General features: G+C 55.6%; 37 protein-coding genes and 1 tRNA gene (2 of these 38 cut by a window edge). 23 read left to right on the top strand and 15 right to left on the bottom strand.

Annotation, left to right across the window (positions count from 1 at the left end):
- Positions 1–786, bottom strand: the beginning of a protein-coding gene (locus ABEA92_RS07215; protein WP_345683130.1) for a caspase family protein. It extends 1,248 nt beyond the left edge of the window; only the first 786 of its 2,034 coding nucleotides appear in the window; its start codon is at positions 784–786; its stop codon lies off the left edge, out of view.
- Between the two features lie 232 nt (positions 787–1,018).
- Here ABEA92_RS07215 and ABEA92_RS07210 point away from each other — a divergent pair, with 232 nt between their 5' ends.
- Both ABEA92_RS07210 and ABEA92_RS07205 read left to right on the top strand, forming a co-directional pair.
- Positions 1,019–2,110, top strand: a complete 1,092-nt coding sequence (locus tag ABEA92_RS07210) for a hypothetical protein (protein ID WP_345683129.1) — start codon at positions 1,019–1,021, stop codon at positions 2,108–2,110.
- A complete protein-coding gene (locus ABEA92_RS07205; RefSeq protein ID WP_345683128.1) occupies positions 2,079–2,936 on the top strand; it encodes a toll/interleukin-1 receptor domain-containing protein in 858 nt (285 codons plus the stop codon). Before ABEA92_RS07210 ends, ABEA92_RS07205 begins: the two co-directional genes overlap by 32 nt.
- Positions 2,937–3,072: 136 nt before the next feature.
- Here the strand turns inward: ABEA92_RS07205 and ABEA92_RS07200 are convergent, their stop codons facing one another.
- Positions 3,073–4,533: a hypothetical protein gene (locus ABEA92_RS07200; protein WP_345683127.1), complete on the bottom strand. Its 1,461-nt coding sequence runs from the start codon at positions 4,531–4,533 to the stop codon at positions 3,073–3,075.
- A 260-nt stretch (positions 4,534–4,793) separates the two neighbouring features.
- Here ABEA92_RS07200 and ABEA92_RS07195 point away from each other — a divergent pair, with 260 nt between their 5' ends.
- A complete protein-coding gene (locus ABEA92_RS07195; protein WP_345683126.1) occupies positions 4,794–6,359 on the top strand; it encodes a S8 family serine peptidase in 1,566 nt (521 codons plus the stop codon).
- Positions 6,360–6,830: 471 nt separating this feature from the next.
- Here the strand turns inward: ABEA92_RS07195 and ABEA92_RS07190 are convergent, their stop codons facing one another.
- The 4 genes from ABEA92_RS07190 to ABEA92_RS07175 all read right to left on the bottom strand — a co-directional run bounded on the left by ABEA92_RS07190 (position 6,831) and on the right by ABEA92_RS07175 (position 13,681).
- Positions 6,831–9,005: a TIR domain-containing protein gene (locus tag ABEA92_RS07190; RefSeq protein ID WP_345683125.1), complete on the bottom strand. Its 2,175-nt coding sequence runs from the start codon at positions 9,003–9,005 to the stop codon at positions 6,831–6,833.
- Positions 9,006–9,363: 358 nt separating this feature from the next.
- A complete protein-coding gene (locus ABEA92_RS07185; protein ID WP_345683124.1) occupies positions 9,364–10,167 on the bottom strand; it encodes a CYTH domain-containing protein in 804 nt (267 codons plus the stop codon).
- Positions 10,168–10,481: 314 nt separating this feature from the next.
- Positions 10,482–12,272, bottom strand: coding sequence for a hypothetical protein (locus ABEA92_RS07180; RefSeq protein ID WP_345683123.1), 1,791 nt, complete (start codon positions 12,270–12,272; stop codon positions 10,482–10,484).
- A 101-nt stretch (positions 12,273–12,373) separates the two neighbouring features.
- Positions 12,374–13,681 carry a tetratricopeptide repeat protein gene (locus ABEA92_RS07175; protein WP_345683122.1) on the bottom strand — a complete coding sequence of 436 codons (1,308 nt, stop codon included), beginning with the start codon at positions 13,679–13,681 and terminating at the stop codon, positions 12,374–12,376.
- Between the two features lie 118 nt (positions 13,682–13,799).
- On the opposite strand from ABEA92_RS07175, the gene ABEA92_RS07170 reads away from it, so the two are divergent.
- A complete protein-coding gene (locus ABEA92_RS07170; RefSeq protein WP_345683121.1) occupies positions 13,800–14,348 on the top strand; it encodes a hypothetical protein in 549 nt (182 codons plus the stop codon).
- Here ABEA92_RS07170 and ABEA92_RS07165 read toward each other — a convergent pair.
- Positions 14,320–15,363 carry a toll/interleukin-1 receptor domain-containing protein gene (locus tag ABEA92_RS07165; RefSeq protein ID WP_345683120.1) on the bottom strand — a complete coding sequence of 348 codons (1,044 nt, stop codon included), beginning with the start codon at positions 15,361–15,363 and terminating at the stop codon, positions 14,320–14,322. The two genes, ABEA92_RS07170 and ABEA92_RS07165, sit on opposite strands and share 29 nt — an antisense overlap.
- A 353-nt stretch (positions 15,364–15,716) precedes the next feature.
- Here ABEA92_RS07165 and ABEA92_RS07160 point away from each other — a divergent pair, with 353 nt between their 5' ends.
- The 3 genes from ABEA92_RS07160 (at position 15,717) to ABEA92_RS07150 (ending at position 19,392) form a co-directional block, all read left to right on the top strand.
- On the top strand, positions 15,717–18,488 hold the full coding sequence (locus ABEA92_RS07160) for a patatin-like phospholipase family protein (protein ID WP_345683119.1): 2,772 nt from the start codon (positions 15,717–15,719) through the stop codon (positions 18,486–18,488).
- Positions 18,489–18,553: 65 nt separating this feature from the next.
- Entirely contained in the window at positions 18,554–18,961 is a 408-nt protein-coding gene (locus ABEA92_RS07155) for a toll/interleukin-1 receptor domain-containing protein (protein ID WP_345683118.1), read from the top strand.
- Entirely contained in the window at positions 18,961–19,392 is a 432-nt protein-coding gene (locus ABEA92_RS07150) for a toll/interleukin-1 receptor domain-containing protein (protein ID WP_345683117.1), read from the top strand. The genes ABEA92_RS07155 and ABEA92_RS07150 overlap by 1 nt, the downstream gene beginning before the upstream one ends.
- A 1,094-nt stretch (positions 19,393–20,486) precedes the next feature.
- On the opposite strand, the gene ABEA92_RS07145 is transcribed toward ABEA92_RS07150, so the two are convergent.
- Positions 20,487–21,605, bottom strand: coding sequence for an endonuclease/exonuclease/phosphatase family protein (locus tag ABEA92_RS07145; protein ID WP_345683116.1), 1,119 nt, complete (start codon positions 21,603–21,605; stop codon positions 20,487–20,489).
- A gap of 884 nt (positions 21,606–22,489) precedes the next feature.
- Here ABEA92_RS07145 and ABEA92_RS07140 point away from each other — a divergent pair.
- The 7 genes from ABEA92_RS07140 to ABEA92_RS07110 all read left to right on the top strand — a co-directional run bounded on the left by ABEA92_RS07140 (position 22,490) and on the right by ABEA92_RS07110 (position 32,717).
- Positions 22,490–23,509, top strand: coding sequence for a LacI family DNA-binding transcriptional regulator (locus ABEA92_RS07140; RefSeq protein ID WP_345683115.1), 1,020 nt, complete (start codon positions 22,490–22,492; stop codon positions 23,507–23,509).
- Entirely contained in the window at positions 23,506–24,438 is a 933-nt protein-coding gene (gene rbsK / locus ABEA92_RS07135) for a ribokinase (protein ID WP_345683114.1), read from the top strand. The genes ABEA92_RS07140 and rbsK overlap by 4 nt, the downstream gene beginning before the upstream one ends.
- Before the next feature lie 304 nt (positions 24,439–24,742).
- Entirely contained in the window at positions 24,743–25,708 is a 966-nt protein-coding gene (locus ABEA92_RS07130; RefSeq protein ID WP_345683113.1) for a sugar ABC transporter substrate-binding protein, read from the top strand.
- Positions 25,705–27,228, top strand: coding sequence for a sugar ABC transporter ATP-binding protein (locus tag ABEA92_RS07125; RefSeq protein WP_345683112.1), 1,524 nt, complete (start codon positions 25,705–25,707; stop codon positions 27,226–27,228). The genes ABEA92_RS07130 and ABEA92_RS07125 overlap by 4 nt, the downstream gene beginning before the upstream one ends.
- A gap of 14 nt (positions 27,229–27,242) precedes the next feature.
- Entirely contained in the window at positions 27,243–28,202 is a 960-nt protein-coding gene (locus ABEA92_RS07120) for an ABC transporter permease (RefSeq protein WP_345683111.1), read from the top strand.
- A gap of 235 nt (positions 28,203–28,437) precedes the next feature.
- The gene (locus ABEA92_RS07115) at positions 28,438–31,203 is read left to right on the top strand and encodes a sulfatase-like hydrolase/transferase (RefSeq protein ID WP_345683110.1); all 2,766 of its coding nucleotides are present in this window, start codon (positions 28,438–28,440) and stop codon (positions 31,201–31,203) included.
- Complete coding sequence (locus ABEA92_RS07110; RefSeq protein WP_345683109.1) at positions 31,200–32,717, top strand: sulfatase family protein; 1,518 nt, start codon at positions 31,200–31,202, stop codon at positions 32,715–32,717. Before ABEA92_RS07115 ends, ABEA92_RS07110 begins: the two co-directional genes overlap by 4 nt.
- A gap of 678 nt (positions 32,718–33,395) precedes the next feature.
- Here the strand turns inward: ABEA92_RS07110 and ABEA92_RS07105 are convergent.
- From ABEA92_RS07105 to ABEA92_RS07095, 3 genes are all read right to left on the bottom strand, one after another.
- Entirely contained in the window at positions 33,396–35,717 is a 2,322-nt protein-coding gene (locus ABEA92_RS07105; protein WP_345683108.1) for an efflux RND transporter permease subunit, read from the bottom strand.
- Positions 35,718–35,974: 257 nt separating this feature from the next.
- A complete protein-coding gene (locus ABEA92_RS07100; protein ID WP_345683107.1) occupies positions 35,975–38,113 on the bottom strand; it encodes a redoxin domain-containing protein in 2,139 nt (712 codons plus the stop codon).
- 87 nt (positions 38,114–38,200) lie between these two features.
- Positions 38,201–39,988, bottom strand: a complete 1,788-nt coding sequence (locus ABEA92_RS07095; RefSeq protein ID WP_345683106.1) for a preprotein translocase subunit SecA — start codon at positions 39,986–39,988, stop codon at positions 38,201–38,203.
- A gap of 430 nt (positions 39,989–40,418) precedes the next feature.
- Here ABEA92_RS07095 and ABEA92_RS07090 point away from each other — a divergent pair, with 430 nt between their 5' ends.
- The 4 genes from ABEA92_RS07090 (at position 40,419) to ABEA92_RS07075 (ending at position 44,249) form a co-directional block, all read left to right on the top strand.
- Positions 40,419–41,351 (top strand): hypothetical protein, encoded by a 933-nt coding sequence (locus ABEA92_RS07090; protein WP_345683105.1) that lies wholly within the window; start codon positions 40,419–40,421, stop codon positions 41,349–41,351.
- Positions 41,352–41,549: 198 nt separating this feature from the next.
- A tRNA-Thr gene (locus ABEA92_RS07085) sits at positions 41,550–41,623 on the top strand.
- Between the two features lie 87 nt (positions 41,624–41,710).
- Entirely contained in the window at positions 41,711–43,042 is a 1,332-nt protein-coding gene (locus ABEA92_RS07080) for a DNA-directed RNA polymerase subunit alpha C-terminal domain-containing protein (RefSeq protein ID WP_345683104.1), read from the top strand.
- The gene (locus tag ABEA92_RS07075) at positions 43,032–44,249 is read left to right on the top strand and encodes a GspE/PulE family protein (protein WP_345683103.1); all 1,218 of its coding nucleotides are present in this window, start codon (positions 43,032–43,034) and stop codon (positions 44,247–44,249) included. Before ABEA92_RS07080 ends, ABEA92_RS07075 begins: the two co-directional genes overlap by 11 nt.
- On the opposite strand, the gene ABEA92_RS07070 is transcribed toward ABEA92_RS07075, so the two are convergent.
- Entirely contained in the window at positions 44,246–45,016 is a 771-nt protein-coding gene (locus ABEA92_RS07070; protein WP_345683102.1) for a PIG-L deacetylase family protein, read from the bottom strand. The genes ABEA92_RS07075 and ABEA92_RS07070 overlap by 4 nt on opposite strands.
- Before the next feature lie 532 nt (positions 45,017–45,548).
- Positions 45,549–46,556, bottom strand: coding sequence for a hypothetical protein (locus ABEA92_RS07065; RefSeq protein WP_345683101.1), 1,008 nt, complete (start codon positions 46,554–46,556; stop codon positions 45,549–45,551).
- Positions 46,557–46,905: 349 nt separating this feature from the next.
- Between ABEA92_RS07065 and ABEA92_RS07060 the strand changes: the two genes are divergently transcribed.
- The gene (locus ABEA92_RS07060; RefSeq protein ID WP_345683100.1) at positions 46,906–48,282 is read left to right on the top strand and encodes a hypothetical protein; all 1,377 of its coding nucleotides are present in this window, start codon (positions 46,906–46,908) and stop codon (positions 48,280–48,282) included.
- Positions 48,283–48,309: 27 nt separating this feature from the next.
- Positions 48,310–49,389 (top strand): hypothetical protein, encoded by a 1,080-nt coding sequence (locus ABEA92_RS07055; protein WP_345683099.1) that lies wholly within the window; start codon positions 48,310–48,312, stop codon positions 49,387–49,389.
- A gap of 112 nt (positions 49,390–49,501) precedes the next feature.
- Here ABEA92_RS07055 and ABEA92_RS07050 read toward each other — a convergent pair whose 3' ends face one another.
- Positions 49,502–51,190, bottom strand: coding sequence for a sigma-70 family RNA polymerase sigma factor (locus tag ABEA92_RS07050; protein ID WP_345683098.1), 1,689 nt, complete (start codon positions 51,188–51,190; stop codon positions 49,502–49,504).
- 359 nt (positions 51,191–51,549) lie between these two features.
- On the opposite strand from ABEA92_RS07050, the gene ABEA92_RS07045 reads away from it, so the two are divergent.
- Both ABEA92_RS07045 and ABEA92_RS07040 read left to right on the top strand, forming a co-directional pair.
- Positions 51,550–54,624: a [protein-PII] uridylyltransferase family protein gene (locus ABEA92_RS07045; RefSeq protein WP_345683097.1), complete on the top strand. Its 3,075-nt coding sequence runs from the start codon at positions 51,550–51,552 to the stop codon at positions 54,622–54,624.
- Positions 54,625–54,657: 33 nt separating this feature from the next.
- Positions 54,658–55,740 (top strand): acyl-CoA dehydrogenase family protein, encoded by a 1,083-nt coding sequence (locus ABEA92_RS07040; RefSeq protein ID WP_345683096.1) that lies wholly within the window; start codon positions 54,658–54,660, stop codon positions 55,738–55,740.
- A 226-nt stretch (positions 55,741–55,966) separates the two neighbouring features.
- Here the strand turns inward: ABEA92_RS07040 and ABEA92_RS07035 are convergent, their stop codons facing one another.
- Positions 55,967–56,452 carry a hypothetical protein gene (locus ABEA92_RS07035; protein WP_345683095.1) on the bottom strand — a complete coding sequence of 162 codons (486 nt, stop codon included), beginning with the start codon at positions 56,450–56,452 and terminating at the stop codon, positions 55,967–55,969.
- A gap of 157 nt (positions 56,453–56,609) precedes the next feature.
- Here ABEA92_RS07035 and ABEA92_RS07030 point away from each other — a divergent pair, with 157 nt between their 5' ends.
- Positions 56,610–57,671, top strand: partial view of a PVC-type heme-binding CxxCH protein gene (locus tag ABEA92_RS07030; protein WP_345683094.1) — the beginning only. Its footprint extends 2,307 nt past the window's final position; 1,062 of the gene's 3,369 nt are visible here — the first part of the coding sequence; the start codon lies at positions 56,610–56,612; the stop codon falls past the right edge of the window.

Raw genomic sequence — 57,671 nt, 5'->3', positions numbered from 1 at the left:
GGTTTGATCGTCTCGACAACCTGACCACAGCACGTGGTTCATCTTTTCTTCACCGTCACCCCGCGAGCGTGTTCTTTCGAACACCCCACGAAACGAACGAGATTTGGTCGCATCCGCGATCGCCACTTGCACCTCAATCGGAGGCGGTGCGAAGCGGGCCAGCACGGTATGGCGGTCGATTTCGTCAGGAGTTGCCGGCCGGACTCCTGCAATCTCGTCCACGCTGCGTGCTGCCGCTCTTACGTCGCCGCGACTTCGCTCGGCCGCCACGTGATCCAGCGACAGTGAACCTGCGGTTAAAAAATCGGTCTTAGCAGCACGGCTTAACTCAGGAGCAATAAAACGGGTGCCCGTTCCGCTATGGCAACAATCCAGCACAAATGTCACATCGACACCGTCGGGAATCTGCTCCGTCCACGCTCGCAACTCGTCATCAAGCAGATAGGTTTTAGGATCTTTCCAATCCATTCCGTACAAACAAAGTAGTTCATCTCGAAAATCGGCCTCGCCCGCCTCGCCGTCGGTATCGGCGGTGTACGATCCATGTCCGGAAAAATGAAATACCAGCCGGTCGCCTGGCTGTGCATCTTTAAGCAACCACTTCCAACCCTTGTTCAATTCGGACTTCGTCACCTCGGCATCCGTTCGCACTCGGATGTGATCGGGGTCAAACCCGAATTCATCGACTAACAATCGTTTCAGCGAACGCGTGTCATTGATGCACCCTCGCAGATCACCAATCGTTTTGTAGTCGTTGATTCCCGACAAAAATGCTCGACTCGCCATCGCAATCGTCTCCGTTGCCTCGACTAAGATCTTGGTGAAAAGTCAACAAAGGGACACTGTCGACCTTCCTCAGGTTACACCCACTCACATCGGCGCACAAGCAAAAGAGGAGACGATAAAAAATTAACCGAGAAAATGCCTTTCTTGCTCCCATTGAAGCACAATTTCACATAGAGTGATTTAGATTCCTATGACATCAAAGGTGACATTTATTCACTGCGGAGCGTTTTTCTTGGTCTCCATCACAAACTCATCCGGCACACCGCAACGCTCTACGAAGCGGCTCAGCGAGAATGGCCGATCCGCTGCAACATCGAGCGTACGTTTAGCGCCGAAGCAATCACTCGTAGCTGATCAAACGTCAACGCAACGAGCGATCGAATACCTATTGGCGTTAAAAGGCGAAAATGCCGACAAACTACTCGCCGATGCGGGGTTAAAACCAAGAGGGACAAAAGTACAGGCCTATGATCGGCTTCGCAGTGGCGTTGCCAGCGGCAAGATTTCGCTAGAGCAAATCCAGCAATGGCTCGAGGAAGTCGAGGGCTGGGGGAATCACCAAATCCACCTTTTTGACGTCACCGACGCTGTCTGCGACCGGCTATCCAGCAAACGCAAAGCGGTTTCGTTGCTTTCGAAACTCCATCTCGGACATCTCCTCGACGCAGAGCGTCCGCTATGGCCGGAGCAAGAGCCTGCAATTTTCCGCATCAGTTTTCAGGAATCAAAATTGCGAGTTGGCTGGGCGCAAGAACGCATCTGGAAACGACGCGAGGAAAGCGAGGATTATCAGGACGGCGATCTCTGGTTCAACGCCTATCGGATTCAGCATCGTCGCTGTTTCCACTATTTTGAACTCGACACCGTCACGGGCAAATCTTCGCTGATCATGAGCAAATTGCCTTCGGGTGATAAATACAGCGACCTGAAAGAAAAATTGCTCGGCGACCTCGATCCGATCGTCTCCATCAACGGTTTGCAAATAGTCGACCTGCGGCCTGCGGTCTTGGCACTGGAATCTTCGGATAAAGTCCTGCGTCGGCGACTGAATTTGATCACCAACGAACAAACAAGGATCGAGATCATCAGTAATGCGATCGACCACGATGCCTACGATGACCCGAGCATTCGCAAGGCACGCAAACAATGGGCTGGCGATGTCGCCGCTAGCCGGGGCCACTTTTTTTGGCAAATCACAACTGGTGAAGTCACGCGACTGATCGGCACAAAATTGCTGCCTCGAGAGAATCGATTCTCAATCGAAGGCCAGTGCAGTGAGACGGAGGTTGCCTATGTACTTCAATGCATGCGAGCAATTAGCTGACAAACGGCCTGCCTTTCGCACGACGGTCGAAGCCATCGATGCTTTGCTGTACCGCAATCAAGGCCGGGATATCACGCTCGCTTTTCTGACACAATTCCTGACTTCGCCAAGGCGAGAAATCGCGTTTGTGTTCGATTCATTGTGTGATGACCCTAACTTTTCGAGACGAACGGTCGACTTTTGCCAAACGCACGAGCAACCGCTTTTGCCATCAGGCCAATGCGATCTTTGCGACGAAGGTCAAGAAACAACGAGCACCCAAACCGACGTGATCAAGGTTCCGCTTGTCCAACCCCCGAAACAAGATCCTTCCCTCCATCCGGCGCCACCCCGTGTGCTGATCAGCTACAGCCACGATTCGCCCGAACATGCAGACCGCGTTCTTCAGCTGGCGAATTCGCTTCGCGGTCACGGTGTCGATTGCCGAATTGACCGCGAGGATCCCGATCCCGACGAGGGCTGGACGCTCTGGATGAAAAACAATCTTCGCGAAGCCAAATTCGTGCTTTGTGTCTGCACCGAAACCTATAAACGACGATTTGATGGCCAAGAAACCGAGGGCGTCGGTCGCGGCGTTCAGTGGGAAGCAAGACTCACGCGTAATTACCTCTATCGCACCCCAAATGCGAATAAAAAGTTTCGGGTCGTGCTGCTGGGGTCGGAGTCGGAAAAATCGATCCCTGACGAACTGCGTGACTACACCTTTTATCGCCTGGACGACTTTTCGATGAACAACGAGATGTTCAGAAAACTGTTCCGTTTACTCACTGAGCAAGAGAAAAACGTCATCGTTCCCCTTGGCCCTTTGACCCAAATCGAAGGCTGATCACTTGCCGATTCGTCGCAGAGTTGCCCGCAATCCGTAATGGATCGTGCTAAAGATCCAACATCACGTCACGCGTCACTCCTTCCGCAACATGGCTTTCATTCCACGTCGGCTTCACAGCCACCATTGAACAACCTTAGTGAGCCGTCGTTCCATTCACTGTGGTGCTGGAGATGACGCTTTTGGGATGCAGACGGTCCCAAAACGATCGCTTGGGCTGGGGTGGCGGAACCATCGCTCGGTCCAACAATTGTTTCGTCAACTCGGGGTCGGCATATGGCGTGGCAGACACGACGTGCGGTGCAACGTAAGTCGGTTCGACCGGCACGTTTGGTGAATCAAAACTGCTGGCCGCTGCCGCACCGGCCCGAGGCTGCGGCGGCGGGGCTGGTTGGGTCATCAGCTGCTGCAGTTTCAACTTCGCGGCTTCATGCACGTGCGAGGTGGGCTGAACCGCACTCGCTTCGGGTACGAGATCGTTCTTGTCGTCCACATCCGCCGCCCCCGCTTTGTCAAACAGCCCTGGACCTCGTCCGCCAGCGGGCATGAACGCGGCTTGCGGATTTGCCGGAGTTCCCTGTTTACGCATGATGCCTAAGAATTCGCGGTCGTATTGTTTTTCGGCGATTGGAGTCCACACCATGTGGCCCCCCTCGAGACTCGCTTCGTAAACCGAAATCTCAGCATAGTTCTCGATCTTCGGTGGAACCTTGACAATTTCGGTGCTGCCGTCGGCGTGAAAGACCGTTTTCGTTCCCCACTGATCCATCGGGAACTGCGTCACGTCAAACACCTCGTCTTTTTGAGCGCGATCCATCGCTTCAGCCAATGCCGCCACATCGCTCGCGCCGACCGGTCCGCCAGTCCCCGCCAAACTCTTCAAATTCGCAACACTGTTGATCACATCGCTGGCCCCGCCCAAACCCAGATTCATCGCAGCCCCCTGGGCCATGATGTTTTGTGCCGTGGAACTGTCTTTCATGTAGTAAGGTCCCAGCCCCGTGAATTGCCAACCGTTGACCAAGTTCATTGCGGCGCGAATTTCACCCGGACCGCCATTGATCTCGAGGGTGTATTTCTGAGTCAAATCGGGAACGAACACGATTTCGTAGGTAAAGAACATATGCGGCCCCAGCCCATCGTTGACAAGCGACTTGGAATCGGGCCCGCTAGGGATTTCATCGGAGTGAAGCGTTGGATTGTGTGCCACTCCGTCAAACGGTGCCATGTCTGCGTTGTCCGCCGCAGCCGAACCACCGCCTTGCATCGAACTGCTTCCCGATCGGCTAAAGTTGCCGGTCAGATCGAGTTTGGCGTAGTTGGCTTGGTCGTCAAAACTGGTGGGAATCGGCGCCGACCCGGTCAACCCGACCTTGGCGTCTTCGACATGGTAAAAATTCTTTGAAATCACCAACAACGGCTTGGGCAAATAAAACGGAATCCCCGGAGCCTCGCAGAGGTTGGCCGGTGATGCGGGGCGTGCGGTGATATGCGGCTTTTGGTGCTTGTATTGCATGTAGCCACAACCGCCCATCGAGACGCATAAAGCGGCTGAAAGCGAAGTGGTGAAAACTCGCATGAATCGATTACGTAACATCAAAGCACTCCCGACGCGACGCTTCGCGTGACTTCGTTTGAGTAAATAGCGGCGGGTTCTTCGGACGCATTGCATCCGGATTAACCCGCATGACCGTCAAATCGGGAAACTTGCTTGCGATCGTTTGCGGAACAACAATACTAAAGGAACTAGCACCCTACCCCCATCGCGTCGTACCGGTTAGGTAAAGTTTGCGGGCCTGCACGCGAGGGCGCCCATGTCGACTGGGACCGCTTGCAGAACAACCGAAGGAAACCGAGATGGCGAAGGAAAAGAAAAAGTCGAGCTCCCAGTCCAAGAAAGAAGCCCGCTCCAAACAGAAAGCCCAGTCGAAAGCAAAATCCAAAGACAAAACAAAGTCCAGCACCGCGAGCAAGAAACGCGCAACTAGCCCCGAGCCGCTGGCTGATTTAATGGACCGCCGTCATCCGCAGAGTCTGTTTGTCCGCAGCGAGCAAATCGTCGGCAATGACCCCGGTGAACCGGTGACCACCGGACGTTTCCTAGCCACGACCCTGGATGCTACGCCCGAGGCGACCAAGCAAATGCTGCGAGAGTTGCAGGATCAAGTCGGGGTTCGACGAGTGGTCAGCTCTCGTGACGGCGGCGTCTTTGAGATGCCGAAGGACGCCGAAGCGATGGTGCTGCAATCACTTGGCATTGTCGTTCTCTGCGTCGATCCATCGCAAACCAAGGCACTGGCGTCAACGTCGCGTGGCCAATCCAAACGAAAACAAGCCGGGTTTGTGGTCGAGCCTGAATATTATTGCCAGCACGCAGTGCGGTCACGATCGGCGGTGTCCGCAGATTACTTGCGAGGTTACCGTGACGCGTTAGACCAGTGGATCGAACAACCGGACTTGGAACAGAAACTAATTTATGAACCCGAGCCGCTCGATCGTGGATTGCCGCCATCGCCTGAACCCAAATTGCCGCTTGGCCTGCAGACAAGAACGCAGCCATTCCGATCGCCGGAACCATCATCCACCTGGGGATTGCAGCAAACGCGAGTCGACTTGTGTCCGCTGTCCGGTAACGGAGTTCGCGTTGCCGTGATCGATTCGGGACTCGATTTGCAGCATCCTGGGTTCACCGACCGCATCGCGAAGACCGTTAGCTATGTCGGACGTTCGGCTCAAGACGATCACGGTCATGGAACCCACTGCGCTGGGACGCTTTGTGGACAAGAAACGACCACGTTACGCTATGGGATTGCTCGCAAGGCCGAATTGTATGTGGCCAAGGTGTTGGATCAGAATGGACGTGGGATGGAAGCCAATGTGATCGCGGGCATCGAATGGGCGATCAACCAAGGGTGCCGTGTGATCTCGGTGTCAATCGAGCGAGGGGTCGATAGTTGCAGCAGCGGATTTTCAAACGCGTATGAGGCAGCGGGACTGCGAGCGATTCAGCAGAACTCGCTTGTGATCGCGGCCGCAGGAAATCGTTCCCGGCGGTCGGCCGGGATCCAGCGACGCGTATCCGCACCCGCCAATACGCCCTCGATTGTTGGTGTCGGTGCCATTCGCGAGTCGGGACATGTCGCTGATTTCTCAAATCGAACCTTTTGTCGATACGGGGAAGTCGATTTTGTGGCCCCCGGTGTTGACGTGTTCTCAAGCGACATCACGTCAGACCAATATCGCACTCGCGATGGAACCAGCATGGCAACACCGCATGTCGCGGGGATTGCCGCATTGTTGATCGAACAGGATCCTGGTCTCGGCGGCGAGGCATTGTACCGACGACTGAAAGAATTAAGTCTGATGTCTTCCGAGCTCGATCCTGCCGACTACGGCCACGGCATGCCGCGAGCGCTGCAGTAGGCGGCGGACAGGCGGGCAGGGAGTGAGGAGTGAGGAGTGAGGAGTGAGGAGTGAGGAGTGAGGAGTGAGGAGTGAGGAGTGAGGAGTGAGGAGTGAGGAGTGAGGAGTCGTGGGCCGGTGACTAAACGCAGCGGAAAGAGACATGGGGCACGGAGATTGTCGCCCAGCTTTCCAAGCTGGTAGCGGTGCGGTGGCGAGGTGGCTCGCGAGGTCGGCGGGGTGTTTTCAGCCGCGGCGGTCCAGCGTGACGGACGCTGACGGCTTGGAAAGCCGTGCGACAATCGGCGGTGTTCTGTCACTTCGCTCGACGCAGCCTTGAGAGAGAGGTCGCGCAGCGCCCTTCAGCGATTGCGTTCGGGTTGTGATAAACGTGCAACTTTAAAAAGCGTATGCGAGGGTGAGGGCCGACCGAGCGAATCGGGATGCCCTGCAGCGCAGCGGTCACAGTTTGCCCCGCCATGCAACGCTCCTTCACACAATGGACGACCTCAAATTTGACAAACCGGTCAAAATCAATTCGGCGATTCGTCGTGGATCGGTGCAGTAGAACAGTTCGCGGTTGGCGTCATCGCCCAAACCATTATGAAGCGCATTCGCGAGCCCGCCACGGCCATACGACTTGATCTCCTCGGCAAGTTCCTCGCGTGTCTTGAACTCCTGGTTGTGTTGACGGTAAATATTCGACAATTGGTCGTAGTTCTGCACATTGGCTCGTGCCGTCTCGGTCGTCATCTCCGATCGATCGCGTTGTTCGAGCAAATCGATCACCAGTCTCGTACACCCGCCAACCGCGCCAACTAAAAACAGAGGCTTGCCAGCACGCAATGACAACAAAGGCTCCTCAATCAATCCCGCGTAGCGTCCCTTGTAACCTTCAATCTTCCCGCCCATCACAACCCGAGCGAAACAGTCTTGGGTCATTTTTTCTCGCATCGCCGTCATCGCTGGCCCCCAGGCGTGTTGATGCGGAATCGTGTCGGGGTTCACAAAACCGTTAGACTGTGGCTTCAGCTCCGATTCGGACAATCCCAATTCAGGGCATGGAACCATTTCCAAGTCTGCAATCGTGCCAAACCGATTGAGTACCTGTTCACCGTAGTTCTTCCAAAGCGGCCACGGAGCAACGTTAAGAATCGGCTTGATGTCAGCGCCAAATGATCTCGCCAGATTTCGATAACCTGTCACGAGTTGAAACAACCGCAGCGTGAAGTTGTCGGGATCGTTGAGTTTTTCGGGCTCAAGCTTGCCTCCGTAGGCGATCCGCACCCCCGCAACCAACAGATACAGATGAATCTCGTCGGTGATCGTTCGCAAATGCCATGGTGTTAACCCGTGTCTGGCGAGCACTTCGCTGTCGGATACAGAGACGGCGATCGTGAGCGGCTCGGGAAGATGCAAAACTTGCGACATCCGCATCAGCGGTGTCTCGAACGTTGCATTGGGCCGAAGTCCGCTCAGCACGTTGTATTCCTCACCCGTTAGCGGTGGATCGGGATACAGAAATGCTGAGTCGTCTGGATACATCGCCAAGTGGACGGCTTCCGGCGATACGTCAATCGCAATCTCCTTTTCTCTTGCTTGACCTTGCATCAGATTGGCATAGTGAGCCCGAGTCAGCGTTTCCAGGATACTGGCGCTCAGCACCATTCGGGCCGCGATTGGCCGGAACGTTTGCAATTGCTCGTCGATTTCTTGCTGATTGACGTTCTCCCCCAGGCATCGACGTAGCGTCGCTTCATCGGGGATCGGCCAGCGAACGACTTTGGCATTTCCGCCATAGGGAAAACTACGCGGCTCGCCATCTCGAAGCGCATCGACGACCAGAATCGGTGTAGCAACTTCTTTGGCATAGGCAGCCTCCATGCGGCACCAGGACGATTTGGCCCAAGAATCGGTGAGAAAGACGATGACGAGATCGGCCTTGCGTATTCCCTCCTTGATCGCCGTCGTAAACTCTTCGGTCAGTTCAATCTTGCCAGCGTCGTACCACTGATCGATCCGCATCGTCGACACTTCTTCGAGCACACGGTGGACAGGTCCCTTTCGATTCGCGTCCAAGTCGGCCTTTGCGTGACTAAGGAAAAAGCTTACCGGTGCCGGGGCGAGTGAGTTGGATGCGTCGGGGGCTTGCCCTGGATTACGAAGCAAGATCAGTGCTCGCACCGCCAACTGAAACGTCAATTCTTCTTCTCGAGCCTGCTGATCTTGATCCGCTTTGAAGGTCAGGAAATTGAGCGCCGATAGCGTTTCATCCAACTGAACCCCTTGATCGTCCAACGACACCAGCAGCACCGCATGCCGCCGCGGATCGTGACGATTCACCAACTCCTTTGCAAACGCCGCCCACTGGTTCCCTGTTCCACCGCCAACTCTCCGATTCATTCGCGCATCAGCAATCACGACAACCACCGAGTGCTCTGCAGCATCGAGGTCAAGCCAATCGGGGTCGTTGGGGATCGCAGGATCGGGAGCCAATCGAGGAGGCAAGCCGTCACGACGATCTGGAGTCAAAAAGATTGGCACCCGTAACCCACGCACTGCGGGAGCCGCCAAGAACTTCGGCACCAGCGATTCCGCAACCGCCCGCCCATCCGCAGAATCGGGGTGAAACAACAGATGAATATGCAATGGGGGCAGATAAGGCATCGGATGCTCCGTCACTTGGGTGTTTTCATTTCGCGTTACCATTTCACCATTTTACAGCAGCAGGAACGAGCCAGACGATCGAGCCCCTCGAAAACTTCGCTTCGTCCGTCCGAAGAAACGACTCGAGCAATGCAGTGAAACAAAAACTGCCCGTCGACCGTCATCGATTGAGGGGCCGTTAGGGCGCATGTTGTCTATTTCCACAAATCTCGACACGTTCGGCCACACGGTTGCAAGAGTGAAAGTAGAAGAGGCCCTTTCGTGATGCAAGCGGTTGTCCCAACACTGAACTCACCGTCGCGTCCCCCGAGAGAACGAAACGATGGCTGCTGAACAAGGTAAATGCACACCCCTTTCGTCATTCTTGATAGGCGAACTGGGTTTTGGTGACTCCGTTGGGTTGGCACCAATCGAGTTTTTGAATGGCGGTGAACAGGTCGTAGGCGGTTTGCGCTGCCACAGTGGAATACTTTTCTTTTTTGTCGCCGTAGCGGAATGAGAATTCTGCGCAGAGAATCCTGCTTTTCGCTGCGTGCGACCAAAGGATCACCGCAACCGAGCCGTCAACGTCGTCGCTCAGTCGCAACTTGAGCCCCTTGCGGACTTGTTCGTGTGCAACAAAACCATGGACATTGAAAACCGGAGTTTTTCCTGGCAATCGCCTACCGTCGCGTGGCAATTTGCCAAGAACTGGAAATAGCCGTGATGCCTCGGCGACGGTGTCGGGCAAATCTCCTCCCCGACTCGGGATGGTGACCGATCGGGAAAAACGACTGGCAAACGGTGCTGCAATGTCTTCTTCGAATTTCGATTCCCCTTCCAACTTGTTTGCAGGGCGCAGGTCCACGCCCGCGGCGAGGTAGCGATCAGAACTGCGACACTTCAACGTGAATTCGCCGTCACCCGAACTTCCCTTTTCCTGCCGATGCCGCAAGACAAGTTGATTGTGGCGAAACGAGAAATCGGGAGTGTCCAAAAAGCGAATCTTGCGTTGATCGAATCGGTCAAACCGCTTTGACACCTTGGCATCCAAACGTTTGGCGAGTCGCTGCAAATCCTGCCTGATCTCTTCGAATCCATCGCGTGTGTTATTGAACAAACAAGGATCGAGCATCGCCTTGTATTCACGCGAGGTGACCAGACGAATTGTCGATTTTCCCATAGCATGACTCTCGGTTTCACAATCACTTACGCGACGACGGTTTCACCTTAAAAACAAGCCATTCTTCAACATCGAGTGCATACTACCGGTTGCCGCTGAGAAACTCAAATATTTTGATCTGTTTTCCGATCCACGCCACTAGGCTCTGTCTAAAAACCGTAGTGGAAGTCGCGGGTGGCTGGTTGATTTAAATGAAATGTAGATTGCACTACTGAGCCGTTGGCCGTGAGGCCTCGGGTGATGCATTGGACCCGGCCGCTGACGCGTCGCGGCTCAGTAAATCAGCAAATAAATTGACGGAGTGATCAATGTGCCTACTCGGTAACGTCCACGGTGGCTTCGCCGGAGGACACATCGTTTGGGTTGACAACCGCCACATTCAACTTGCCTGGTTTCGCAATATCCGCCGCGATAAGATTTAGGTTGATCTTCGTACTGGCAACACTTTTCGGTTCACGCAGTGAGCCATTCACCTTCACTTTGCAACCGGTGACGAAGCTTGTACCGCGAATTTCAAGCGAAGGCGGTGGGGTCGTTCCCTTCTTGATGGCACGCGGAATGATCTCGGAAATAACCGGCTTGGTCGCATCACGCTGTAGCGGTTCGCTGCGGCGATCCGCTTTTTTGGTGGTGAGAATGGTTTCGACCAACTCTTTTAACTTGAGCGTCGCTTGGTCGGAGAACAGTCCAACCAGTGCCGCGATCATCGCAATGCCAAATAGATTGTCGACCGATTCGCCGGCGATATGGCCGCGTCCTACCACGAAGAAAACGATCAGGGCAAGCCCGGCGCCGATACAAGGCTGGAACAGATACCACCAACACCAACTCGGCGAGAATTGCCGGTTTCCGACAAATGCAGTGAACGATGCCACCGAGTGCAACAAACTACCAAAGGCTCCCATTAGCAACACGAAAATCAGAATGTCTCTTTTATGGGAAGCCCCCGATTCGACCGAGGCGATGAGAGTCACATTTGCAGCTGCGCGAATCAACTCGTCCTTCTCGTCTTGAGCAATCACTGTCAGCGTTTGCGTTTCTTCGATCCTGGCCGGAGCCTGATAGACTCCGCCCTCGGATATCTTGCCTACGTTCGGCTCGATGCCCCAAGCAATTTTTGAGGATGATGATGAATTGACTTTGGCATCTGGCGCCGCCTCCGGTTCACTGTCTCCGACTTCGGTCACGGTGGCAAACGGGATCACCTGCGATGCTCTTGCGGTGATCTCGACAGGCAAAACCTGAAGTTGTTTAGAATCCGAAAGGATGACAACCGCAGTTCCGGAGCTCCCCGATGCGTCAACGCTCTCCGCCGTGACAACCACATGCTCCGCTTTGGAAAATTCAGCCGGTGCCGTGTAGACTCCCGTCACGTCGTCGAGGGAGCCGCTGTCGGTTATCCCGCTTTTCGTCTTGGACCATCGAAAGGCCGTGACGTCGTCATCAGTGCGTCCGGCAACCGATGCCGAAAACGCGAGTTTTTCAGTCTTCTTCAACGTTACCATGGGAGGACTGACAATCACTTGCGGCGTTTCGGGTGGCGAATAAAGTTGTTCCCACCTGTCGACGATGGCCCAAATCAACAACGCACCGAGAATAGATAAATAGACGCCAAGGAACAATCGCTTCAACGGTGTGTCCAGCAACGTGATCGTCGCGTTAGCAAAACGCTGCGGCTCGTCGCGACTACGAGCGGTAAGTACGACCGACCGTGGACGCCAAATGCACCAGGGCGCCGTATAAACTCCTTCTTGCGTCATCTTGCCCGTTAAAGGTTTCTCCCAGGTTAATGGCTCCTCAGGTTCGGCACTGAACAACTGCTGCTGTCGCGCTGTCAACTCAACAGTCGCAGGGATCAACTTCAGCGCGGGGGAGGGTGGCAACAGCGTCATTGTTGCCCGATCGATTTCCGACCCGCCGGCTGCTTTTACGATTAAATGGACCTCTTGCTGCTCGGCGATCTGACCCGGAGCGGTGTAGCGATGACTCTCGGCATCCCAAGTTCCCATTTCCGGAGGCTCGATGGTGCTGCCATCGGGAAGTTGCTCGACGCTGAAATCAACGGATTCCGAGGCTCTCAGTCTTTTCGTTTTTGGTGTAATCATGCCTCGCATTTCCCCGGGTAGATGAAGCGGTGGTATGGCAGTTGAAGTCCTCAACAACGTCAAGGATCGAAAGTCGCCGTTTGCTGCTGCGACTTTTGTCGCTACGGCATCGGTGTGAGTTTTTGATCGTAGGATTTTCGTAAAACGACCGTGGGTTCAACGAACCGTACTGGACCGGTGCTTCGCACGATCGCTTCGCCGAGTGTCATGTGCTTGGCGGCGCGAGCGTAGTCGCCCATCGCGGCGTTCACCGCGGCCAATGCTCGGTAATCCCAATACGTCCGGGGTTCGCGAGACGCAAACACCGACTGCACGTCCGCTTTCGCCGCAGCAATGCGGGCGGCATCCGGCGAATGAGTCGCTAACAGATACGCCCGATGGCTTCTTGCTTCGTTCATCTTGGGGGCAAGTTCGATTGCACGATCGAGATTTCGCTCGGCTTCATCAAACTTGCCAAGTTCAGTTTGCACCTGCCCAAGATTGCTCCACAGGTACGCGTTTTCTTCGGGATACATTTCCAATTCGATCGCCGCTTTAAAATCCGCTTCCGCCGCGGCCAACTCATCTCCAATCGCCAATCGCACCACGCCCCGTCCGGCAACCGCTTCGCCATCGGCCGCATCGAGCGTCACGGCCATCGAAAAATCTTCGAGCGCAGCGGCGTAGTCGGTCTGGTCGTATAGGACGCGGCCCCGGGCTTTGCGGGCAAAACCATCGTGCGGATCAAGCTTGACAGCCAAATCGAGTTGCTTTCGAGCCGAATCGACGTTGCCAAGATCGTGTTGTAGCGCCCCCATGTACTTGCGTGAGAACGCATGATTCGGATCAAGCTGGATCGCCTTGGTGAAGTCGTCCAGTGCGTTTTGGTTTTGCCCGACTTGGTAGTAGGCCAAGCCGCGTCCCATCCAAGCGGGCACCGATTTGGGATCGTCTTGGATGCCGCGGGTAAAGGTAGCGATAGCCGCCGGCTGATCCTGGGCCGTGATTTGAGCATAGGCAAGCGGTTCGAGATAATCGCCTGGCGAGTTCGCGATCTTCAGTGCTTTTTTTAGATCGGCGATCCCTTCGGCATGTTTTCCGATTGCCATCCGCACAGTACCGCGTGACAAATAATCGCGCGCGTTGGCTCCCGTAGCAAACGGTTTACTGAAAAATGCCTCCGCCGCATCGAGCTTGACTACATCCTCGATCGCCAACCAACCGGGACGACCGCGACTGACCAAGATTTTGGAACCGTTTACCTGCAGCACTTTTAAGACTTGCCCGGCCCCAGCTTGGTCAACACTTTTGGCGTTTTGGACGATGGAGACATCGCGGCGGGCTGCGACCAAATCTCCCTGCTCCAATGCAAACGCAAAATTCGCGTTCAAACAAGCAAGGACCAATGCCACCACAGCCTTCACTCTCATCGTACTTTCCCTGCAGCGTATATTTTGTTGACACCCCCTCTGATGGTCGTTAAGTTTGAACTTGCATGCAAGAGTTTACATCGAGTTTTTTGCAACTTTCGATCAAAGAGGACACAACATGTTGATACGCAAAGCGGCGTTTTTAGCAGCGGTTTCATCCGGATTCTTCGGAGCAGCGCAGGCCGAAGCAGGCTGTTTCGGAAAACGCAACTGCTGCCAAACCACCCCCGTCGTGTGCCCTCCGTGTAATGTCCCAGTTGTTTATCACGGCTCATTGGCGCCAGCAACGACGGGCGTTCTCGGGCACAACAGTGTCCCATGTTGCAATAACGCCCCTGTCGAACAAATAAACTCGTGTACGCCAACGCCTAGCGTTCCCGTCATCAAGTACCGTACTGAGTATAGAACGCGCACCGTTCCTGTGACGAAGTATCGATTGGAAACAAGAGAAGAGGAAATCGTCAACCGCGACGGTTCGATTTCAAAGAGAGAAGTGCAGATTCAAGTTCCCTACACCGAGCATATCGAACAAACGTATTCGGTTCAGGTTCCATACCTAGAAGAAGAAGGTCAAAGCGTTCGCAGTTCTTCCAGTATTGAAGACACTTTGAACAAAATTGAGGGCGATGTCCGAGCCATTAAAGCTCGGCTTGGCATTTCGAATTAACCACACACTCTTTTAGTGTGATTGTCTTGAATCCGTGAAGATTGAGTTGCAAATCGCCCAAGTCCAAAGCCGAATCATTTGGGTCGCTATGTACGTCGCCCGACGTCACCTTTCCTGTCACAGTCGAAGTGTTCCCACTTTCGTATGTTTCCTCATTAGGCCACCATTCAGCTGTTTTGAAATAGAGCCTAGCGTCGAACCCATTGATTCTCGCGTCTACTGTTTTACCCTCACGGGCATTTTGGAACTGTCGCTCGGTAAAGGATATTTGCAGCGATATACGACGCTGGTCTGATCTTACCTCTTGCATCCATTCTTTAAGCTCAGACGCTTGCATCGACGCGGTATCACCTAAAGAAGTTTTTGGACAGTCAGCATACTCTGCAAGTTTTTCCTGGCGATGGAAATGCTTTTGCGTTGCTGGTATCGCGACTAGCGAAAGAACTAGCACCCCAACCAACAAAAACGTTGCAAAGACAGCAAGTGGCGTTTGCTTCCAATACCAAGGCCGACTCTCACGAGATTGTTTTGCCGCCCGTTCAAAGGATGCTTGGTCCATTTCGTTAACAGTCCACCCATCGATATTCTCATTCTCAAGTGGCGGCGATAATCCGAGTTGCTTTAGTTGCGATAACAAAGATTCGAGAGAGTCCACATCATTGGAATCGAAATTCCGAATGGCCTGAATTTCACTAACGAGTGATGACTGGACACTGCCATCAAAATCGAGCGGCAGTATGATTCTGTCAGTGTTCTTTGCAATAAAGGCTTCTGCGAGGCACCATTGGGATCGACACCAATTCTCTGTCCCGAAGACGAGCAAACATGCGGTGTTTTGTAGCTTACTGAACAGGAATTGCTCCCATCGCTTCCCAGGAACAATTCCACTTTTGCGATCCGAATCTAAAAACAGGCGGTTGCTCGGGTAGCCGCGGTCTCGCAGGTATTGCAAAACCGCCACGGCTTTGCCTTCATCTTTCTTACTGTGGCTAAAGAAGATAACGCTTTCAGACATCTTGTTCATCTTTCTAGCATGCAGATGACATGACCATGCTGCGTGCCAATGGAAACCCAACCCAAGACGCTTACATCTTACAACAAAAAGGAAAAGCTAATCTTCTGGCTCAAACGCACATCCAAAACTCGCTAAGAATAGAGCAGTAGACGGCGAGAACTTCATGCAGATGTGCGTACAACACTGGACATCATATCCATGTGACTCAATTACTATAAATTGCTGGCAATTGCACCAGATGCAGCATAACATTCGGAGGACTAACGTGTAAAATTTTCCCTGCAATTAATGCTTGCCCCCAAGCTTTGATTTTGACGCCGCAGATGCATACACATTGAAAACGGATCTACGAAATGATCACCTGGAAACAATGGCTTCTAGGAGAGTCGCCCGAGCAGGACTCCGATGCAGTCGTAGCGGATTCTGGCAATGCGACCGCTCGGGAATTGGTGATGCGGCTGGGGGATGCTTGGATCGAGGCGGCTTTTGATCCGAGCGATGCGGACAAACGGGCGGCTTGGGAGTTTTACAACCAATTACGTAGCCGGATTGTGACTCGGCCGCTTCCCTATTTGCGTGGGGATGAAAAATCGGCACTCGAGAGTGTCCATGGACTGTTCGAGTGTGCACGTGAGATCTGCGAAAAGACGGGCCCCGAGGCGCATCGGTTTGCCGATCTCCTCTGGGCGTTTCTCAATAACGATGTACGGCCTTTCACTTCGAAATGGCACAAGCCGTTCTCCAGCGGCAAACTGAGTGAAGATGACAACCACGATTTCCGCGAAGAACTTGAGCGACTGCAAGGCATCGTGGTTTACTTTGAACAGCTGTTTCTTGCGTTGGCTCGGAACCAGCCGATTCGTGTCTCATCGTCGACCGTTCCCGACGCTCACACACCCATTCCCTCGCTTCGCAGCGATACCGAGCCGGGATGGCCCTATACGGAAATCCTGTTTTCGCCTAGCGTCGACGGTACAACCGCCACCAAAGTTCATGAAAATGAATTGACCGCGATCCGAGCACGACGTGGCTCGGTTGATGACGAGGCCAGCAATCTGACCGGACTCGCCCTTTCCGGCGGCGGGCTTCGTTCGGCGACGTTTGCACTCGGAGCACTGCAAGGACTCGCCAAGCAAGGCATGCTTGCGAACTTTGATTATTTGTCGACCGTCTCGGGCGGCGGCTATGCGGGGTCGTTTCTGACTTGCTTATTGAATTCAAACCCGATCAATGCAGATGCTCCATCGGCGCAGCCGCCTGGGCTTGGACTCGGCAAAGACACTCTGCCTTTTGCTAGAACCGCTACGCAAGAATCCGCACCGATGCGTCACTTGCGATCCAGCAGCAAGTCGTTGCTCACCGGCGGATTTTGGAAACGGCTGGAGATTCCCGTCCTGGCGTTTGCCGGTTGGCTGGCCAGCTTCTTCGTCGTCCTGCCTCCGTTGCTGTTGTTCACCCTGGTGATTTGCCTGCTGAACCAAGAGGCGATCTCGCACGCCCTTCAAGGAGAAGCTTACCGTAGATCAGGATGGGAGCGGGCGATTATCGCCATCGCATTGGCATTGTTTACATTACAGCTCGTCTTGATCACGGTGCGACAGCATTATCGGCGGAAACAAGGGATGACCAATTTGCCTGAGACGGCGCTGATTTTGGGCGGAGTGATGTTCCTCGCCATCTTGGCCATGTTTGCTTGGTGGGCGTTTCCACTTGGTGCCATGCTTAGCCACTGGATCAACGAAGCAACCCAAACGTCGATTTCGCTCCCCGGCGAATCGATAATCGCGGCGTTGTCGGCGATCGCGATTCCGATCGTTTCGCGGTTAACCACAATGACCGGCAAAACCAGCCGCTGGAAACCGATCCTTGCTTCGATCGCAATTGTGATCTTGCCGTTGCTGTTTATCTGGATGGTCGCCACCCTGATTGCAAGCCAGTTTTTATTCGTTGGCGATTGTCGCGAATTCGATATGAATCGATGGGGGTGGCTGCTTGGGCTGGCCGTGGTCGTGTTTGCCGCGACTCATTGGTTTCTCAACATCAATGCTTGTTCGCTACATCCGTTCTATCGCGATCGTTTGGCTCGTGCTTATCACTTAAAACTGGACTCGCAAGGCAAAGTGATTGCAAGTTCACCGCAAAAGCTAAGCGAACTAACCGAGAAAGCACCCTATCACTTGATCAACGCATCGCTCAACGCGCCGGCTGGGCACCGCGAATCGCTTCGTGGACGCACCGCGGACTTCTTTCTGTTTAGCAAACATTACTGCGGCAGCGAATCCACGGGTTACTTTGACACGACTGATATCGAGAAGACCGAACCCAGCGTCGATCTTGCCACGGCCGTGGCCATTTCAGGCGCCGCCGCGTCCCCGTTCATGGGCGTGAACAGCAGTCGTTTCAATTTTTGGGCCGCGCTGCTCAATGTCCGCCTGGATTATTGGCTGCGAGTCCCAGATCGAGCGAAAGGCTGGCTCGATGGCAACCCCGGACCGCTGTATTGGCTGCGTCAATTTATCGGAGATGTGCGTGACACCTACGCCTACGTCAATCTGTCCGATGGCGGTCATATCGAGAACATGGGCATCTACGAACTGCTACGTCGGCGTTGCCGCTACATCGTGTTGGTCGATGGCGAGTGCGATCCGGGGATCACGTGCGGCAGTTTCTTGCAAGTCATTCGCTATGCAAAAATCGATTTTGGAATCGACATCAAGATTGATCTGTCACGGCTGAAGTTTGCAGATGCACGAGCCGAGACCGATGCTGGCATCCCGACCGAAAAACCGCCCACGGGCAAGGCGGCATCGCCCACGGTTGATTACCACTTTGCCCTTGGTGAGATCGACTATGGCGATGACAAAACCGGATGGCTGCTGTATTTAAAAAGTTCAATCAGCGGCAACGAGGGCAAAGCGATCGAGAGCTATCGCGAACGGCAGCCAGAGTTCCCGCATCAATCGACCGCCGATCTCGCTTATGACGAAGAACAATTTGAATCTTATCGTGCACTCGGTGAACACATCGTTACAGATACATTTTCGAAAGAACTTGTTGGGACAACTCCACCCGCCAGCATCCCCACTTGGTTTCAAGAGATGCAACGGCGACTCCACGACCGATAAGATATGATCGCAATGAAATACTTTCGGCCGCAGCGAATCGCGTTTTCTCATTTGCCGCAACGACGATGATGACCAGCCAATCGACCACAGCGAAACATCGAATTTTCCTCAGTCACTCGCGACAAGACAAATGGGTCTGTCATCAGATTCGCGAGAAGATTGAACAAGCCGGCGGTAGCGTTTGGGTGGACGTCTTTGACATCGACGCAGGACGCAATATCAGCGAAGAAATCAAGGCGGGGCTGCGGAAATCCGACGAACTATTGGTGCTGCTTTCGCCCGCTTCGATCCAATCGGATTGGGTCAAACGCGAAGCCGGTATTGCCGATGCGCTCGATTTGCCGATTACACTCGTCATGATGCACGCTAAACTAGAAGACAGACCGAAGCCACTGCAGGACCGTCGCGCAATCTCCATCAACGAATTGCCCGACTACTTCGATGCGATGGGCGCCACCACGGAGAGCGTTTGATGCCAGAATCCCCCAAAAAAGCGACGCCAACGCCCGCAAAAGCAAAACGGGTTTATGTCAGCCATAGTGAAGAAACACGCGATCTGGCGAGATTTGTATCGCAAAAACTGCGGGACATGGGCATCGATGCGTCGAGTGACGACTTGGAAACGCATCAGGAAACCGAGCAACGCCGTTGGCTAAAGGAGGAGATTGGTAAATCGGACGCGGTCGTGACGCTGGTCACCCCCAACTCGCTCGATTCGAACTGGATGCAATACGAAGTGGGATTGGCAACAGGGTTGGATCGCTTGGTGATTCCGGTGGTCGTGGATGTCAAAGCACACCAATTGCCAGAGCAAATCGCGGCCAAACGCACCCTCGGACTCGACCAATTGGATCAAATCCGTGAAATGATCGGCGAGGCGATCGCCCAATCCGCGAACGAGTGATTCCGCAGCCCCGTTTTTTGACTGCGATCGTTGCTTCGCACCCCATGCCCAATTCATGCGATCTGTTCGAATTGTCGCCGTAACGTTGCTAACCAATGTCGCCCAGCTTTCCAAGCTGGTTGCGTTACATCGAACGAGTTTCCATACCGAACGCGGTTGCTCCAGGCCGCAACGTTCACACGTGATGCACGCTAACGGCTTGGAAAGCCGTGCGACAATTGTCGGCCAGCTTTCCAAGCTGGTGCCGATCGAGGGCGTAAGGTGTGGTCGGCGCTGAATGTGAGACGCTTCTTGCTTTGACGATCACGCGTGATGCACGCTTACGGCTAGGAAAGCCGTGCGACAATCGTCGGCCAGCTTTCCAAGCTGGCACCGATCGAGGGCGTAAGGTGCGGTCGGCGCTGAATGTGAGACACTTCTTGCTTTGACGTTCACACGTGATGCACGCTAACGGCTTGGAAAGCCGTGCGACAATTGTCGGCCAGCTTTCCAAGCTGGAACCGATCGAGGGCGTAAGGTGGGGTCGGCGTTGAATGCAAGACACTTCTTGCTTTGACGTTCACACGTGATGCACGCTAACGGCTTGAAAAGCCGTGCGACAATTGTCGGCCAGCTTTCCAAGCTGGAACCGATCGAGGGCGTAAGGTGGGGTCGGCGTTGAATGCAAGACACTTATTGCTTTGACGTTCACACGTGAGGCCTGCTAACGGCTTGGAAAGCCGTGCGACAATTGTCGGCCAGCTTTCCAAGCTGGTGCCGATCGAGGGCGTAAGGTGGGGTCGGCGCTGAATGTGAACACTTCTTGCTTTGACGTTCACACGTGATGCACGCTAACGGCTTGGAAAGCCGTGCGACAATTGTCGGCCAGCTTTCCAAGCTGGTACCGATCGAGGATAGGGTGCGGTTGGCGTTGAATGTGAGACACTTCTTGCTTTGACGATCACATGTGACGCACGCTAACGGCTTGGAAAGCCGTGCGACAATTGTCGGCCAGCTTTCCAAGCTGGAACCGGTCGAGGCAGAAACGCAAAGACGCAATGTGCGGTGTGGAACGCCCGGTTGTTCGGTCGATTCCGCTCCGACTGCACGGTCCGCTAACCCTTGACTTCTTTGCCAGCGACCCTGCGGAGGTATTCTTCGCCAAAATCAATCTTCAGCTCCAGCCATAGCGGGAAGTGGTCAGACATCTGGTGAGTTCGCCACTGCTTGTAATAATTGTGCTTCTCGCGCTCACTACGAACTTCGCCGTTCGTTTTATTCTCATAGCTCGGCCCCATCTCGGGAACATACGTCGGCTCTTCATCGTCTCGGTACACGTGCTCGAAAAAGTTGAAGACGCCAGCCTTCGACTTCGCGATGCGTTCTTGCACAACCTCGGTGTCGTAAGCTTTGCTGATGAAGGCCATCTGATCAAAGTGCTTTCCCCCAGCTGCGTTGGAGGTGACCTCGCGAAATTGAGGCGGGACAAAAAAGCCCGCTTCCTCAATCGCTTTGAACGTCGCGTCTTCGGTCGAAAAGATATTGAAGTCGCCCAGCAGCACCAGATTGCGAGCCCAAACGTGATCCTCGGCAACACGCTTTGCAAGAAACTGCGAGAGCACTTGAATCTCTTCAAGCCGCGTGGGGTCAACACTGACGGACCGTCCGTAATAGATATGCACGGTGGAGAGCATGAACCGCAGGTACCCCGATTCGAACCCGCACAAAAAAGGAGTGCGAGCAAGTTGTCGTTGTGGTTGCAGCGTGCGATCAGGCAGCTTCTTGTCGGGGATCACGATCTCGCCAGCCAAGCCGCCAAAAATCACCTTGCGTGAATCGTAGATAAAAGCTCCGCGTTCGCGATTTCCGGACGTGCCTGCGGTAACATCGGTGATCAACACCTTCCACCAGTCACCGAGAATCGTGGTCAATCGATCGAGTGCCTTCAAGTCGGCATTCACTTCTTGCACCGCAACCAGATCGAAATGCGAAATGATTTCCGCGATGTAGTACATCGATTCGTCGCTGCGGAGACCATACTTAGCGTTGTCAAAGTCACGAATGTTCCAAGTTGCCAGTAGCAACGTCTCATTGATCGTCCGTTTGGGAACCTGTTCGGCCAGTTTTTCACGCAGTCGCAGCAACCCTGACGCGGTACGCTCGTCCGTGGTGCTTTCGCGATCAAGTGCACGGGTGCGAGCGGACGGCGGATCAAATTTGTACAAGAACGGCATCGCCGGCCTCCTAGTTCATTGCATTCGATCAAGAAACGCGAAACACAAACCCGCTTGGACGCATGCAATTGTAACCGATCCCTGCGGGGGAGAGGGGGAGAGGGGGAGAGGGGGAGACACGGAGACACGGAGACACGGAGACACGGACCGAGGAGTGAGGAGTGAGGAGTGAGGAGTGAGGAGTGAGGTGTGAGGTGTGAGGTGTGAGGTGTGAGGTGTGAGGTGTGAGGTGTGAGGTGTGAGGTGTGAGGTGTGAGGTGTGAGGTGTGAGGTGTGAGGTGTGAGGTGTGAGGTGTGAGGTGTCGTGGGCCGGTGACTAAACGCAGCGGAGAGAGTCATGGGGCACGGAGATTGTCGCCCAGCTTTCCAAGCTGGTAGCGGTGCGGTGATTAGATGGCTCGCGAGGCCGGTGGGTTGTTTTCAGCCGCGGCGGTCGAGCGCGATGCACGCTGACGGCTTGGAAAGCCGTGCGACGACAACAGTCCCGTAGTGGATCTTGCTAAAGATCCCTCGCGCTATACCCCCGACCAGTGACAGGCTGGCAGCCTGTGCTACCCGCCGAAAGTCTTCGCGACTTTCGCTACGTGAGGGGATCCCCGGCCGGTGACAGGCTGGCAGCCTGTGCTACGGGTGGGGATTGCTCTATAGACAACGGTTGACGGGGGTGGGTTCCGGGTGTAAAGTGGCACAATCGTTTGTGCTAGATGTGCGGCAGCTGGGCGATTTGCGGGATTAGGGACGGCGGAAAGCCTGCTTGCGGGGACTCGTTGCCTCTTCTCAACGGTGGCCTCTTCCACGAATTAGTCTCTCAACAGGGACTCGTTGCCTCGTCCACTACGGATTCGTTCATGACCCTGAAGAGATGAATGCGACGGGATCATAAGATGTCGCTGACTCTACAAGATGTGGCAGATGCAGCAGGGGTGAGCGTTTCCGTCGCTTCACGCTCGCTCAACGGTCGCGCTCGTGAGTACCGGATTAGTGAGGCCACCGAGAAGACAGTCAAAAAGGCGGCAGCCAAACTCGGCTTCCGGCCTAGCCAGGTCGCTCGGTCGCTGCGACTGAAACGCTCGGGACTCGTCGGCGTGGTCGTTCCCGATCTGTCGAACCCGTTCTTCGCCTCAATCGCTCGCGAAGTCACTTTGACCGCCGAACACGAAGGCTACTCAGTGATCGTTGCCGACAGCCGCGAAACCACCGCAAACGAAGAACAATTAATCGAACAACTGCTTGCCAGACAAATCGAAGCCCTGGTCGTCTGTCCCGTCGGTCGACGACACGAACATCTGTCCGCAATCGATGGTACAGGGCTGCCGGTTGTGCTGGTCGATCGCGGATTTGCCAAAAGTAAACTCGTCCAAGTCACATCGGATCATCGCTGCGGTGCCCAGCGGGCAACCGAGTTGCTGCTGGACCATGGACACCGATCCATCGGCGTGTTGCAAGGATTACCGGGAACGTTACCGAACGACCAACGAATCGAAGGACTTCGCGAGGGATTAGCCAAACATGACATCCAATTGGACTCGGCGATGATCGCCGGCGACAGTTTTAGTGAACATTCGGGCTACGAATCGGCCAAACGACTACTAAGCCTGCATCCGAACATCACTGCCTTTTTCGCCTTTAGCACTCCAAACGCTTTGGGAGCCCTGCGGCTGATTTCGGAAATGGGGCTGCGTGTTCCCAAGGATCTGTCGATCGTGACCTTTGACGATATTCCTTTCGCCGATTTTATGAGTGTTCCGCTGACCACCATCGCACAAGACGTCCCGGCGCTGGGACGCACCGCCGCCGAACTGATCACCCAACAATTGCGAAGCGGCAAACGTCCCCGAATCAAAAAACATTCGATGAAAGTACACTTAGTGAGCCGCGACTCGATCGGCGAGGCAAAACGATGAAACGCAAACGCCCCAAGATCACGGTCGTTGGATCGATCAATATGGATTTGGTCGTTCGCTGTGACCGTTTTGCTCGTCCTGGAGAAACGATCACGGCAACTTCGTCGGCCGAGATCAGTGGAGGCAAAGGTGCTAATCAAGCGGTCGCCGCTGCCTTGGCGGGCAGCGATGTGCGAATGATTGGCCGCGTCGGCGACGATGCCTTCGCTGGCACTCTACGTCAGAACTTGAAATCGCACGACATTCAATGCGATGGCGTGATCACGACCCAAGATTGCCCCAGCGGACTTGCCATCGTGACGGTGGAAGCCAGCGGCCAGAATTCGATCATGTTGGTCCAAGGAGCCAATGGACGCGTCACGCCTGAGGATATCGAAACGCGTCGTGATGTGATCGAGACGGCCGAAGTGGTGCTGTTGCAGCTTGAAATCCCGCTCGATGCGGTACTCGCCACCATCGCAATCGCCAAGCAAGCCGGCGTGCGGACCATCCTGGACCCCGCTCCCGCACCCCAGGTGTGGAGCGATGAACTGCTGGGCGTGGACTTGGTTTGCCCGAACGAAACCGAGGCGGCTGCGATTGTGGGGCGTCCCGTTGAAACGATCGAAGATGCGAACAACGCGGCCCAAGAACTACACCGCCGAGGATGCGAGAACGTCGTGATCACGTTGGGGGACCGCGGATCGGTGCTGTACTCAAACAACACATTGCACCACTTCCCGGCTCACCCTATTACCGCCGTTGACACGACCGCCGCAGGGGATGCGTTTGCGGGTGCCTTGGGCGTTCACTGGGCCGAAACCGACAACTTGATCCAGGCCGTACGATTCGCCAGCGCGGCGGGGGCAATCGCGGCATCACGCCATGGCGCCCAGCCAAGCATGGGGACGCGTCCGATGATTGAGAAACAAGTGAGGAGTGAGGAGTGAGGAGTGGCTCTTGAGAGCGTGAGGCTTCAAAAATCATAACCCGGCGCGTCAGCGAGGCACCGAGCCAAGTTAAAGATTCCCTCGCTGACGCTTCGGGTTGTGATAAGAGCGCAACTCAAAAACTCACGCATCGGGTTGGGATGCTGATTGGTCAACGGATCGAACACAAACGAAATTTCCTGAGCCGAACGCATTACGACCCTCGGATGACCCCAAAGACAACTTCCGAACTGATTTGTCCTGATACGGATTTGCCCCGATAAAACATCCTTTCATTTTTACCGCACACGTCAAAGAGAGAACCATGAACGTTCGTCATTCCATTTTGCTGTTAGCCCTGATGTTGTTGGTGGGCTGCAACTCATCGTCGACCACGCCCGAAGGTCCCCAAGCCGCAGACGCGGACAATGACAAGCCTCGCGTCGCCTTGATCATGAAGTCGTTGGCGAACGAGTTTTTTTCGACCATGGCTGATGGGGCGACGGAACATCAAGCTGAACACGCGGATGACTACGACTTGGTCGTCAACGGAATTAAGGACGAACGTGACCTCAGCCGCCAAGTCTCGCTCGTCGAAGAAATGGTCGCCAGCGGCGTGGATGCGATTGTGATCGCTCCGGCGGATTCAAAAGCACTGGTTCCGGCGCTGCGTCGTGCATCGCAAGCGGGTGTCGTCGTGATCAACATCGACAATCGACTGGATGCCGACGTGCTGGCACAAGAACAGATTTCGATCCCGTTTGTCGGTCCCGATAACATGGCGGGAGCCAAGACGGTGGGCGATCACTTGGCGGCCAAACTGAACAAAGGAGACAAGGTGGCGATTTTGGAGGGCATCCGCACTTCATTCAATGCCCAGCAGCGTTTGAAAGGCTTTCAAGCCGCGATGCAAGACGCTGGGATTGAGATCGTCGACAGCCAAACGGCCGAATGGGAGATGAGCAAAGCGAACACGATTGCATCGTCGATGTTAAGCGAACACCCCGAGATCAAGGCGATCTTGGCGGCGAACGATTCAATGGCCTTGGGGGCAATCGCGGCGGTCAAAAGTGCAGGCCGCGAAGGCGAAGTGATGATCGTGGGCTTTGACAATATCACCGCGATTCAAGAGGCGATCAAACAAGGCAAGGTCCTGGCGACCGCGGACCAGCACGGTGATCAGTTGGCGGTATTTGGTATCGAGGCGGCGCTGAAGCAAGTCAACGAAAAATCGGCAGCCACCGCCGATGTTGAAACGCCGGTCGATTTGATCACAAAGGAAAGCCTGTGAGTTCGTTATTGCAAGTCGATGGGCTGACAAAGCGTTACGGCCGTGTAACGGTTCTGCAAAACGTGTCGCTGGAGCTACGTTCGGGCGAGATCCATGCACTGTTGGGAGCCAACGGGGCGGGCAAAAGCACGTTGTGCAAGATCATCAGCGGGCTTGTGCCAGCATCCGAAGGCGAGATGACGCTCGAGGGTGACTCGTTTGCTCCGTCGAACAAGCAAGACGCGGAAAGCCGCGGTGTCGAGATCGTGCAGCAGGAGTTGAATCTGATTCCGACGCTGTCGGTCGCCGAAAACCTGCTGCTGACTCGGTTACCCCATCGATTCGGCGCGGTTGACACAAGGGAACTGCACCGCATGGCTCAGCAGATCCTGGATCGCTTTGGATTGTCAGACGTCTCCACACACGCGTTGGTCGGGTCGCTCGGGGTAGGTCGGCAACAAATGGTCGAGATCGCGGCCGCGCTGGCACGCCAGTGCAAGCTGCTGATCCTGGACGAACCCACCGCAGCGCTATCAGGTAGCGAATCCGAGCAATTGTTCGCCCATTTGCAGCGACTGCGTGAGGACGGGGTTGCGGTCATCTACATTAGCCACCGCTTGGACGAGGTCGCAAGGTTAAGCGACCGAGTCACCGTGCTGCGTGACGGGACGCTTGCGGGCACCCAACCGACCGCATCGCTAACGACCGATGCAATGGTCGATTTGATGAGCGGCGAAGCGACGGCATCAGCCAAACGTGATCACGTCTGCCACACGAGCAGCGAAACGGCGATGCGGGTCGAGTCGTTGACGTCGGGGATCGTTCGCGAAGTCAGCTTCACCGTGCAGCGAGGCGAGCGACTAGGGATTACGGGATTGGTGGGGTCGGGCCGGACGGAATTATTGCGAGCGATCTTTGGCGCCGATGTTGCGACGTCTGGACACGTTTACCTAGGCCGCGATCACACACCGCGTCGGTTCCGGCACCCCAGCGAAGCGGTCGCGGCGGGCATGGCGATGGTCACCGAAGACCGCAAACAGGATGGGTTGTTATTGTCACAATCGATTCGCACCAACACGACGCTGAGCAGTTTGTGGCCACGATTTTCGCGTCTCGGATTGACTCGCGAGACCGAAGAAAACCGCATCACCACCGAGATGCGAGACTCGTTGGCGACACGTTGCGAGTCGATTGATCAATTTGTTGGCACGCTGAGCGGTGGGAACCAGCAAAAGGTTGCGGTCGCCAAATGGCTGGTTCGCGACGCCGACGTCTTTTTGTTTGACGAACCGACTCGCGGCATCGATGCCGGGGCACGACAGCGGATTTATCAACTGTTCGAAACGTTAGCCAATCAAGGCAAAGCGATCGTGATCGTCAGCAGTGATTTAGAAGAATTGTTTGAAACATGCGATCGCATCGCGGTGATGTCGGCGGGCCGAATGGTCGACACGTTCGGTCGCAACGAGTGGAGCGAAGAAAAAATCATGCAAGCATCGTTCCACGGCTATAAAGACCGTTTGCAGAGCGTCCATTCATAAGATCATCATTTCCAATGAAACAAACTCAACTTCGACAATCGATTCTTCAATACGGTGGACTGGTGGCGGTGCTGATCGCACTTGTCGCGGTGTTCAGCGTGATGAGCAAGAATTTTTTTCAGATGACCACGCTGGTATCGATCGCGAACCAGATTCCTGATCTGACGTTTCTCGCCGTCGGTATGACGTTGGTCCTGGTAGTGGGCGGCATCGATTTGTCGGTCGGGTCGCTGTTGGCGCTGTCATCCGCGGTGCTGGGCGTGCTGATGGCGAACCAGGAGTGGCCGCTGTTGGCGGCGCTGCCGATTGCGATGTTGGTTGCGGGGGGCTGCGGATTGATCAACGGCTTCATCTCGGTTGGCTTCGGCATCCCATCGTTCATTGTCACCTTAGGGATGCTGGAGATCGCTCGCGGTGCGACCAAGGTGGTGACCGATTCACAATCGGTTTACATCGGCAGCCGCATCGAGTGGTTTGGTCAACCGATCACGAGCATCCTGTTGTCACCGGCGTTTTTTGTCGCCGTGGCTACCGTGATTGCGGGCCAATTTGTATTAATGCGGACGGTGTTCGGTCGCTATTGTGTCGCGATTGGCACGAACGCCGAAGCGGTCCGCATGTCGGGCATCCGCGCGGCTCCCTATTCGATTGCGGTGTTTGGGATCAGCGGATTGATGTGTGGTTTGGCCGGCTTGGCCCAATCGTCGCGATTGTCGACGGCCGACCCGAACGCAGCTATCGGAATCGAATTGGCGGCCATCGCCGCTTGCGTGATCGGTGGCACCAGTTTGATGGGCGGGCGAGGCAGCGTGATCAGCTCGTTTATCGGTGTGCTGATCATTCAAGTCCTGCAAACCGGGCTTGCACAAATCGGTGTCTCCGACGCCAACAAACAAATGATCACCGGCGGCGTGATTGTCGCTGCGGTGTTACTAGACGCCCTGCGAACCCGTTGGGGGCGAGCGAAGGTTTGAGTTACACAGGCTACACGCTTCGTTTCCCTGGGCTCCGGGCTGCCAAACGCTACAAGCTGTGGCGGGAGCCTCTGAAAGAAGTGCAATACCAAGCTGGAGCCTGGTAACGAGCTGAACGAACTTATTACTGACGGATTTCACAATGAGGGATAGGCTTCTAGCCTGTTTTCGATGCGATGACAGGCTGGAAGCCTATCCCACATTTACTCACCGTATGACACCCGAGAATGAATCGATGAAAACGTTGTTTCTAGCTTTGCCGTTGTTGCTTTCGGCGTCTGCGGTCGTTGCCGCGGAAACTCCGTCGCCGCAACGACCGAACGTCTTAGTGGTCATCACTGACGACCAAGGGTTTGGCGAATTTTCGTGCCATGGCAATCCGGTCGTTCAGACGCCTCACTTGGATCGACTGCACGACGAAAGTATCCGGCTGGCCGATTTCCACGTGGCGCCGATGTGCACCCCGACGCGGGGGCAACTGATGACTGGCGTCGACTCGCTTCGCAATGGCGCGATGAACGTCAGCAGCGGCCGAACGCTGCTTCGACGATCGTTCCCAACCATGGGTGACCTGTTCACCGCATCGGGGTGGCAAACGGGGCTGTTTGGAAAGTGGCATCTGGGCGACACGTATCGTTATCGTCCACAGGATCGCGGGTTTCAGGAAAGCGTGTGGTTCCCGTCATCGCATATCGGTTCGGTCCCGGACGCGTGGCAGAACGATTACTTTGGCGACACCTATGTTCACAACGGCGTCCGTCAAACCTATCGCGGCTACACCACCGACGTACTGTTTCGCGAATCGATGCAGTGGATGAAGACACAAGCGGATGCCCAGCGCCCCTTCTTTTGCTATTTGGCAACCGCCGCGGCGCATCAACCGCACTACGTCCCCCAGCGGAATCACGAAGCCGCGAAAAAAGCGTTTGAAGCGGTCCGCGACTCGCTGCCAAGCGTTCCACCAGAGAAAGAATCCGAGCTGATCCGTTTCTTGGGAATGGTTGACAACATTGACGAGAACATGGGCCGGTTAGAGGCATTCTTGACCGAAAGCGGACTCCGCGAAAACACCGTGGTCATCTTTTTGACGGACAACGGCAGCACGTTTGGCCCCAAATATTTCAACGCCAACATGCGAGGCGGCAAGATGACGTTGTGGGAAGGCGGCCATCGGGTGCCTTGCTTCATCCGCTGGCCCGCCGGCACGCTGCGACCGGCCGGTGACATCAAGGGGTTGACACAAGTCCAGGATGTATTGCCAACGTTGGTGGATTTGCTGGGGATGAACATTCCCACGGAAACCAAGTTTGACGGCATCAGTTTGGCCCCGGTGCTCAAAGGAACCCAAGCGGTTCCCGAGGACCGGATGATGGTCATCAACTACAGCCGAATGCCATTTAAAACGGTTCAGACGACCCCAAATAACCCGGCGGTTCCACGTCGTGAAGGGGCTGTGGTGCTGTGGAAACAGTGGCGGCTACTGTCGGACAAACAGCTTTACAATCTCGCCGACGACCCGCTGCAAACGCAAAATGTAATCGCCGAGCACCCCGAGGTGACACGAGCAATGCGAGCTCATTTGAATGCTTGGTGGGACGGCGTAAAAGACCAAGCCAACAAGTTCGAGCGTTCGATCATCGGCCACGATGCGGAAAATCCGGTGCAATTGACTGCATGTGAATGGGCCGATGTGTTCGTTGATCAACAAAAGCAAGTTCGAGCCGGCGATCGCAAGAACGGCGTGTGGCACATCGAGGTCGCGAAGGCCGGCGAGTACGAGTTTCGACTGAGCCGTTGGCCCGATGATTGCCATTTGCATTTGGCATCGGGTGTCGACGAAACACGCGTGACCGATGGGGTGTTGCAAGCAGGCCCAGCATGGCCAGTCGCTGAGGCCCAGCTGCGAGTTGGCAAGGTCCAGCACCGAGCAGCGGTGGCGTCTGATGCAGGCGAAGTCCGATTTCGCATGAACTTACCCGCTGGCCCCACGACGATGCAAAGCTGGTTTTACGATGGCGATGGCAAGGAAATCGCGGGGGCTTATTACGTGGCCGCAGAACGATTGCCGAAGACGGAACCAGTGAAGTTGATCCTCGACACTGACATGTCAGGGGACGCCGACGACGTCGGCACGTTGGCGATGCTACATGCTCTTGCGGATCGTGGTGAATGTGAATTATTGGCGACGATTGTCAATCGCGCCGATCTAACCAAGGCATCTGCGGCGGCCGTCGACGCAATCAACACCTACTACGGCCGTCCGAATCTTCCGATCGGTACCGACAAAGTGGGGCCGACCGCGCTTCAGCGAACGAGTTCGTATGCAGCGAGTTTGCGAGACGGTTTCCCGAACGACATTGGACCGGACGACAAGGCCCCGGACGCGCTAGACGTCTATCGAAAAACGTTGTCCGCCCAACCTGACAACAGCGTCACGATTTGTAGCGTCGGAGCATTGTCGAACCTCGCCGAACTGTGGCGACGTGAGCCAGAGTTAGTGAAAAGCAAAGTTCGTCGTTTGGTGATCATGGGTGGTGAATTCCCGCAATCGAATCGCCCTGAAACCAACATCAAAACGCATCTCGAAGCTTCGATCGTCGTCGCCAACGAGTGGCCGGGGGAAATCGTTTGGCAGGGTTTTGAGATCGGCAATACACTGATCACGGGCGAACGACTTAAGCAGACGCCCCACGACAATCCGGTCCGTCGTGGCTACGAAAAACGACGGTACAAAAACCGAGCGTCGATCGATGGTGGCCAACCCAGCTATGATCAGGCCGCAGCCCTGTTTGCCGTTCGGGGCGCCCAACCACAATACTGGGAGGTTGTTTCGGGCGGCCGAGTCAAGCTGGATGCCAATGGGGTTTCGACTTGGGTCGACGATCCAACCGGGAAACACCATTACGTCAAACGCGTCTGTCCTGAAAACCAACTTGCCACCGTGATTGAATCACTGATGGTCACCCCACCGAAGCGTCTGATCCCCGGAGACACCAAATGAATTTGCCTACACGATTGATCCTTGCCGGATGGTTCCTCCTACCGCTGGCCTCGACCGAAGCGGCGGAACCGGCCCCAACAAAGCCGAACGTCGTGATCATGATCGCCGACGACGTCAGTTGGAACGATTTTGGATGCTACGGCAACCCTGCGGCGCGGACCCCGAATATCGACGAGTTGGCGTCGCAAGGAATGCGTTTTACGAAAGCGTTTCTGACAGCCAGCAGCTGCAGCCCGAGCCGTGCGAGCATCATCACCGGTCGCTATCCTCACAATCTAGGCCGGGCGGCAGAGCTACATGAACCAATCGCAGCCAATTTGGCTTGGTTTCCTGCGGTGCTGCGTCAAGCAGGTTATTACACCGCGCTCGTTGGCAAGAACCACATGGCCGCGGAACCACCGGCGGCAGGACAGTCGCCACCTGCAAAACCTTGGGATCTGGTGGATCCCGGTGTCACACCGGACAACCATGGGGCCGAGGCTCGTTGGACAAGCACGCTGAAAAACCGACCGAAGGACAAACCGTTCTTTTGCTGGTTCGCTTCGCTCGATGCCCATCGCAATTGGGATGCAGACAAAGAATGGGTCGCAGAAAAGTATGGACCGAAACATCAGCCCGAGGATGTGATCGTTCCTCCGTTCTTGGCGGATGAACCGGCGACGCGTCAAGATTCGGCGTCGTATTACAACGAGGTGACTCGGTTCGATTATTTTGTTGGCGAAGTCACTCGGACGCTGGCGGCCGAAGGCGAACTGGACAATACGCTGATCCTTGTATTGGCCGACAACGGGCGTCCGTTTCCGCGAGCGAAGACGCGGCTGCACGATTCAGGAATGAAAACCGCTTTGGTCGCGCATTGGCCTGAGGGGATCGCGGGCAAAGGCGTCACGACCTCGAGTCTGGTCAGCGTGATCGATATCGCACCGACAGTGATCGAAGTGGCGGGAGCGGAGGTCCCAGAAACGGTTCAAGGGGTCAGCATGACACCGATCTTCCAAGACGCGGACGCAACGATTCGTCGCTTTGCATTTTCAGAACACAATTGGCACGACTACGAAGCGCATGGTCGTAGCGTACGCGACGGAGAATTCTTGTACATTCGCAATTCGCGTCCAACGATGGCGTGGCAGGGGCCGGCCGATTCCGTTCGTTCGCCGTCACACCAAAGGTTGCGGAGACTGCGTGATGATGAAAAGCTAAGTGAGGCTCAAGCGGACGTGTTTTTAGCACCGCGTCCGGTGGAGGAGTTGTACAAAACGGAGGACGATCCGAATCAGCTACACAACTTGGCGTTTGATCCCGAATACAAACAAGTGAAATCGCGACTGTCGAAGGTACTCGATCAATGGACGCAAGAAACCGGAGACGCGGTGCCTGAGCACTTGACCGCCGATCAATTTGACCGCGAGACGGGCGAATCATTGAAACCGGGGAAAGGGAGTAAGCATCCGCGGGGAACGCCGCCGGGCGGTCCGAACGATGCGATTCACATCCATCAGGCTGGGCCGAGGTAGTTTTTGCTGTACGCAGCAGTCTCCGTTGTTTGGGAGAGGTGACACCCCGCAAGCCACCTCTCCCGAGCGAAGCTATGGGAGAGGTCGGACGGGCCCCTTAAGGCCTCGTCCGGGTGAGGGCCGACCGCGCAACTTTACGTGCACTCACATTGGATTGCTCGGACGGCCCTCACCCGAGCAATCGCTAAAGGCTCTGCTCGACCTCTCCCAAACAAGTTTGGGAGAGGTGACATGCAACAAGCCACCTCTCCCGAGCGGAGCTAGGGAGAGCTTGGACGGGCCCTTTCTGGCCTCGTCCGGGTGAGGGCCGCGGTGTGCACACGCAACGCAGCATTCGACGCGGATTGCTCGGACGGCCCTCACCCGAGCAATCGCTGAAGGCTCTGCTCGACCTCTCCCAAACAAGTTTGGGAGAGGTGGCATGCAACAAGGCACCTCGCCCCAGCGGAGCTAGGAAGTGGGCGGACGAGCCCTCGTCTGGCCTCGTCCGGGTGAGGGCCGCGGTGTGCACACGCAACGCGGCGTTCGACGCGGATTGCTCGGTCGGCCCTCACCCGAGCAATCGCTGAAGGCTCTGCTCGACCTCTCCCAAACAAGTTTGGGAGAGGTAACATGCAGCAAGCCAACTCTCCCGAGCGAAGCTAGGGAGAGGTGACCGGACGCTTGCACATCGCCGAATTACAATTCAGCAACATCCTCGGTTTCTTTGCGGTGGGCGTATCGCTGTAGCAATGCAGGCAGCATCACGAGGTCTGCGAACAGGGCGCTGCCGATCGTTAGAATGCCCATCGCGGCAAAGATACGGTGGTCGCGTGCATCGCTTAGTAGCGCCGTACTGAAGCCAACGATCAAAACGACCGTCGTCATCACGAGCGCTGTGCCGACGCCGACAAAGACGCGGCGGATTGCTTCGGTGCCATTTGGCGCCGTCTTTAATTCCTCGCGATAACGCGTCAAGAAGTGAATCGTGTCGTCCACTGCGATCCCCAAACAGACGGTGAACGCACACACGCTGACCATCTCTAGGCTTTTGCCTGCGACCAGCAGGATGAATCCCGTCATCGCTAACGGAAATAAATTCGGGATCATCGAAATCAATCCAAGCCGAAGCGAGCGATAGACAAACGTCAACACCGCGAAGATGATCAACGTGGCTGTCCCCAAACTGAAAGCCAGATCGACGACAATGCGATACAAGTTTTTCCATCGGCTGACGGCGCTGCCGGCAAGTTCGAGTCGAAAATTCGGGTGCGATTGCCGGATCGTTTCAAGTCCCTGCTCGATCCGCTCGAACACCGGCCCGTACGAGGCAATTCCGACATCTTGCAACCGCATCACGACTTTGGCAACGCGGCGTTCGGGAACGAAGTAGGCTCGTTTCAGCGGAGGTGGTAACAATTCTAACAACGACATCCTGGTTCCCGGATCACCATCGCCGGGCAACGCGTCGATCAGACTGCGAATGGACAACGGATTGCCAATCAGAGGTTCGCTGCGTAGCAGGTCATCCACCTTGGCAACCACCCGTCCGATCTCGCCATCGGTCGCAGCGACCTCTTTCCGCCACTGGACCGTCACTTCGGCCGTTTCCATCCCACCAAACTTTTTGTCGATGTGGGCAAGCGCCATCGCTGATTCACTGCCGGCACTCATGTTGCTGGTCAACCGTTGGTCAGGCCGCAATTGCAACGTCATCGCCGCGAGTGCCAACGTCACCAGGATCGCTGCGACACTGACTTTCCTGTAGTGTCGCAGGACAAACTCGATCACCACCGAGATCTTGCTTAAATTCTTGTCGATCAAATTGTGCCCGTATCCCGAGTGGACATTGCGGCCAAGCGGACTGGCGCACGCCAATGGGATGACGGTGACGACCGAGATGAACGTCATCACCACGCCAATCACACAGCAATACCCAAATTCACGAACGATCTCGTGATGAGCGAGTGCCAACGATCCGAATCCGATCGCCGTGGTCAACGAGGTCAACCAACAAGCCAAGCCGACTTCGCGGATCGACAACCGGGCCGCGTCGGTCGCCGACATGCCTTCGGCGCGATGTCGCCGGATTTGCACCATCATGTGCACGCCATCGGTGAAACCGACCATACACAGCAGCACTGGTACAATCACCGAGTTAAACGGATTGTCGGCGAAACCGAGGTAATGCAGCAGGCCTAAGGTCCAAAACACTCCAAAGCACGGCGCGAGCGCGACAATCACGACCGATGACAGCCCACGGAATAGGATGTAGGCGATGATCAGTGCGATCGAGTAACCGATCATTTGGTATTTGCGTTCGTTCTCGCGAGTGCTGGCAGCCCAACTGACCCGAATGGGCACCTCGCCGGTGACTTGAAATGTCATTTTCACGCCAGGGTGCTTGGCCAATGCTGCCGTTGCAGCTTCACGCAGCGCGACGGTGCAATCGTCATCGTCGGTCACAAACAACCAATCGATTTGGACCATCAATAATAGCGTTTTTGCGTCCGGTGAAAGCAACTGTCCGCCGATCAATGGATTGGCCAACGCACGTTCCTTCGCCGCTTCGAACAAAGCGGGCGAGGCGTTTCGCTTGGGCAAAATCGGTTCAGGAAGCCCAAAGATATTGAGCATCGGTGCACGATCCATCCACAATACCCGCTGGACTTGATCCAGCGACTCCAACGCGGCGACCGCGTCGCGAATCGCGTCAGCACCCTCCGGCGTGAAGAATTGCTCACTTTCAGCGACAACGATCACGTCGCCCGCAGCGATTTGTACCGGCGACACATTCGGAGTTTTAGCACGAAGCGACTCGTCGAATTCATCGTCTTCGGACGCATCGAGTTCAGTCGGCGAAATGGCGGTCTTTTCTGGCCAAAGGATCGTGGGGTCATATTGCCCCAATCCCATTGCGATGGTCCAGATGGCCAGAATCAGAAACGTCACCGCTCGATGGGTGACGATCCAATCGGCCAACCACGAGATGCGAAAGAGCGTTGGGAATTTAGAAAACACTTCGTGTGAGTTTCCGGGGGGGATTTAGGACGAGTGAAAAGACAAGGATCCGGCGTGACCGTAGTGGACGTGGCTACACGTCCTTAAAAAAAAAGAACATCGAAGCACCGCCCTGTGAAAAGGATCTAACCGTGGAAGAGATCATCCCCTGGACAGGCCTTTCCATGGTGGGATCTTTAGCAAGATCCACGACGACTCGGACTTGCCGCTTCCTCCACAAAACGAACGGAGCGGGCACTTGGCGGCTATCGTCCGCGTTATCGCGTCAAACGACTTAGCGATTCGGCACGGATTTCTTCGTGGCTGAGCAGACCGTCTCGGTCATGATCGAACGAACCAAAACTGAACATCCGCACCGAATCGGGCAGTTCATGTTTGCTGATCAAACCATCGCCGTCGGAATCAAACCGCTCGATATAACGGTCGGCGAATTGCGACGCTTCCTGTTCCTGCTTCCTTCGCTGCTCGGCCCGACGTTTCCTTTGGTCAGGATCAACTGCGGTTTTGCCTTGATTGGCATTGGCATCCCGTGGCTTGGCAACCGCCACAAACGTGACCGCCATTTCTTGCCACGTTTGATCGCCCCAGGTCACAAATTCGGACGGATCCGGGTTGGTGGGGTTGTCGGCCGAGTTATCGAACACCGCCGTGAAAGAAAGCTGTTTCACATCGCTCAGCGGCAGCGGTTGGCTCAGCACATAGTTGTGCTGCCAATTGAAATCGTAGTTTGGGACATCCAACAACGTCTGCTCACCCGACTTGGTTTTCGCGACAAACTGAAACGACTTGCCTCGCAAATGCATGTGCGGCGTGATCGACAACAGCGTGCCGTTTTCGGGAAAACCACCGATATCGGCGTTGACGGCATAGTTGGCTGCATGAGGCGGAATTTCAAACTCTTGTTCGACTCCTCCTAACACATAGACTTCGTGAGTGACGTCGTCGGGATCCGCGAACAGCAATCCAATTCGCGTGACATCCTCGGTCGCTTTGCCCGTGGGGGTGTAATGCATTTGGAACACCAATTTCGAACCGGCACGAACCCGTTGGGCATAGCCGGCGGGAAATTCGCTGGGCTGTTGGCCGGGAACATAGGCGGAAAGAAAACCGATGTCGCGAAAATCAGCACCATCGGGAGGCCGCACAAAGGCGATTGAATGATGGACCACCGATCGATTGCCTGGCACCACTTCGGCCGCCCGGATCCATTTATCCTCTTTAAAACCGGGATCGACGACAAAGTATTGGTACTCGATCGTCCCGGTCGCCGGGACTTGGAACGGTGTTTCGTTCATCGTTACGATTTGATGCGGCGGTTCGCTGAGTTGCCATCCCGCGACGTATTCACGAGGCGGAGGCAATTTGCTTGCGTCGCCAAAGGGCATGCCGGCATCAACCCAATCCGCCAAAATCTGCTTGTCTTCCTCCGGCATATGCCGTGAATTGGCAAACGAACCATGGTTGGGATCGGCGTGCCAAGGCGGCATCCGATGCTGTTGGATCACTTCGAGCGACATGTCGGCCCAACCAATGACCTCGTCGTACTCTTCGAGCGAGAACGGTCCAATCTCGTCCGCTCGATGGCACTCGACACAATGCTTTTGCAACACGCGACTGACTTGATCACAGTACGTCACCGTCGCTTCGGCTTCGCTGGGCGTTGATCGTGGCAACGCGATCAAGCAGCCCATCGCGGTGGTTTTCGGGCGAGGAACCGGTTCGCCGGCAAGCAGTGCATCGATGGCATCACGAAGATCGTGCTGTGTCGCCTGTTTCCGTGCGATGCCCGGTTCGTATTGATCGTCGATGCGACCAGAGTAGCGGACCGTTCCGGAACGATCGATCACAAATACCTCAGGAGTACGCGTGGCACCGGATTGAACCGCAACACGTCGGTCATAATCCTTGGCCACCGGAAAGGTCAGCCGATGATCTTTGACATACCGCCGCAACTCATCCATCGAGTCTTGGATGTTACTGTTGATTCCAATGAACTGAACGCCGCGGTCGGCGTATTGTTGGGCCAATGCATCAAGCCGAGGGCCATAGATTCGCGCCAGCGGACATTCAGTTCCGAGGAAACAAAGTACGTTTAGCGAGACGGTGGGGTCGGCGGAAAGCGAGACTGTGGTGCCATCGGCGCCAGGCAACGAGAATGGCTTGACGTGGCTTTGCAATCCAGGCGTAGCCGCGTTGGCGTGGGGAGCCAGCAATGCCAGCAACACGAGGCCGACCACGACCATCGTAGCCGAGGAATAGTGCCGGTGGACCGGACGCCATCGTTGGGAGGCAAGTTTGATTGTCAGGTCATTCGATATCATATGCACACTGCCCAGCCGTTTCGAAGTCGCAGAATCAATCCGAGAATCACTTGAATCGATCAATGGCGTAATCATACCGCAGTGACCGGTTAGCGTGAATCGCCATCGCTTCAAACGACCTGCGAGAATCCCCAACTCCTCGCGAGAATCTCGTGCGATCGTTCATCGGGATTCACTGATCGGATCGAGATGAGGATCGAGTCCGAGCGAACGCATTTGCAAAGCGAAACGGTTGGCATGGGCTGTTAGATGACGTCGCCCGCGCCGCTGCGTTCGGGTGACGGCGGTTTGGGCGCGGCGAAGTTGCCGGCGGACTTGCGTTTCGGAGTACAAATTTCGCAGGCGATGTCGCAGCGAGTCGGCGGCCACCGCTCCGTACGCGCGATCGAGTATTTCGTCATCGATCGACCCATAACAGCGACACGACCCCGGATCCCCTTGCCGGGCTGCTCGGCCAATCAATTGGCGATCGATGCGAGCCGCCGAATGGGGTTCGCTGACGATCACATGCAAACCACCGGCATCCGCGACGGATGGATCGAGCGGAATATCGGTGCCACGTCCTGCCATGTTGGTGGCAACGGTGATCCGGCCTGAGGTTCCCGCCGCTTTGACCCATTCGGCTTCACGATCCACGTGCCGCGCATTTAACACCACATGCTGCAAACCTTGGGCCTGCAACACACGGCTCAGCTGTTCCGATTTTTCAATCGTTCGAGTGCCGACCAGCACGGCGCGTCCGTCAGCGACGACCTGTTGGATCTCGTCGGCAATCGCTTCGAATTTGGCCGTTTCGCTGCAATAAACTTGGGCGGGATATTCGATACGTCGCAGCGGTTTCCAAGACGCGATACGCCGAACGGACAATCCATAGACATCAGCAATCTCGCGGCGATCTTCCCACGCCGTAGCCGTCGTCCCCGACAGATGAGCAAAACCGGCGACAAACTCTTGAATCGTGATTCGCGCCAGCGGCCGAGAGGGTGGTGTGATCGCCACTTCCTCGCGAGCTTGGATCGCTTGATGAAGGTCTGCGGCAAAGGTTCGATTGACTTGCCCCCGCCCGGTAAATTCATCCACCAATTGAATCTGATCTTCGCTGACAAGGTAATGTTCATCACGGCGAAACCGGGTGGCTGCCTCGATTGCCGTTTCCACCGCCGCGACAATTTCAGTGCTGGTCAATTGATTCATTTCGACGGGCATCGTCGAGCGAAGCACCTTTTGGTGTCCCGCCGTCGTCAACGCAATCGCGTCCGAATCGGCCATCGAGACGAAATCGATGTTGGCTGACAACGTTTTGGCAAAATCCGCAGCCCAGCGATACATCGCTGCGGTGTTCGCTTCAACGGTCACCGAAGGGGACGAGATCACCAGCGGAGTGCAAGCTTCGTCGATCAGCACGCTGTCAGCTTCATCGACCAACAACACATCCCGCGTTATCTGGCGATGACGACGAGATGCGGACTCGTTTCGTTGTGCGTTTCGCTGCTCGTTTCGCCACTCGATCCGCTCGGTCAGATAATCGAATCCAAATTGCCGAAGCGTGCTGTAGATGACATCCGCATCGTAGGCGACTTGCTTTTCGGCCGACGTCGTCTGGGCGGTGATGGACGCAGCGGTGATGCCCAATGCCTGAAAAACCGTCTGCAAGAACTCGCAATCGCGTGTCGCCAAATAGTCGTTTGCAGTGGCGACAAAAACACGTCGACCGGCGCTGACCATGGCGATCGCGGCCACGGCGATACTAAGTGTCTTGCCTTCGCCGGTAGGCAGCTCCACAATCGAAGGGTCGAACAAACAGCGAGCCGCCTCGATTTGAGTCGGACGCAGCGTCAATCCTAGTTGATCCTGGATCACCGCTGCGGCTTCGTCGGCCAACGACGCCGACAACCGTGGTTGGTCGAGCGAGCGAGCGGAAGCATCCCGATTGTGAAGGTCGCTGAACACCGTTGGAAAGGTTTGACGTCAAAAGGGTTGAAGGGGTGAACGAAACATCAAAACGAAACCTCCATGCGTGTCAGCATGGCGGGTCAGCATCGAAAAAGCGTCTCGAGAGGCACCGAATCGCGGATCGCGAATTGAATTCGCAGGTCGCTGCACGCGTTCGTATTGCTGACATTCATTTTGATTCCGGCTACAGTTTTGTTAAACAAAAACCGAGGATTCGTATATAAAAGGGCGACAAGCTGTGCAGGCCTCTCCCATCCGCTCGGAGCTTGCCGGTGCACGAGTCTTGTCGTTGCCGTTATGACGCGAAAAAAATGGAGAACGGTCCAGTTCTTGCATTTCCATCCTTGAAACTCTCCACCTGAACGCAAGCGGCGATTTTACCGTGTCAACAATTCGGCCCTTTTGCAATGTAGACTTACCGCGACTGGTGGATGTCTGGATCGATCACTGGTCTTGCATCGGCGTCGCGCCGCCGGTCGCGATGGCGACGATCGAGCAAGCCATTTTAGCTCGCACTTTTTTCGATCCCGCCAATCTGTTGGTCGCGCTTTCCGACGGCCAAGTGCGGGCTTGGTGTCACGTCGCGGTGGACCGTTATCCCGAAGAAACCGGTCAAAAGACCGATTTGGAAACGGGGTTCCAGCACGATCATATGGGGCGCATGCTGGCATTTTGCTTCTCGCCCAATGGGGGGCTCGAAGTCTGTGAACCTTTGTTGGCGGCGGCCGAGGATCGGGTCAAAGAGCTCGGCTGTCATTCGCTTCGCGTCGGTCTGGTTCGCGACGCCTATGACGGCTACGTCGGTTTGCCTCCGATCGGTCATGGCATCGGCATTCCCGAAGCGGACACTCGAACCAGTTCGCTGTTAACCGAGGCGGGCTACACGGCGAGCGATCCCATTTCGCGTTTAGTGGTCTCAACGAGCCCCTACCGGCCGCCGGTCAACCGCGAGGCGTTGCAGTTACGCCGGACCACGCGAGGCGTTCGCGAGCCTCGTATGCCGGTGGTTCCCCGATTGGCGTCAGCGTTTTCGCACTTTGACATCGAGCGTCACAAGATTGTGGACCATCGCACCGGCGAAATGTTGGCCGAGGTGGAACTTTGGTGCAGTGACGTCGAGGCTCAAGTGATGAATTGTGCCCACGCGATCCTCGATTTATCGCCATTGGCGGAAGCCGACCGGATGAGCGGGGCAGAAAGTTTTTTGATTGGCAGTCTGATTCAAACGCTCGCCGATCGCCGGATTTACACGGTCGAAACGGCCGTCAACAGCGATCGCAGCGAGCTGATTCGCCAATTAGAGACGCTTCAATTCGAAAATACAGAAAAAGGGCATCAGTGGCAAAAAAAATTGGTTTGAACGCAACACCGCTGATTTTTCCCTCCTAATTGGTCTTAGCGTCAGGATTTAGAGGCCAGAGAGGGTTTTGTTGCGATCGTCGCCTATTGACGAATTTTAGGTATTTCGCTTATTTTCTTTGGACACGCCGTTCTTTTGGCACAGGCTTTCGACATGGCACACGAAGCCGGATGCCCTTAGCCCCCCGAACGAGCGAACGCCAGCGTAGCTTCAATTGGCAGAGCATCGCATTCGTAATGCGAGGGTTGCGGGTTCAAATCCCGCCGCTGGCTTCTCAATTTAAGATTCAAATTTAATGTAAGTTTTGCTCGAAACTTACATCCATAGCTTAAACAGCTCGCGACAGGAGATGCTTCTCGATGAGTGATATCGAACTCGATGTGCTCGATTTGAAAGAGATGGTTCTGGCAAACAATTCGTTTGGTCCATCCGATGTCGCAGCCATTCGTTCTGCGATCACTGAGAATTACGGCCATTTCGGCGAACTTCGCGATGCCGTGAACGAAATGGAGACGGACGAATCGCTCAGTCCGGCAGCCAAGACCAAGATGGGCGTCTGTCTGTTTTTGCTCGGTAAATTCAAAGCGGCTCTGGAAACGCTGCAAAACGCGGACGGCAGCGCGATGGCGTTGTTTTATCAAGCACGCGCTCTGTTTGAATTGAGCCGCTACGACGAAGCGATCCCGGTATACCAACAAGCCCAAACCTCGGGCTACAACGCGGACGAATGCAACATCCGTATCGCCGAGGCTCATCGATACGCCGGCCGCACCGAAAAGTCGCTGGAAATTCTTGATAACATTTTCGGACCTGCCGAGCAGACGTCCGAATACATGTACCAACGTGCGGCGACGGTTTCCGCTGTCGGTGGCCGTTTGGAAGAGGCACTTGCTCTGTACCAACGCGCCGTGAACACCGACGAAAATCATGCGGGTGCGTTGTTCGGATTGGCACTCGAAAACGATCGGATGGGCAACGACGCCGAAGCACTGAAACTGTACGAGCGTGCGGCCAAGGCATTTCCGACCGGCATCGGGGCTTTGATCAATCTTGGTTTGATTTACGAAGACAACAACCAATTTGATCGTGCTCAGGCGTGTTATCGCCGAATCCTTGAATCGTATCCCGATCATCCGCAAACCAATCTGTATTTGAAGGATGCCGCGGCAACCGGCAACCTGCTGTACGACGAAGAAGCTCAGCGCCGCAACGATCGTTTGGCCCAAACGCTAAACATGCCCGTTGCTAACTTCGAACTCAGCGTGCGAAGCCGCAACTGTCTGCAGAAGATGGGCATCGACACGATTGGGGATTTGACGCGAACCAGCGAAGCCGAACTGCTAAGCAGCAAGAACTTTGGCGAAACAAGCTTGGTCGAAATCCGCGAAATGTTGACCAGCAAGGGACTTTCGCTCGGTCAATTTGCTCATGAAAAGAAGAGCAACGATCCACCGATCGACACCAGCCACATGTCGCCTGATGAGCAAGCGTTGCTCGAGCGTCCGATCTCGGATCTGAATCTGTCGGTTCGTGCTCGCAAGTGCATGGCGCGTTTGCAATTGAACACGATCGGCGAATTGGTTCGCAAAACGGGCGATGAAATGCTCGAGTGCAAGAACTTTGGGGTGACCAGCTTGAACGAAGTCCGTGAGAAGCTAGCCGATCTCGGAATCAAGCTTCGTGGCGACTGAGCCCGGTTCAATTTTTACGGGGCTTGATCCTGCGGCCAGCGATTACGCCGTTGCCGCAGTTGATCGCTTGCTCGAGACAGCGATCTCGAGCAACGCTTCGGACATCCACATTCAACCTCGCAAAGCGGGCTGGGATGTTCTGTTTCGCATCGACGGAGTTTTGTCGGTCGCCGATTGGATCCGTGGCGGCAGTGCCGGCGATCCGGTTACGCGGCTGATGGTCTTGGCGGGGCTGCCGACCTATCGCAGCACCCAACCGATGGAAGGCCGATTGAAATGGCGGGACGAAACCGCCGCGTCGAATGAGCCGCCTTCGTTACGGCTGAGTGTGTTTCCAACCGTGCATGGGCCTCGTGCGGTGCTGCGAGTGCTTCGCAAGGACGATCGGTTTGACACGCTCGATTCGCTTGGGCTTGATCCCAAAACCACTGCGAAACTCAAACAGCTGTGTTTGCAAACCGATGGTGCGATTTTGCTTTCCGGTCCCGCCGGCAGCGGCAAAACGACCACGATGTACAGCATGCTGCGAACGATCGCGGCGCAGAGGCCGCGGCGAAGCGTGATCACGATCGAAGATCCCGTGGAATCGGTGATCGATTCGATCAGCCAAAGCGAGCTCGATCCAAGTGGCGGGATGACGCTGGCGTCGGCGCTGCGAAGCGCCGTACGACAAGACAGCGAAGTGCTGCTTGTCAGCGAGATTCGCGATCCCGAGACCGCCGAAGCGGCGATGCAAGCGTCGTTGACGGGGCATCTCATTTTCTCGTCGTTGCATGCCACCGATGTCGCCGCAACATTGCGGCGAATGATCCAATTCGCAGTACCGAGTTACGCGTTACAGAGCGGGATTCGCGCGGTGGTAACCCAGCGATTGTTGCGGCGATGTTGCGATGCATGCCGAGACGACAATCAGGGCAACGGTGATCACCCGCAAGGCCGAAACGCATTGCAAGCGTCGGATTGCCAAGCATGTGTTGGCACTGGATATCGCGGCCGCGTGGCGGTCGCCGATTGTATCTTTTTCGACGGTTCGGATCCCGTCGGCGAAGCATTGTCCCGAGCGATCGATCGCGACGCCTCGGCGACACAGATGCGAACCGACGCCATCGACGCCGGATGGGTGGATCTTCGCAGTCAAGCTGAAACGCTAGCCCAACAGGGCATTACCGATATGACCGAAGTCTACCGAGTGCTTGGGGCAAACTAGGTTCGCGTATCGACGATGATGTCGGCAAGCGCATCACGCAGCGGATCGTCCTGAGGCCCGCAAAATCCCCAATGCTCGCGACGACGCCAACCTTCGGCGTACTGGAATTTGCCGCTCTTTTGCCCCATCTGCAAACTGAGATCGCGCATCGCCTGCAAATAGCTGTCCATGCCTTGGCTCTCATCGAGCCATTGTTTCTGGCTCGCATGACAAGCCAACGCTTCCACCTTGGTCTCGATCACATCGGTTTCGTCGACATACATGTGTGGCGTGATCCACTGGCCAAGCGGCGTGCGATGCCCCGGCGTTTGCGCGTGGTACACGGTGACGGGGTCCATGTAGACCGGCAACTCGGGATCACTTGGAAAATTTGGCATCCCATGCGCAAAGGCGGCGCTGACGGCCAAGCGGCAGCTAATCTCGTGGTCTTCCATGTAATCGACCGGCGAATGCGTCAGCACGATCGTGGGCTTTGCCTTGCGAACGATGGCGGCCACCTTTCGCAAGTTCGCGGGCGTGTAGGCGGCTTCCATGTCGGGAAAAATCGGCTCGTAAAACGTTGCCCCCATCACCTCGGCTGCGCGACGAGCTTCGGCGAGCCGTGTTGCAGCACAGGTCACAGGATCCATGGTCGTCGACCCCCGCGAACCATCGCAGAGATTAGCGTAGTGCAAATCCCAACCGCGCCGCGCCAACTGTAACATGGCGCCGGCCATGAAGAATTCAATGTCGTCCGGGTGCGCCGCGATGGCAAGAACAGCAGGCATCGTTTGGTTCTCGTTTAGGGGGGATCACGTGGTGAGGTGATCCCGTTTTACCAAACTTACTGCGCTGCGGCGACACTCACGCGGGCTTCATTGACTTTCCAATTCAATCTCAGCGCTGCGTTCGCCGTGGTTGGAATTGAGAGCGGTCCGGTCTAATTCGAACATCTTGCTCGCTGCAACCGGGCGAGGCCCCACGCCGCACCGCTACCCAAAGTAGATGGTATTGGGCGAGCGCCCCCGAAACGCTTGACGGCTTGTTGAATTTCTGAGCCGTGACGCGTAAGCGGCCGGGTCCCACGCACGACCCGGTGCCTTACGGCCCGCGGCTCAGCATAGCGATTTCCATTTGGATTAAATCAACAAGCCCGTTGTCGGGCTGTTGATTTAGTTGCACGACGGACTTCTTGGTCCGTCCAATGCATCATTGACGGACTAGGAAGTCCATCATACATCCCTTGCGGTAGGAAACTTCACTGAATCAACAAGCCGTTGACGAGTTCCGCATACGGGATGCTTCAAAGCGTTTCCGCTTCTAGCGTCGCGATGACGATGGTCGCGAAGCCATCTGTTGTTTCGGTCGCAACAGATAGACCTTGGGGTCGTCGACAATAAACGACGTGCTCCAGCGATGTCCGTCATCCGCACTACAGATGTTGTAGAAGAACGTTCGAAAACGCTCGGCGCGGTAATCGTAAGGAAATTGGCTGGTGATGTAGTCGTCTTCGGTCAGATCGTCGACGCCTTCGGACGCATAATAGTGGACCATCCCATCGGGAGTCACACTCATGCCAAGCGTCCACCAACCGGTCGTCGTGATTTGCGGACCACGGAAATCGCCACCGCGACGGTTGCTGCGAATTCGCAGGTAGGCGTAGTCGTTTTCACGATTTCCACCCTGGCTTTCGAACTCGATGAACATGCCGGGCCAATAGACTTCGTTCCCCATCTCTTCGACGGTTCGCTTGAAGATTCCGATCCCAATTTCTTTGTCGACCATCGCCGTGGTTTCGAGCGCTAAACGGAACCCGAAATGAGGCCCGCTGCGGTTTTCCCACTGAGCCACGGGTGGCAGGAAGACGCGAGTTGTCACGCTGGGGACTTCCGACACGTCGACACGTCGTTTCAGCCGGTATTGAACGTTGGCTACAAAGTCGTCTTGGTGCATCGTGCCACTGGGGCGACCGGGAATGCCAGTGAATCGAGACCGCAGCAACAATGCTCCTTCACTGCCAGGCAGACCTCCGGACGGCGTGCGAACGCGTTGGACAATGTCGGGATGACCGCGTTTGATCCCTTCGTACCAACGGCCATTCGTACTGCGCCCCATCGGGCTACGCTGGTTTTCGTCGATGTCCTCGGTGCTTTTCGGATCGTTGGGAACATAGTTCCAATTCGGATCTTCAAAGTCGTCGGCGACACCGACAATTTCGGTTCCGGTGCCCGGAACGACAGCTCGTTGAGCATGCGCGGATTGCATCGCTGTGCCACCCCACAGCAACATCGCGACAGTGCTAGCGATACGAATGTTCGTGATACGCATGTTTCGATCCATCCCTTGTGGCTCTGTTAACCAACAAAAAAGCCCATTCAACTTTTGGAAGATCTCGCACACGCATCCCACGTGCACGCTGGTCCTCCGCCCTTGCAGGAAGCAATCGGCATAATCGATACAATTTCTACAGCAAATCTGAACCGCTTCCTGCCGATTCCATCTGGACGCTCTCGCGTGATCCTGGTATTTCCCTAGCAACAAACCGAAGTTCACAAAACCATTGGTTGCTAGCAATTTGTTTGAATCATTGATTCAAGTCGACAAGTCGCGGTTGAAACCGTCACGACTTCGCAGCTAGCAAACCGCCCCTATTTTCTTGCCGTCGTCTAAGTCGTATATGAGCGTTTCCGATTCACGTTTGCTGCTATTTGACGACAACATCCGATCCATTGGCGGCCATTTTCTAGAATTGGCCACGTTGCTGATGGAAGGGGCAGCAGAGTTGGGCTACGAAACGCGGTTAGCAACCCATCAATCGTTTGACGGGTTTGATGCCATCAACCCAAAATTCCACGTCGAGCAAGGCTTTCGTGCGCGGCGAATGATCCATTGGTCGCTCGGAGTCGATGGCCGCTCGAAAGTGCGACGCAGTGTCGAGGGTCACAACATCGGTGGCAGCAAGTGGCAAAACGCATGGCAGAATCTGCGTGATCCATTTTCACGGCCCGATCGCCATCCGCGAGTGATGCTGGAACGATGGTCGGACGATTTTCTGAAACTTTTGCGTCACTGGGACGCCACCGACAAAGACACGCTGCTGATCAATACGGCGGACGATTTTGTCATGCTGGCACTCGCACGCGCTTTAAAACAATTGCCCGGTGATAAACCGTTAACGATCCACGTCGTTTTCCATTTCGCGGTGTTCGATTCGCAAACGTCGCTATCCCAGCGGCAGCAATTTGGCGATCAAGTCAACGATGCGATGAAGCAAATGTCGCCGCACCACATTCACTTGCATGCCACCACCGCGGCACTTTCAAAGCAGTTGGCCGAAGTCGGGGTTGTCGCCAATGCGATTCCCTACCCGACTCGATACCGAGCACCGCGGTTCCGCAGCAGCGAATCGCCACGATACAAAATTGTCTTGGCGGGAACCCCGCGAGCTGAGAAGGGACGACGAGTCATTCCCGCGGTGCTATCGAAGATTCACGGTCCGCATCTGGCCAGCGGCCGCTACCAAATGTCGATGCAGATGCCTAGCAAGCGTTGGAAGCGGATGATTCCCAAACCGATGCAATCCACGTACGAACAAACCCTTGCGGCGTCATCGATGCCGGATTCGATGCCGCAATCCGCCGCCGATTCTTATTTCGAAATCACGTCGTCGGACATGCCCGCCGCCGAATACCATCGCTGGTTAGACACGGCGGATGTGGGGCTGTTCCTGTACGACGCCTCACGTTACGTGGCCCGCTGCAGCGGCGTGCTTTTAGAGATGTTTATCCGCGGCGTTCCCGTGGTGGTTCCTGACCACTGTTGGTTGGCCGACCAAGTTCGTGCCGCCGGTGGCAACGGATCCGTGGGTTACATCTACGAGTCGATCGACCAGATCCCTGATCTGCTTGACCAAATGCATCACCAATACGAAGCCATCCGCTGGCGTGCGCGGCACCATGGCATGGCAATCGCCAAGCGGCATCGTAGCACGAACACGCTCATCCAAATGGGGATCCGACCCGCGGGATCGATTCGCCACAAGCAGGCCGCCTAGCTGCAACCGGAACAAACGGAATCCAACATGCAATTGAAACACGTCGTCCGGTTTCCGGTTGATATCCGCCGAGCTCAAAAAATCCTGGCCTCGCGAGTGACGTCGACGGCTGCACTGACCGAGCGTCCGATTGCACTGGACCTCTACACCGACCAAATGCTGTTCGATTGTGGCCGCCATTTTGCATCGTTGGCGCACCACAGTCGCGAAATTGGATCTCCGTTTTTCGTCCGCGGCAGTCGATTGTTGCTCGCCAGCGTCGCTCGCAAGATTCACGGCGCCGAAATGTTAGCCGAAGAACACGCCACGTGGCTTCGGCCCAATGCACCACTGCCAACCGATGCGGTAGCGTTGTGCGACGTGCCGGTTTCGCAGGCGAAGCGGACGGGGATGGGAGCTCGGCAAATCGAAATGATGATCGGCCGAGATATTTTGCCACAGCGTCCGGTAATGCCCTATCCGATGCATCCGGCAACCCTTCGTCATTCGGACACGGAATCGCGAGTGGCGCTGCGATCCAAGTTCACTCGCGAGGCGATCCTGTTTGCCGGCAGCCAAAAATCAAAATACGGCCACCAAAAGATGAAGCAATCCTTTGGAGTGCTGAGCCGGTTGCACATTTTGCAAGTGCTAAGCGAATTTGCCGCCAATGACGTGGCGATCCCGATTCGGCTGCAAGACAGCGCCGAAACCCCGATTGCGTCTTCGCAGTGGTTGCCATTTCTGGCACAACATCGGTTCTTTGTCTGTTGTCCCGGTGCGGCCCAGCCGATGTGTCATAATTTGATCGAAGCGATGAGCGTCGGCACGATTCCGCTAATTGAATACGGCGATCGATTGCGTCCGCAATTGACCGACGGCGAAAACGCGATCTGTTTCCGCGGAGCCGACGGTTTACGCGATGCGATCAAGCGGATCCAACAACTTCCCGAGTCGCGGTTGGATGCAATCTCGCGATCCGCAGCCGCGTTCTATGACGAACACCTGTGCGGCAAAACGTTTCTGGCGGCCGTTCGTGATGAGACACTCGATCTGACCGAAGGTCAAATCGTGATGCCATTTCACAGCGAGAACTTTTTCACGCTAACGCGTCCTCAAGTGGCGTAGTGATTTACCGCGAGTGCAACGATCCACGCTCTGAGCGAGCGTAGATACAATAGGGCAACTGCCGTGTTTTGCCGCCACGAATTGCTTCACAGCGTTTTACTACAGCGATTTGCTACAGCGCTTCGCTGCCTTCGAGCATCGTGACTTCGGCTCCGTCCAAGAAGCTGACCAACGATTTAGCACGATACGGTTGCTGTAGTTTGCGAACCGCCTTGCTTTCGATTTGGCGAACGCGCTCACGGGTGACCTTAAAGATCCGTCCGACCTCTTCGAGCGTGTAGGTGTAGCCGTCGGCTAGCCCGTAACGAAGTCGCAAGATTTCACGTTCACGGTAGTTTAGCGTTTCCATGGCGAGATCGATTTGCGTTTTCAATGCTTCCCGATTGGTTTCCAGCAACGGATCATCGTCACGATAATCCTCGAGGAACTCACCAAACACGCTGTCTTCGTGGTCACCGATTGGTTGGTCCAACGACAACGGTTGTCGACTCATCTTCAGAATCACGCGTGTATCTTCGAGCGGCAAACCGCTGCGATTGGCCACTTCTTCGGCGGTGGGTTCGCGTCCGTTCTCTTGGACCAAATCACGAGTGATCTGACGAATCTTGTTCATCGTGTCGATCATGTGAACTGGCACACGAATGGTACGGCTTTGGTCAGCGATCGCTCGCGTGATCGCTTGCCGAATCCACCAGGTGGCGTACGTGCTGAATTTGTAGCCTCGAGCGTGTTCAAATTTATCGACTGCTCGCATCAGTCCCGTATTGCCCTCTTGGATCAAATCCAGGAACGAAAGACCGCGATTACGATACTTTTTGGCGATCGAGACCACCAAACGCAGGTTACCTGCGGACAAAACTCGCTTGGCCGCATCGTAGTCTTCGCTGAAATGGTCACATCGTTTGACGCGTCGAGCGAGCGTGAGGGGGGTTTCGAACGTCAACCGCATCAAATAATGGAGCTCGCGGTGCAGTTCCTCTTCGCTTGGCATCCCGGGCATGGCCAACAATTCTGGGTTGCCGAGGATGGATTGGATTTCGAGCATCCGATTCGCAGCGACGCGAAGCTTTTCGAACAACGGTTGCAGCCGGTTGGTTCGCAGATTCATTTCTTCGATCAAGCGAACAGCCTTGTTGCGACGCACCACAAGGTTTTTCCATGCCGCACGGCGTTGCCGCATCGGCAAACGCTTGTTGACGGCCGTCATGTAGTCGGCACGGTTGCGACGTAGCAAGTGCTGCAGTGTGCGGACGTTGGGCACGATCCGTTTCATGATCGCTTTCTTTTCCGCCGCATTGGTCACGCTGACTTCGATGGTGCGATCCAGACGCAGTTTCTTGTCTCGCACCTGCTCCAAAAGTTTTAAGGAACCTTGCAGCATGAAGTCGGTCGCTAACATCCAATGACGATAACGCTCGCGAGTTTTTTCGATCTGTTTGGCGGCCGAGACTTCTTGATCACGACTGAGCAATGGGATCTGGCCCATTTGCATCAAGTACATGCGAACAGGATCCTCGGTGGGGTCGGTATCGGTCTCGACGCGACGAGCCGCTAATTCGGTATCCTCGTCGCTCGCTGCTACTGCATCTTCGTCTTCCGCATCCACATACTGTTCTCCCATCACGCGAGTACGTCGCGTAACGGATTCCTCCGCATCATATGCATCATCTTGAAGACTGCGACGGCTGAATTTCTTTCCCATCAAGCTCTCCTCGGCACCCGTGTCAAAAACGTCGGTAACGTTCGAAAGGAACCAAGCAGTATCGGTACCAGCGGAGGCGTCGGGCATCGCATAAATCATGGCAAACCGTTGTCAGTGAATAGTTTAGGTCAATTAGATAAGGGGGATCCGGGCCCCAGCGTGTTTCCGAAAAACAACGGTTCGGTGTTGCACAAAAACAACAATGTGTTGCGCAACCCACACCCTGGTGGGACAATCTCGAGGCAAATCAAGCGTGAAGCTCCCCGCGTTTGAATCGTAGGTTACGTTTTGGCCGCACTACACGAATCTCGCGAAACGTTTTAGACTAAAGCGTGGCTGCGATTCGGGTGGTGAAGCCGGGTGGTCAACTGACGATCGCTGGCAGCGACCACCGAGTGCTTGGTGCAGCCGTTTAACCCGTCCCACGCATCCGCGTCGAACCTCGATCCAATCCTCCCATGCCCGACCACTTCGATTGGATTGATTCCACTACCTTTGCCGCCCCTGATGTCGCACGGCAGAACGCCCAGCGAATTTGGGCGTTAGAGGTGCCACGTGACCTGTTGATCTCGCTACAGGAGCGGTTGGTCGAGCAATTCCCTCAGCTGGGCGACGCTGATGCCGTGCTCGATTCGTTGGCTTGTTTTCTGACCGCGGCGGCTGCGCCGGAATCATTGCTCGAGTTGTTCCGAAATGATGCTCGAGCGTTACCGTCGCTGCTGCAAATTTTCGCAACCAGCCCTCGGCTGACGCATCATCTGATCGACGATCCCGATTTCTTTCAGACGCTTCGTCAACAAGACGGACAAGTGGTCGACCGCAGCGAGTTGGTGGACCGGCTGTACCAATGCATGTCCGAGATCGAAGATTTCGACGAAGCATCGGCTCAAATCCGTCAGTTTTTGATCCGAGAAACAAGCCGGATCATCTATGGCGAGTTCGCTCGATCGATGGTTCCTGAAAAGGTCGGACGCCAATTGACCTACGTTGCCGACGCCGTCGTGCAATCGAGTCTCGATTTTCTGCTTCGTTATCTACCGAAACTTCGCGACACCCCGGTCATGCCCAGCGGCAATACGCCGCAAGTCACGTTGATCGGGCTCGGCAGTTTTGGTGCCGAAGAAATGAGTTATGGCGATTCGCTGCAGCTGATCTTTCTGTACGACCGTATCGACCCGTGGAACATTACGCACCGCGAGTACTATGACTTGTTGGTCAGCGAATTCATTCGCCTGCTGCACTCGGACACCCCGCTTGATGACGGTTACAACATCGATCTACGGCAGAGCCCGATGTATGAAACCGGCACTCGAATATGCAGCTCGTTCGAAGCCGCACGCATCTTCGAGACGTCGGGGCGGACGTGGCAGCGAATCGGATTTATCAAAGCACGCGTGGTCGCAGGCTCGCAAACGCTCGGCGAAGGATTTTTGACGCGGCTGCAACCTTGGATTTTTCGCCGCTTTATCAGCCGTAGCGACCTAGCCGAAATTCAAACCCTGCAACACAAACTTGAACGACGCACGTTAACCTCGAGCGACGCAGCGTCGGCGTCGGCAGAGCAGAAGCCGTGTAATGTGCTTCGCAATCCCGGCGGCCGTGGCGACATCCAACGCACCATTCAATTTCTGCAACTGCTGCACGGCGATCGGCTACCCGAAGTCCGCCATGCGAACACCTATGATGCATTGATCGGATTGGAACGCGCTGGATGCGTCACACATGAAGAAGCGTCCTTGTTGTCGGAAAACCACGCGCGATTATGTCGATTGCAACACCAAGTCGCGGTGATGTTCGAAAAACTCGACGACCAAGTGCCGACCGATCCCGAGCTAACCAAGCGATTGGCATGGCAATTGGGGATCCGTGACCCCAAGACGAAACAGGGTGACGTAGCGAAGTTTCGCAAACAGCTCGAAGAGGTGTTTGACGTCAATTGCCGCATGATCAACCACTTGATGCTGGACGCTCCGGATGACGGGTCTGCGGTCGCCATCGAAACGGAATTGATGCTCGATCCCGATCCGGCAGCCGAAACGATCACGCAAGTGTTATCCAAACACAAACTTTCCAATGCGGCCCGCGCGTTCGAGGATTTGATTGCGTTAAGCACCGAATCGGTACCATTTTTATCGCCGCATCGGTGTCGCCACTTCTTTGCTCAGATTGTTCCCTCGCTGCTGTCAGAGATTTCGCAAACTCCGCATCCCGACAAAACGCTGGCTTCGCTAACACGTGTGGCAGATTCGATTGGTGCCAAAGCCACATTGTGGGAACTGCTTGGAACCAATCGGCCGACGATGAAAATGGTGGTGCGTCTGTGTGCGTCGGCTCCCTATTTGGTCGAAATTCTGACCGACAACCCTGGGATGATCGATGAACTGATCGATTCGTTGCTGATGGATCGGCTGCCATCGGCCGAACGACTTGACAGCCAATCGATCGAGCTGTGTCGCGGAGCTCAAGAGATCGACGCAATCTTGCACAGTTTTAAACAGAGCGCCCATTTAACGATCGGTGTTCGCAATATTTTGGGCAAAGAAACCTTGGCCGCCACGCAACAAGCGATCGGCGATACAGCCGAAGCGTGTATCCGCCGGATCATCGAATTCGAACAAGAGCGATTGGCCGCGCAATACGGCGACCCGGTTAGCGAAGACGGCGAAAAGGCCGAGATGATTGCCGTGGCCCTGGGAAAATTGGGCGGCCGTGAACCCAATTACCACAGCGACTTGGACGTGGTGTTCCTGTATTCGGCCGATGGCGAAACACGCCGACGCGTCGGGGGGCCTCGTTCGACCACGACCAACCGCAGTTTCTTTAACCAATTGGCCCAACGAGTCATCGAACGGATCAACGCCCCCGGTCCGAAAGGCCGCATGTATGAACTCGATGGACGGCTACGACCAACAGGCGAAGAGGGTGTGTTTGCCGTATCCACCGAAGACTTTCTGAATCGGTTTCGGCAGCACGAGGCACCGCTTTGGCAATGGCTGGCGATTTGCAAAGCACGATCGATCTCGGGGTCGCGAACGAATCGGACTCGGTTTGACAACGCTGTTGCGACGCTGTTAACGGAGGCTCCATGGACATCCGAAACGGCGAAGGAAATTCGTAAGATCCGGACTCGCATGCAAGAAACCGCTACCTCAGGAAACTTGAAACGAGGCGAGGGGGGGACGGTGGATGTCGAGTTTGTCGCACAGATGCTGACGCTGAAACATGCTGCCGATTCGCCGAAGATCACGCACTGCAATACGACCGTTTCGCTGGAACGACTTGCCGAAGCGGGACACTTACCCGAAGACGAGGCTTTGCAGCTGATTGCGGGTTATCAAACGCTTCGCGGTGTCGAGATTAATTTGCGGTTGATGAAAACGCCTCATCGTCATGCCTTGCCGGAACTCGATTCGCTGATGAAAAACTTGGCGTTTTTGATGAACGAAAGCGATCACAAGATGATCCAAACCGCGTGTGATCAGGCACGCCAACGAAATCGCCGACTGTTCAATCGCATTTTTGATCGTGCTTAAACGTGCTCACTCCAATCGGACCCCAAAACGTTGATGTCAGATTCACCCTTGATTCGCTCTCCCAACGACGCTTTAGGTCACCCGCTGCTGGACTCGCTACGCGACGGAGCGACGCGATGGAATCACGTCCAAGATTGGCCCGCTGAACCGCTGCGTCAGTGTGCTGATGCGGGTGTTTTCCGCTGGTTCTTGCCCGAGGAATCCGGCGGGCTGGGGTGGAGCGATGAAGAACAGACTCGCGGCTACCTGTTGCTTGCGGCAGCCGATCTGACCACCACGTTCATTATCACTCAGTTGATGGGATCGATCCGCCGGATCGCGGGCAGCGAAAATCCAGCTCCCGCTGAACGTTGGCTAGAAAAATTGGTTAGCGGCGAAGCGTTTGGGACCGTCGGAATCAGCCATCTGACGACCAGCCGACGTCACCTCGCCAAACCGGTCCTGTTGGCCACCGAGACCGCCGACGGTTTTGTATTGGATGGCATGTCCCCTTGGGTCACCGGAGCTCCGCACGGAGACGTTTATGTGATCGGGGCCACGATGGAAGACGGCCGAGAATTGCTCGCCGCCGTGCCACGATCACTCGACGGGGTCCGACCGTCACCGGGAACCGAGCTGGTTGCGTTGTCCGCAAGCTGCACCGACAAATTGGTGTTGGATCGAGTCGCGATCGACGAATCGATGTTGATCGCCGGACCGATCGAAAACGTGATGCAGACCGGCACTGGTGCTGGGACCGGTGGGTTGCAAACGTCCACGCTGGCGGTCGGGCTTTCCAATGCCGCGATTGATTTTTTGATTCGCGAGGCGCTCAAACGACCCGATCTGCAGAAGGTCGCCGATGAGATGCAATCCGAAGTCCTGTCGCTCGAAAACGATTTGCTTCGTGCGGCCGCGGGCGACTCAACCTGCGACGCTGCCGAAATTCGCGGGCGGGCGAACCGGATGGTGTTGCGCGCGACGCAAGCGGCGTTGACTGCCGCCAAGGGTGCCGGGTTCGTGGATGGGCATCCCGTGGGCAAGTGGTGTCGCGAAGCCCTGTTCTTTCTGGTCTGGAGCTGCCCGCAACCGGTCACCCAAGCCTACTTGTGCGAGCTGGCCGGAATCCAAGAGTAACGCTGCAGTCGGCATCAGAGACGGCTGATGTTGCACAACATCATCGCAATATGGTTCGCCGTTCATGACATCGTCCTGAATCACCTCGGTTGGCGACCTTCGCCAGAAAGTGGTGATTCGCATGCGTCTTGCAACGATTCTAGCTTGGCCATGCTCTGGTGAGCGTAGCTACGGTACGCCAATGGCTACGCAACGCAAATGCCGTAATTTGTCGGCTCGAAGTCCTTCATAGCGTTGGCCAAACGCGACTGTAGCTCGCGACGAACAGCAATAGATGCACTGCTAGCAAACTGGCGGCGGCGATACGCAGGTGCGAATAGAGTCCAAAAATGCTGAGCAGGCAGCCGAGTCCTGCCACAAGGGTTCCCCCGGCTGGAAACCAAACCGTCCCCCCCAATGCAAACATCACGACCAAACCAGCAGCGGCCACCGCACCGATCGACGTGTAGCGAAGCGGTGTGGCTTGGAAATAGACATCCTCGGGACGAACCGGCTGCGGCGCGGGCTCCGGTTCCTTGGCAAACGGAGAACCGACTCTAATTTCCGGATCATGCGGACTCACCGCCCGCTCGTCGACCGGACCGCTGGCGTTGGTTGCTTCGTTGACAGCCGCCAGCGAAGCCATGATTGGTTGCTCGTTTTCAGTCGGCGGCTCGTTCGAAATCGGCAGCGTTGGGTCATCATGATGTGCCGCTGCAGAGTCGTCTTTCATCGTGATCGCTTGGCAAGAAGAGTGGAGGTGAAAATTGTCAAAAACGAAGCTGGTTTTACAAAACAATGGCTCGTAAATGTTGCCACTTTTGGGTCGTGGTGGCTATCTTAGGACTATCGGGATTCCATCGTACACTCTCTGCCTTGTCGAGACCGCCTTGAAACCGTTCAAATCTGCAATCTTACCCCTCGCGTTCTGCTGTGTTGGTTTCGGTCTCTGTCTGAATTCGGTCGCATTCGCGGTGGAATCCGCTGCGACAAAGCCGCTTGAGCCCGAGGTGGCCGAAGCATCGGGCGAAGCCAAAGAGGCAATGCAGGGGGTGGCGGTCAAAGAGGGGTGGGCGATTGATTTGTTCGCTGCCGAACCGATGGTAGCCAATGTGGTCGCCTTTGACATCGATCATCAAGGCCGAATTTTTCTTGCAGAAACCTTTCGGCAAAACCGTGGAGTGACCGACAACCGGGGGCACGATGACCAATGGTTGTTAGCCGATTTGTCGGCCCAAACCGTGCAAGATCGTATCAACTATCACCGCAGCCTGCTCGGCGATGCGGCGATCACCTACGCTCAACATGACGATCGCATTCGCCGCCTAGTCGATACCGATGGTGACCACAAAGCCGACCGCAGCGATTTGTTCGCCAACGGCTTTCATCAGCTCGAAGAGGGCACCGGCGCCGGGGTGCTTGTTCGTGGCAACGATGTCTACTACACCTGCATCCCTCGTCTTTGGAAACTGAATGACAAAGACGATGACGGCGTCTCGGACCAGCGTGTGGCGTTGTCCGATGGTTACGGTGTCCGCGTCGCGTTTCGCGGCCATGATATGCATGGGTTGATCAAAGGTCCCGACGGACGGATCTATTTCTCGATCGGCGATCGTGGGTATCACGTCACCACCGGCGATGGGAAAGTGTTAGCCAATCCAGCTGTCGGAGCCGTGTTCCGCTGTGAACCCGATGGCAGCGGATTGGAAGTCGTTTGCAACGGGCTGCGGAACCCGCAAGAGTTGGCGTTCAACGAGCTTGGCGATTGGTTCACCGTCGATAACAACAGCGACAGTGGCGACAAGTCCAAGGTTTTTCACTTGTTGGAAAAAGCCGACTATGGATGGCGGATGTATTACCAATACTTGCCCACGCGAGGCCCCTACAACGAAGAACGCTTGTGGGAACCGATGCATCCCGAGCAAGCCGCTTATATCGTCCCAGCGATTGCC

The sequence above is a fragment of the Novipirellula caenicola genome (assembly GCF_039545035.1).
GTDB classification, from domain to species: Bacteria; Planctomycetota; Planctomycetia; order Pirellulales; family Pirellulaceae; genus Novipirellula; species Novipirellula caenicola.
This window is presented reverse-complemented; position numbering and strand designations above follow the sequence as displayed.

Coding starts and splice junctions, on each gene's coding strand:
- ABEA92_RS07205 (WP_345683128.1), top strand. CDS start 2,079: ATGTACTTCAATGCATGCGAGCAATTAGCTGACAAACGGCCTGCCTTT.
- ABEA92_RS07200 (WP_345683127.1), bottom strand. CDS start 4,533: ATGTTACGTAATCGATTCATGCGAGTTTTCACCACTTCGCTTTCAGCC.
- ABEA92_RS07195 (WP_345683126.1), top strand. CDS start 4,794: ATGGCGAAGGAAAAGAAAAAGTCGAGCTCCCAGTCCAAGAAAGAAGCC.
- ABEA92_RS07190 (WP_345683125.1), bottom strand. CDS start 9,005: ATGCCTTATCTGCCCCCATTGCATATTCATCTGTTGTTTCACCCCGAT.
- ABEA92_RS07185 (WP_345683124.1), bottom strand. CDS start 10,167: ATGGGAAAATCGACAATTCGTCTGGTCACCTCGCGTGAATACAAGGCG.
- ABEA92_RS07180 (WP_345683123.1), bottom strand. CDS start 12,272: ATGATTACACCAAAAACGAAAAGACTGAGAGCCTCGGAATCCGTTGAT.
- ABEA92_RS07175 (WP_345683122.1), bottom strand. CDS start 13,681: ATGAGAGTGAAGGCTGTGGTGGCATTGGTCCTTGCTTGTTTGAACGCG.
- ABEA92_RS07170 (WP_345683121.1), top strand. CDS start 13,800: ATGTTGATACGCAAAGCGGCGTTTTTAGCAGCGGTTTCATCCGGATTC.
- ABEA92_RS07165 (WP_345683120.1), bottom strand. CDS start 15,363: ATGTCTGAAAGCGTTATCTTCTTTAGCCACAGTAAGAAAGATGAAGGC.
- ABEA92_RS07160 (WP_345683119.1), top strand. CDS start 15,717: ATGATCACCTGGAAACAATGGCTTCTAGGAGAGTCGCCCGAGCAGGAC.
- ABEA92_RS07155 (WP_345683118.1), top strand. CDS start 18,554: ATGATGACCAGCCAATCGACCACAGCGAAACATCGAATTTTCCTCAGT.
- ABEA92_RS07150 (WP_345683117.1), top strand. CDS start 18,961: ATGCCAGAATCCCCCAAAAAAGCGACGCCAACGCCCGCAAAAGCAAAA.
- ABEA92_RS07145 (WP_345683116.1), bottom strand. CDS start 21,605: ATGCCGTTCTTGTACAAATTTGATCCGCCGTCCGCTCGCACCCGTGCA.
- ABEA92_RS07140 (WP_345683115.1), top strand. CDS start 22,490: ATGTCGCTGACTCTACAAGATGTGGCAGATGCAGCAGGGGTGAGCGTT.
- rbsK (WP_345683114.1), top strand. CDS start 23,506: ATGAAACGCAAACGCCCCAAGATCACGGTCGTTGGATCGATCAATATG.
- ABEA92_RS07130 (WP_345683113.1), top strand. CDS start 24,743: ATGAACGTTCGTCATTCCATTTTGCTGTTAGCCCTGATGTTGTTGGTG.
- ABEA92_RS07120 (WP_345683111.1), top strand. CDS start 27,243: ATGAAACAAACTCAACTTCGACAATCGATTCTTCAATACGGTGGACTG.
- ABEA92_RS07115 (WP_345683110.1), top strand. CDS start 28,438: ATGAAAACGTTGTTTCTAGCTTTGCCGTTGTTGCTTTCGGCGTCTGCG.
- ABEA92_RS07110 (WP_345683109.1), top strand. CDS start 31,200: ATGAATTTGCCTACACGATTGATCCTTGCCGGATGGTTCCTCCTACCG.
- ABEA92_RS07100 (WP_345683107.1), bottom strand. CDS start 38,113: ATGATTACGCCATTGATCGATTCAAGTGATTCTCGGATTGATTCTGCG.
- ABEA92_RS07080 (WP_345683104.1), top strand. CDS start 41,711: ATGAGTGATATCGAACTCGATGTGCTCGATTTGAAAGAGATGGTTCTG.
- ABEA92_RS07070 (WP_345683102.1), bottom strand. CDS start 45,016: ATGCCTGCTGTTCTTGCCATCGCGGCGCACCCGGACGACATTGAATTC.
- ABEA92_RS07065 (WP_345683101.1), bottom strand. CDS start 46,556: ATGCGTATCACGAACATTCGTATCGCTAGCACTGTCGCGATGTTGCTG.
- ABEA92_RS07060 (WP_345683100.1), top strand. CDS start 46,906: ATGAGCGTTTCCGATTCACGTTTGCTGCTATTTGACGACAACATCCGA.
- ABEA92_RS07055 (WP_345683099.1), top strand. CDS start 48,310: ATGCAATTGAAACACGTCGTCCGGTTTCCGGTTGATATCCGCCGAGCT.
- ABEA92_RS07050 (WP_345683098.1), bottom strand. CDS start 51,190: ATGATTTATGCGATGCCCGACGCCTCCGCTGGTACCGATACTGCTTGG.
- ABEA92_RS07045 (WP_345683097.1), top strand. CDS start 51,550: ATGCCCGACCACTTCGATTGGATTGATTCCACTACCTTTGCCGCCCCT.
- ABEA92_RS07040 (WP_345683096.1), top strand. CDS start 54,658: ATGTCAGATTCACCCTTGATTCGCTCTCCCAACGACGCTTTAGGTCAC.
- ABEA92_RS07035 (WP_345683095.1), bottom strand. CDS start 56,452: ATGAAAGACGACTCTGCAGCGGCACATCATGATGACCCAACGCTGCCG.